General features: G+C 59.2%; 46 protein-coding genes, 2 tRNA genes and 5 pseudogenes (2 of these 53 running past the window's edge). 21 read left to right on the forward strand and 32 right to left on the reverse strand.

What is annotated here, in order from left to right; genetic code table 11:
* The 3 genes from NBH12_RS03370 to NBH12_RS03380 all read right to left on the reverse strand — a co-directional run.
* Positions 1-695: the 5' portion of an AAA family ATPase gene (locus tag NBH12_RS03370; RefSeq protein ID WP_052828739.1), read on the reverse strand. Its footprint begins 619 nt before the window's first position; the window shows 695 of its 1314 coding nt (coding positions 1-695); its start codon is at positions 693-695; its stop codon lies beyond the left edge, outside the window.
* 100 nt (positions 696-795) lie between these two features.
* Positions 796-1689, reverse strand: coding sequence for a VirD4-like conjugal transfer protein, CD1115 family (locus NBH12_RS03375; RefSeq protein WP_250819176.1), 894 nt, complete (start codon positions 1687-1689; stop codon positions 796-798).
* Positions 1690-2146: 457 nt separating this feature from the next.
* Positions 2147-3628 (reverse strand): glycoside-pentoside-hexuronide (GPH):cation symporter, encoded by a 1482-nt coding sequence (locus NBH12_RS03380; protein WP_052787911.1) that lies wholly within the window; start codon positions 3626-3628, stop codon positions 2147-2149.
* A 364-nt stretch (positions 3629-3992) separates the two neighbouring features.
* On the opposite strand from NBH12_RS03380, the gene lacZ reads away from it, so the two are divergent.
* Positions 3993-7130, forward strand: coding sequence for a beta-galactosidase, LacZ type (gene lacZ / locus NBH12_RS03385; protein WP_250819177.1), 3138 nt, complete (start codon positions 3993-3995; stop codon positions 7128-7130).
* Between the two features lie 71 nt (positions 7131-7201).
* Positions 7202-7312: pseudogene (locus tag NBH12_RS03390) on the forward strand (glucosamine-6-phosphate deaminase); the annotation flags it as partial.
* 17 nt (positions 7313-7329) lie between these two features.
* Here NBH12_RS03390 and NBH12_RS03395 read toward each other — a convergent pair.
* From NBH12_RS03395 to NBH12_RS03405, 3 genes and pseudogenes are all read right to left on the reverse strand, one after another.
* Positions 7330-8340, reverse strand: a complete 1011-nt coding sequence (locus NBH12_RS03395; RefSeq protein WP_003830015.1) for a LacI family DNA-binding transcriptional regulator — start codon at positions 8338-8340, stop codon at positions 7330-7332.
* A gap of 80 nt (positions 8341-8420) precedes the next feature.
* A pseudogene (locus NBH12_RS03400) lies at positions 8421-8618 on the reverse strand (IS30 family transposase); the annotation flags it as partial.
* 227 nt (positions 8619-8845) lie between these two features.
* The gene (locus NBH12_RS03405; protein WP_021649272.1) at positions 8846-10171 is read right to left on the reverse strand and encodes an ABC transporter substrate-binding protein; all 1326 of its coding nucleotides are present in this window, start codon (positions 10169-10171) and stop codon (positions 8846-8848) included.
* Positions 10172-10400: 229 nt separating this feature from the next.
* Between NBH12_RS03405 and NBH12_RS03410 the strand changes: the two genes are divergently transcribed.
* On the forward strand, positions 10401-11576 hold the full coding sequence (locus NBH12_RS03410) for an ROK family protein (protein ID WP_052828748.1): 1176 nt from the start codon (positions 10401-10403) through the stop codon (positions 11574-11576).
* Here the strand turns inward: NBH12_RS03410 and NBH12_RS03415 are convergent.
* Positions 11573-11731, reverse strand: a complete 159-nt coding sequence (locus tag NBH12_RS03415) for a hypothetical protein (protein ID WP_019727321.1) — start codon at positions 11729-11731, stop codon at positions 11573-11575. The two genes, NBH12_RS03410 and NBH12_RS03415, sit on opposite strands and share 4 nt — an antisense overlap.
* Positions 11732-11823: 92 nt before the next feature.
* Here NBH12_RS03415 and NBH12_RS10920 point away from each other — a divergent pair.
* Positions 11824-13845: pseudogene (locus NBH12_RS10920) on the forward strand (beta-N-acetylhexosaminidase).
* Positions 13846-14016: 171 nt separating this feature from the next.
* Here the strand turns inward: NBH12_RS10920 and NBH12_RS03430 are convergent.
* Positions 14017-14208, reverse strand: coding sequence for a hypothetical protein (locus tag NBH12_RS03430; RefSeq protein ID WP_106622683.1), 192 nt, complete (start codon positions 14206-14208; stop codon positions 14017-14019).
* On the opposite strand from NBH12_RS03430, the pseudogene NBH12_RS10925 reads away from it, so the two are divergent.
* The 5 genes and pseudogenes from NBH12_RS10925 to NBH12_RS10930 all read left to right on the forward strand — a co-directional run.
* Positions 14122-14335: pseudogene (locus NBH12_RS10925) on the forward strand (hypothetical protein); the annotation flags it as partial. The gene NBH12_RS03430 and the pseudogene NBH12_RS10925 sit on opposite strands and share 87 nt — an antisense overlap.
* Positions 14336-14483: 148 nt before the next feature.
* Positions 14484-15851 (forward strand): ABC transporter permease, encoded by a 1368-nt coding sequence (locus NBH12_RS03435; protein ID WP_025263227.1) that lies wholly within the window; start codon positions 14484-14486, stop codon positions 15849-15851.
* Positions 15848-17071: an ABC transporter permease gene (locus NBH12_RS03440; RefSeq protein WP_016462554.1), complete on the forward strand. Its 1224-nt coding sequence runs from the start codon at positions 15848-15850 to the stop codon at positions 17069-17071. The genes NBH12_RS03435 and NBH12_RS03440 overlap by 4 nt, the downstream gene beginning before the upstream one ends.
* A 12-nt stretch (positions 17072-17083) precedes the next feature.
* Positions 17084-17719, forward strand: a complete 636-nt coding sequence (locus tag NBH12_RS03445; protein WP_003832853.1) for an ABC transporter ATP-binding protein — start codon at positions 17084-17086, stop codon at positions 17717-17719.
* Between the two features lie 323 nt (positions 17720-18042).
* Positions 18043-18135, forward strand: a pseudogene (locus tag NBH12_RS10930) (branched-chain amino acid ABC transporter permease); the annotation flags it as partial.
* A gap of 92 nt (positions 18136-18227) precedes the next feature.
* Here the strand turns inward: NBH12_RS10930 and NBH12_RS03455 are convergent.
* From NBH12_RS03455 to NBH12_RS03465, 3 genes are all read right to left on the reverse strand, one after another.
* The gene (locus tag NBH12_RS03455; protein WP_025222076.1) at positions 18228-18746 is read right to left on the reverse strand and encodes a low molecular weight protein-tyrosine-phosphatase; all 519 of its coding nucleotides are present in this window, start codon (positions 18744-18746) and stop codon (positions 18228-18230) included.
* Between the two features lie 115 nt (positions 18747-18861).
* A complete protein-coding gene (locus NBH12_RS03460) occupies positions 18862-19524 on the reverse strand; it encodes a dihydrofolate reductase (protein ID WP_052822100.1) in 663 nt (220 codons plus the stop codon).
* A gap of 117 nt (positions 19525-19641) precedes the next feature.
* Positions 19642-20442 (reverse strand): thymidylate synthase, encoded by an 801-nt coding sequence (locus tag NBH12_RS03465; protein ID WP_015439172.1) that lies wholly within the window; start codon positions 20440-20442, stop codon positions 19642-19644.
* Positions 20443-20646: 204 nt separating this feature from the next.
* Between NBH12_RS03465 and NBH12_RS03470 the strand changes: the two genes are divergently transcribed.
* The gene (locus tag NBH12_RS03470; protein WP_003829986.1) at positions 20647-21060 is read left to right on the forward strand and encodes an OsmC family protein; all 414 of its coding nucleotides are present in this window, start codon (positions 20647-20649) and stop codon (positions 21058-21060) included.
* Positions 21061-21204: 144 nt separating this feature from the next.
* Here the strand turns inward: NBH12_RS03470 and NBH12_RS03475 are convergent, their stop codons facing one another.
* The 4 genes from NBH12_RS03475 to NBH12_RS03490 all read right to left on the reverse strand — a co-directional run bounded on the left by NBH12_RS03475 (position 21205) and on the right by NBH12_RS03490 (position 25146).
* Positions 21205-22242 carry a universal stress protein gene (locus NBH12_RS03475; protein WP_032738308.1) on the reverse strand — a complete coding sequence of 346 codons (1038 nt, stop codon included), beginning with the start codon at positions 22240-22242 and terminating at the stop codon, positions 21205-21207.
* Positions 22243-22462: 220 nt separating this feature from the next.
* Positions 22463-23188: a C40 family peptidase gene (locus NBH12_RS03480; RefSeq protein WP_052822101.1), complete on the reverse strand. Its 726-nt coding sequence runs from the start codon at positions 23186-23188 to the stop codon at positions 22463-22465.
* 159 nt (positions 23189-23347) lie between these two features.
* On the reverse strand, positions 23348-24085 hold the full coding sequence (locus tag NBH12_RS03485) for an NlpC/P60 family protein (protein ID WP_003829978.1): 738 nt from the start codon (positions 24083-24085) through the stop codon (positions 23348-23350).
* Positions 24086-24186: 101 nt separating this feature from the next.
* Complete coding sequence (locus NBH12_RS03490; RefSeq protein WP_052822102.1) at positions 24187-25146, reverse strand: CHAP domain-containing protein; 960 nt, start codon at positions 25144-25146, stop codon at positions 24187-24189.
* Between the two features lie 253 nt (positions 25147-25399).
* On the opposite strand from NBH12_RS03490, the gene serC reads away from it, so the two are divergent.
* Positions 25400-26536, forward strand: coding sequence for a phosphoserine transaminase (gene serC, locus NBH12_RS03495; protein ID WP_052822103.1), 1137 nt, complete (start codon positions 25400-25402; stop codon positions 26534-26536).
* 94 nt (positions 26537-26630) lie between these two features.
* Entirely contained in the window at positions 26631-26885 is a 255-nt protein-coding gene (locus NBH12_RS03500) for a hypothetical protein (RefSeq protein ID WP_003829971.1), read from the forward strand.
* Here NBH12_RS03500 and NBH12_RS03505 read toward each other — a convergent pair whose 3' ends face one another.
* Positions 26886-28079, reverse strand: coding sequence for a sensor histidine kinase (locus NBH12_RS03505; RefSeq protein ID WP_250819180.1), 1194 nt, complete (start codon positions 28077-28079; stop codon positions 26886-26888).
* Between the two features lie 191 nt (positions 28080-28270).
* On the opposite strand from NBH12_RS03505, the gene phoU reads away from it, so the two are divergent.
* Positions 28271-28945 (forward strand): phosphate signaling complex protein PhoU, encoded by a 675-nt coding sequence (gene phoU, locus NBH12_RS03510; RefSeq protein WP_003829968.1) that lies wholly within the window; start codon positions 28271-28273, stop codon positions 28943-28945.
* Positions 28946-29314: 369 nt separating this feature from the next.
* Here the strand turns inward: phoU and NBH12_RS03515 are convergent, their stop codons facing one another.
* The 3 genes from NBH12_RS03515 to lysS form a co-directional block, all read right to left on the reverse strand.
* The gene (locus NBH12_RS03515; RefSeq protein ID WP_052822104.1) at positions 29315-30055 is read right to left on the reverse strand and encodes a phosphoglyceromutase; all 741 of its coding nucleotides are present in this window, start codon (positions 30053-30055) and stop codon (positions 29315-29317) included.
* Between the two features lie 137 nt (positions 30056-30192).
* A complete protein-coding gene (gene menA / locus NBH12_RS03520; RefSeq protein WP_021649288.1) occupies positions 30193-31158 on the reverse strand; it encodes a 1,4-dihydroxy-2-naphthoate octaprenyltransferase in 966 nt (321 codons plus the stop codon).
* Positions 31159-31315: 157 nt separating this feature from the next.
* Positions 31316-32998, reverse strand: a complete 1683-nt coding sequence (gene lysS, locus NBH12_RS03525) for a lysine--tRNA ligase (RefSeq protein WP_003829965.1) — start codon at positions 32996-32998, stop codon at positions 31316-31318.
* A gap of 94 nt (positions 32999-33092) precedes the next feature.
* Between lysS and NBH12_RS03530 the strand changes: the two genes are divergently transcribed.
* From NBH12_RS03530 to NBH12_RS03550, 5 genes are all read left to right on the forward strand, one after another.
* Positions 33093-33166, forward strand: a tRNA-Pro gene (locus NBH12_RS03530).
* A gap of 191 nt (positions 33167-33357) precedes the next feature.
* The gene (locus NBH12_RS03535) at positions 33358-33633 is read left to right on the forward strand and encodes a maltose ABC transporter permease (protein WP_223261670.1); all 276 of its coding nucleotides are present in this window, start codon (positions 33358-33360) and stop codon (positions 33631-33633) included.
* Between the two features lie 114 nt (positions 33634-33747).
* Positions 33748-34938 (forward strand): MFS transporter, encoded by a 1191-nt coding sequence (locus NBH12_RS03540; protein WP_106631012.1) that lies wholly within the window; start codon positions 33748-33750, stop codon positions 34936-34938.
* An 83-nt stretch (positions 34939-35021) separates the two neighbouring features.
* Positions 35022-37223, forward strand: coding sequence for a DUF4037 domain-containing protein (locus NBH12_RS03545; RefSeq protein WP_016462564.1), 2202 nt, complete (start codon positions 35022-35024; stop codon positions 37221-37223).
* Positions 37224-37232: 9 nt separating this feature from the next.
* Positions 37233-37865 (forward strand): DUF4125 family protein, encoded by a 633-nt coding sequence (locus tag NBH12_RS03550; RefSeq protein WP_003829960.1) that lies wholly within the window; start codon positions 37233-37235, stop codon positions 37863-37865.
* Between the two features lie 17 nt (positions 37866-37882).
* On the opposite strand, the gene NBH12_RS03555 is transcribed toward NBH12_RS03550, so the two are convergent.
* The 3 genes from NBH12_RS03555 to NBH12_RS03565 all read right to left on the reverse strand — a co-directional run bounded on the left by NBH12_RS03555 (position 37883) and on the right by NBH12_RS03565 (position 42126).
* Positions 37883-39607 carry an alpha/beta hydrolase family protein gene (locus tag NBH12_RS03555; protein WP_016462566.1) on the reverse strand — a complete coding sequence of 575 codons (1725 nt, stop codon included), beginning with the start codon at positions 39605-39607 and terminating at the stop codon, positions 37883-37885.
* A 120-nt stretch (positions 39608-39727) separates the two neighbouring features.
* Positions 39728-40447, reverse strand: a complete 720-nt coding sequence (locus NBH12_RS03560; protein WP_025332432.1) for a hypothetical protein — start codon at positions 40445-40447, stop codon at positions 39728-39730.
* Positions 40444-42126 (reverse strand): PspC domain-containing protein, encoded by a 1683-nt coding sequence (locus tag NBH12_RS03565; protein ID WP_025332433.1) that lies wholly within the window; start codon positions 42124-42126, stop codon positions 40444-40446. The genes NBH12_RS03560 and NBH12_RS03565 overlap by 4 nt, the downstream gene beginning before the upstream one ends.
* Before the next feature lie 128 nt (positions 42127-42254).
* On the opposite strand from NBH12_RS03565, the gene NBH12_RS03570 reads away from it, so the two are divergent.
* Both NBH12_RS03570 and NBH12_RS03575 read left to right on the forward strand, forming a co-directional pair.
* Positions 42255-43541: an ATP-binding protein gene (locus NBH12_RS03570; protein ID WP_025332434.1), complete on the forward strand. Its 1287-nt coding sequence runs from the start codon at positions 42255-42257 to the stop codon at positions 43539-43541.
* Complete coding sequence (locus NBH12_RS03575; RefSeq protein WP_003829955.1) at positions 43538-44221, forward strand: LuxR C-terminal-related transcriptional regulator; 684 nt, start codon at positions 43538-43540, stop codon at positions 44219-44221. The genes NBH12_RS03570 and NBH12_RS03575 overlap by 4 nt, the downstream gene beginning before the upstream one ends.
* 127 nt (positions 44222-44348) lie before the next feature.
* On the opposite strand, the gene galE is transcribed toward NBH12_RS03575, so the two are convergent.
* The 8 genes from galE to serS all read right to left on the reverse strand — a co-directional run bounded on the left by galE (position 44349) and on the right by serS (position 54612).
* A complete protein-coding gene (galE, locus tag NBH12_RS03580; protein ID WP_025222092.1) occupies positions 44349-45371 on the reverse strand; it encodes a UDP-glucose 4-epimerase GalE in 1023 nt (340 codons plus the stop codon).
* 139 nt (positions 45372-45510) lie between these two features.
* Positions 45511-46581, reverse strand: coding sequence for an N-acetylhexosamine 1-kinase (nahK, locus tag NBH12_RS03585; protein ID WP_052787883.1), 1071 nt, complete (start codon positions 46579-46581; stop codon positions 45511-45513).
* 377 nt (positions 46582-46958) lie between these two features.
* Positions 46959-49211, reverse strand: coding sequence for a 1,3-beta-galactosyl-N-acetylhexosamine phosphorylase (gene gnpA, locus NBH12_RS03590; protein WP_250819181.1), 2253 nt, complete (start codon positions 49209-49211; stop codon positions 46959-46961).
* Positions 49212-49427: 216 nt separating this feature from the next.
* Positions 49428-50378, reverse strand: a complete 951-nt coding sequence (locus NBH12_RS03595; RefSeq protein ID WP_250819182.1) for a carbohydrate ABC transporter permease — start codon at positions 50376-50378, stop codon at positions 49428-49430.
* Positions 50378-51349 carry a carbohydrate ABC transporter permease gene (locus tag NBH12_RS03600; protein ID WP_250819183.1) on the reverse strand — a complete coding sequence of 324 codons (972 nt, stop codon included), beginning with the start codon at positions 51347-51349 and terminating at the stop codon, positions 50378-50380. The genes NBH12_RS03595 and NBH12_RS03600 overlap by 1 nt, the downstream gene beginning before the upstream one ends.
* 187 nt (positions 51350-51536) lie before the next feature.
* Positions 51537-52853: an ABC transporter substrate-binding protein gene (locus tag NBH12_RS03605; RefSeq protein ID WP_250819184.1), complete on the reverse strand. Its 1317-nt coding sequence runs from the start codon at positions 52851-52853 to the stop codon at positions 51537-51539.
* A gap of 265 nt (positions 52854-53118) precedes the next feature.
* Positions 53119-53203: transfer RNA gene (locus NBH12_RS03610), tRNA-Ser, on the reverse strand.
* Positions 53204-53325: 122 nt separating this feature from the next.
* Positions 53326-54612 carry a serine--tRNA ligase gene (gene serS / locus NBH12_RS03615; protein ID WP_025222096.1) on the reverse strand — a complete coding sequence of 429 codons (1287 nt, stop codon included), beginning with the start codon at positions 54610-54612 and terminating at the stop codon, positions 53326-53328.
* A gap of 239 nt (positions 54613-54851) precedes the next feature.
* Between serS and NBH12_RS03620 the strand changes: the two genes are divergently transcribed.
* Entirely contained in the window at positions 54852-56033 is a 1182-nt protein-coding gene (locus NBH12_RS03620) for a diacylglycerol/lipid kinase family protein (RefSeq protein WP_052787251.1), read from the forward strand.
* A gap of 1 nt (position 56034) precedes the next feature.
* Here NBH12_RS03620 and NBH12_RS03625 read toward each other — a convergent pair whose 3' ends face one another.
* Together NBH12_RS03625 and NBH12_RS03630 are read right to left on the reverse strand one after the other, a co-directional pair.
* A complete protein-coding gene (locus NBH12_RS03625; RefSeq protein WP_015439189.1) occupies positions 56035-56928 on the reverse strand; it encodes a PRD domain-containing protein in 894 nt (297 codons plus the stop codon).
* A 51-nt stretch (positions 56929-56979) separates the two neighbouring features.
* On the reverse strand, positions 56980-57671 hold the 3' end of the coding sequence (locus tag NBH12_RS03630) for a glucose PTS transporter subunit IIA (RefSeq protein ID WP_003832913.1). It continues 1399 nt past the right edge of the window; 692 of the gene's 2091 nt are visible here — the last part of the coding sequence; its start codon lies off the right edge, out of view — the gene reads right to left on this strand; it ends in the stop codon at positions 56980-56982.

Here is a 57671-nt window from a genome sequence, read left to right on the forward strand (position 1 = left end):
TAATGCTCGGGATCGCTTTGTTTGAGCCTATACAGCGCTCTTGGCAAATCCACATCATTGAACATGGCGGTTGAATCATCCATCGTTTCGCCGAACTCCAACGGCGTCGAGTGGAATCGATTCTCCGTCTCAAGCGAATCGCAAATTGCATAGGTGATATCGAAGATGGATCGGATGGCAGGATTGATTTCTATGTCTTCCACGGCAGTGAGGACATCAATGGCGAGTTGCGAGTCATCCAAAGAGATGGAGCGGAACGACCGGGTATCGTGTCCCTTCTTGTATTGTCCTCGATTTCGTCGTAGGTAGTTAGTCCATGTTCCAGAGCGCTTTGCATTGATTTCCAAAGTCTCGCCGGTGATTTTGCACCCGGAGCCGTCATCTTTGGGCCAAGAGAACGAAAAGCCATAGCGCACAAAACGATATTCCCCAAGCGAGGGGTCGTCGAATTCAATGGAAAAACGGAAGTCATCGTTGGACAGGGAAGGCGATAGCGGAATGCAGTTCGTTGACCGCATCAAGTTGTTTCTGCGCTTGTTGCCAGACTCAATAAACTGGAAAGCAAAACGAATCGCATCCAGAAGATTCGACTTACCATAATTATTCGGTGAGACGAGAGCGGTAATTCCACCTAACTCTATGGTCGTGTACGCGAGGTTACGGAAACCTCCTACGCTGACGCTCAGCAGTTCCATCAGCCCTCCTTGCATTCAGACATTCTGACATCCAATACTACCCGGAAGGCCGGAGGCGAAGCCTTCTAAGGCGATTAGACAGGCTCTCTACGTCTATGTCCTAGTCCGTCAGTTTGTGGCTGAGGAAGGGTGGTAGGCCTCGTAGCAGGTAGACGCATTGGTCGGTGTCGAGACGGCCGAGTTCGTCGGGTGTGAGGAGTTTTCTAGCGTTCTTGCGGACGCTGCGGCTCCAGGAGCCGTTCATGCCTTTGGTTTCGCTGGTTTCGATGACGTCGATGGTTTGGTCGCCGAGCCGGTCGCTGATGGTTTTGGTGGTGGAGGCTTCGTTGCCGCCGAGGAAGAGCCAGCTGTCGCAGTTGCCGGCGATGGTCTCCCAGTCGTCTCGATACAGGCTTTTGCCTTGGGAAACGGTTTGCAGGATGATCGAGCAGCTGATGCCGCGTGAGCGGATGGTGGCGATGAGTCTCACGAAGTTCGGGATTTTGCCGATGTTGGCGAACTCGTCGAGCAGGCAGTGCACGTCGCGGCCGAGCTGGCCGCTGTCCGTGTGGTCGGCTTTCCTGACCAGGGTCTCGAAGAGGCATTGGTAGAACACGCTGGCCAGGAACCCGAACGTCGCGTTGGTGTCGGGCAGCTCCAGATAGACCACGCGCTTGCCTTCGTCCAAGGATTCCAGGTGGATGTCGTCGCCGGAGAGGATGCGGCGCACCTCGCGCACTTGCAAGGGCGCGAGGTGGACGCCGGTGGTGATGATGATGCTTTTCTTGGTTTCGCCGGCACCTTTGAGGAACGTGTTGTATTGGGCGCAGGCGAACGCCAGTCCTTCGAGCATGTCGCGCGTCTGCTCGTCGTAGTCGTCCTCGTGGGCGCGCATGGCGGCGATTTCGACGCGGGTTTCGGCGAAGAGGGCATCGACGATGAACTCGCGCTCCTCGTCCTGTTCGCTGGCTCCCATCTGGTCGAGCATGTCGGTGATGGATTGGATACAATGCATTAGACAGTCCGATGAGGGACGAACGACATGAGATCTGAGGCCGACGATGGCCGGCCCGAAACATCCCCGGATACCGGAGCCCGAAGGAATTCACCGAACAAGGACTCGTCCTCTAAGAAACTGTCCAACACACTGTTGCCAATCCATCGCCGCCCGCAGGTTCAGGCACGGAAACAACGCCGCCGGCCACCACTCCGGCACGATGCAACCCGTCGATGCCGAGGACGCCGACGCGGATGCCGTCGAAACCGCGGATCCGGTTCCCAGCGGACAATCCGAGGTCTGACCGAAGCGACAGGGACCGCTCTCCGCCGCGATGATTCTTCCGGCCGGACGACAATCCGACCGGAACCCCGCCGGCTCTCTTCCTTCTTCGCTCCCCGGCGGGCATGGCAACGGCCCTGCGCCAACGGTTCAAACCGTCAACACAGGGCCGTCCCCTCGCTGCTCGGACTATTTACTGCTTGTTGGTTTCCTCGGAGGCGAGTCGTTCTTCGAGCTGTTCGACGATGTGGTCGTGCATGTTCTCGTCGATCTTGACGGCCAGGAGGAAGACGACGAGGCTGGCGACGATACCGGCGAGCGGCAGGTAGTAGGCGCAGGTCTTGAACGTGCGAATGTTCGCGGCGGTCATGTCGGCGGCGGTGGCGTTGCCGACCATTCCGGCTGCGACGACCACGAAGCCCACGATGCCGTTGGACAGGGCGCCGGCGATCTTGTCGAGCATCGGGCGCACGGAGAGGGTGACGGCCTCGTTGCGCTTTCCGGTCTTGAGCTGGCCGTATTCGATGGAGTCGGTCATGCTCAGGATGGCGGTCATCTGGATGGTCTGCGCGGGAAGGTAGAAGAGGACGAGCGCGACGATGACGACGGGCAGGTTCATGGGCGCGATGATGAACAGCGTGTAGCCGGCGATCATGAGCGCCATGCCGGCGGTGTACAGCCAGCGGCGCGGAATGCGGCGGTTGAGCACCGGGTAGAGGGGCGTGGTGACCAGTCCGGTGATGACCGGGATGACGCCGGCGATGGAGAAGCTGTCCGGGGCGCCGAGCACGTATTTGAACTGGTAGAAGAGCACGCCGGTGGTGGCGACGTTGGCCACGGAGTACAGCAAGTAGCTGAGGGCGACCCACAGGAGCTGGTCGTTCTGGGCAATGGCCTTGAACGCCTCGATGGGGTTGCCGTTGGCCTCGGCCTTGGCGCGCAGCTCGCCCTGGTTCTCTCGGGTGCCGAACGCGACGCTCCACGCGGTGAGCAAGCCGAGCACGGCAATGATGATGGCGAACGCCGCCCAGCCGGTGCGGCCCTGCTCCCACTGGCCGGTGAACTTCCAGGTGAACCAGCTGACGACGGGCACGACGATGACGGTGACGCCGTTGTAGCCGATGGATCCGGTGAACGCGCCGAGCGCGGTGTACGTGCTGCGCTCGTGCGAGTCGGAGGAGATCGCGGGGATCATGCCCCAGTACGAGATGTCGCGCAGCGAGTAGATCACGTCGAGCAGGATGAACACGATGACGAACAGGACCATGAACACGCCGGTGTTCACGTCCACGAGGCCGAACAGGCCGGTGAACACCATGATCAGCAGGATGCCGGGCACGATGCCGCCGATGAACTGCCAGGGACGGAACCGGCCCCATCGGGTGTTCGTGTTGTCCACGAGGTTGCCGAGCAGCGGGTCGAGGAAGATCTCCGCGATGCGGATGACCACTATGAGTCCGGTGATCACCGCGATGAGGCGCTTGGCCAGCGTCTTGTCCACATCGATGAACAGCGCGGTGGTCACGAATGTGATGAAGAACGTGCTCATCGTGTTGTAGAACGCGGCCTGGCCCAGGTTGCCGAATGCGTATGCGATCTTCTGCCCCATGTTTCCTGAAGGCGTGGCATGCGGCTGTTCCGACGTCGCCATGCGCTGTGTGGTGGATCCGCTCATGGTGTGGTGGCCTCCTTGCGACCTATAAAGAATCCGTACGCGGGAACCGCTCCAATCCCGCAAAACTTCAGTATAGAACTTTCTTGAAAAAGTAAAAAATTTACCGCGTGTCGCAAATCATGCCAACGTTTTGCAACCAGCACTCCGTGTGGATGAGTAAGGTTTGAAGCTTGCTTGATGTGCTTGGGTCTTAAGAAATCCACGTATTTTGCATGTTGTAGGCCTTATGCCGCGAGATGCTGGAAAAAATTTGCGCAATCAAGTAAAAATATTTATCCTTATTATATAAGGAACCCGATTCAACGAGGTTCCCTCACTGCGGCGGCAACGACGCGACGCAATCCGATGCGAAAGCGAGGACATCATGAACACAACCGACGATCAGCTGAAGAACGGCGATCCGATCGTCTCACCGTCCATGCCGACAACGGCATGGCTCACGGACCCGCGTGTGTACGCGGTCCACCGGCTCGACGCCCATTCCGATCATGCGTGCTGGTCGCACGCCCCCGTCAACGGCGAGGGTTCTGATCTCGGGCAGAGCCTTGACGGCGAATGGCGGGTCCGCGTCGAGACGGCGCCGACGGGCCGTTTCCCCGATGGGACGAGCGACGTGTCGCCTCTGTTCGCCGCGTCCGACTTCGACGATTCGTCGTTCTCCCGCGTGCAGGTGCCCTCGCATCTGGAGACTGCGGGGCTGCTTGCCCCGCAGTACGTGAACGTGCAGTACCCATGGGACGGACATGAGGACCCGGAGGCTCCGGCCATCCCCGAGCACGGCCATGTGGCGGTCTACCGGCGCGAGTTCGACGCGGATGGCGAAGTCGCCCAGGCCGTGCGCGAGGGGCGCCCGGTGACGCTTACCTTCCAGGGCGCAGCCACAGCCATCTACGTGTGGCTCAACGGCTCGTTCGTTGGCTACGCCGAGGACTCCTTCACGCCCAGCGAGTTCGACGTGACGGACGCTATCAAGATGGAAGGCAACGTGCTGGCGGTCGCCTGCTACGAGTATTCGAGCGCGAGCTGGTTGGAGGATCAGGACTTCTGGCGGCTGCACGGCCTGTTCCGCTCCGTCGAACTCAACGCGAGGCCTTCCGCCCATGTCGCCGACATCCACGCCGACACCGATTGGGACCCCGCCACATCTCGCGGATCGCTCTCGCTGGACATACTAGTCGACGGCACACCGAACGCCGCGACGGCCGACCTCGTGCTGCGCGATAAGAACGGCACGACCGTCTGGCACACCTCCACCGAAGCGACAGGAACACTGCACGCCGAGGCCGAGATCGACGGTGCGTCGCCATGGAGCGCGGAACGACCCGACCTGTACACCCTGTCCGTCGCCCTGCTCGACGCGGACGGCAGGATCCTGGAAATCGCGCGCACCCGCATCGGCTTCCGCCGCGTGTCCATCGAGGACGGCATCCTCAAGCTCAACGGCAAGCGCCTCGTGTTCCGCGGCGTCAACCGCCACGAGTTCGACTGCCGGCGCGGTCGGGCCATCACCGAAGAGGACATGCTGTGGGACATCCGCTTCATGAAGCGCCACAACATCAACGCGGTGCGCACCTCGCACTATCCGAACCAGTCACGCTGGTACGAACTGTGCGACGAATACGGCATCTACCTGATCGACGAGACCAACCTGGAAACCCACGGCAGCTGGAACAGCCCCGGCGACATCCCCGTGGGAACCTCCGTCCCCGGCGACGACGAAGCCTGGCTCGGCGCATGCATCGACCGGCTCGACAGCATGATCATGCGCGACCGCAACCATCCCAGCGTGCTCATCTGGTCGCTGGGCAACGAATCCTATGCGGGCGAAGTCCTCAAGGCCATGAGCGCGCACGCGCACCGGCTTGATCCGGGTCGTCCCGTCCACTACGAAGGCGTCAACTGGAACCACGCCTACGACGAGATCAGCGATTTCGAGAGCCGTATGTACGCCAAGCCGGCCGAGATCCGAGACTGGCTCGAACACGGCGACGAACGAGGCGAGGCAAGCAAGCCGTTCGTCAGCTGCGAGTACATGCATGCCATGGGCAACTCATGCGGCGGCCTGAGCGAGTTCATCGACCTCGAACGGTACGAGCGCTACTCCGGCGGATTCATCTGGGACTACATCGACCAAGGGCTCGTCCAGCGTCTGCCCGACGGATGCGAACGCCTCAGCGTCGGCGGAGACTGGGGCGACCGGCCGACCGACTACGAATTCGTGGGCAACGGCATCGTATTCGCCGACCGCACCCCCAGCCCCAAGGCGCAGGAGGTCAAGCAGCTGTATTCGCCGATCAAGCTCACCCCCGACGGGCACGGCGTGACCATCGAGAACCGCAACCTGTTCGCCAGCACCGACGGCTATGTATTCGCCGCACGGCTCCTCGAAGACGGACGCGAGATTTGGCATGCCGACTACCGTTTCGACGTGGCCGCAGGAGATACCCAACACCATGACATCGCCTTCCCAGACATCGACTCCGACGAGGGCACGCGCGAGGTCACCTATGAGGTCGATCTCCTGCTCGCAGAGGCCACCGCGTGGGCACCCGCCGGCTACGAACTCGCCTTCGGACAACTCACCGACACCCTCAACCTCGCAGGGGACATCACCGGGAACGACCAAGACGACGGCCGCGCGACGGTCACTCTCAGCCGATGGAACGCCGGCATCCGCCGCGACGACGAGGAAATCCTCATGTCACGCACCCAGGGAGGCATCGTCTCCTGGAAGCGCAACGGGCGGGAAATGGTCATCCGCCGTCCCGAGATCGTCACCTTCCGTCCGCTGACCGACAACGACCGCGGCAATCGCTCCGGATACGACCGGGCCGCATGGTTCGCGGCCGGCCGCTACGCCGTCGTGACCGATACGAGCATCACGCAATCCGACGATGGCGGACTCACGGCCGCATACCGGTACGAACTCGCCGACCCGGATCACACGCCGGTGTCAGTCACCTACCGCGTCACGCCCGGCATGCGCATGCAACTGACCGTCGAATACCCCGGCAACGCCGCAGGAGCGGCCAGCCTGCCCGCATTCGGCATCGAATGGGAGCTGCCAGGCGAATACCAGCACTTGCGCTACTACGGTACCGGCCCCGAGGAGACCTATCGCGACCGCAAGCAGGGCGGCAAGCTCGGCATCTGGGACACCACCTCAGAGGCGAGCACGGCACCGTATCTCATGGTGCAGGAAACCGGCAGCCATGAGGACGTCCGCTGGCTCGAAGCCACCGACATCCAAGGCCACGGATTGCGTATCATCCAACGCGGCGACCGCCACTTCACGGCGAGCCTGCTGCCCTGGAACACCTACACGATCGAAGCCGCGCGGCGCCACGAGGACCTGCCCGCGCCGCGCCACAACTATCTGCGCCTGCTCGCGGCCCAGATGGGAGTCGGCGGAGACGACTCCTGGGGAGCCCCCGTCCACACGGCCTACCAGCTGCCCGCCGACAGGCCGCTCACCCTCGACGTGAACCTCGAACTCATCTGACCGGCAACGGGCGGCGGCATGCACCATCATGCCGCCGCCCGTACCCGTATATATTCATATTCCCCAAACACAACAACGACATCAACCAGGTGCCGACCCACTGCATCACGCAGGGCATCGGCACGGTGCTCAAGGCCCGCCACCTCGTGCTGCTCGCATTCGGCGCGGGCAAGGCCGAAGCCAGTGCCGTCCGTCTTCGTCAATTCATCATGGCCGAGGGGACGAAACTGGCTCGCGGCACCAGCTCGGTCGTCAGCAGAATGTGCCGTCGCACCCGACGCTCATGCTTCAACCCATCGATCAGGGTGGAGAATGCCATGCGCGCCAACTCCCTTTGATCGATTGCATATGAGCTCAGCGACGGTGACGTGTACCGAGCGATCGACTGGTTGTTCACGCTTACCACGGCCAACTCGTCAGGAACCGCCACGCGTAGCGCGTTCAATGCTTGCAATGCCCCCACCGCGAGCACATCAGCCGCCACGATCAGACCGTCGGGCATGGTGCCTGTCCCGCGATGGTCAGAAACCAATTGCTCCGCGAGACGATAGCCGTTCTCCACGGTGAACGTGCCGGACGAATACACCAGCCCGTCCGTTTCCAATCTCAAGTGAGTAGCCCACTGACGGAACGACAGCTCGCGGATATCCTCCGGATAATCATGCGTACCCATGATGCTGCCTACGCCGCCAAGAAACGCGACACGCTTGCGGCCCGTCGCGATCATTGCATCCAGAGCGTCCAGCATCGTCTGCGACAGATCGGGTCGCACCGAATCGAACAGATGAGGCGCCGGATTCGTGTCGATACACACGCCATGAGGCAGCACCGCGTGCAACGCACGTAAATCCGCCTCGGGGAACACCGTGGCACCCACGGTGATGAACCCGTCGAACTCCGATGCGCGCTCCGTCAGCTCATGTATGGAACGGATGGATGCGGGAGGGTCCAATTCCATCGATTCCGCGCACTCCGCAAGGACTTTCCGCAGATCGGCGAAGTACACATCCTGTAGCTCCTCCCCAGACGGAGGCGCATCCAGCACTGCGATCGCAGGGCGGAACACGTTGCGATACCCCAGCTCTTCGCATACACGCAGCACACGCCGCCGCGTCTCCTCCTTGATGGAGAACGACGAGTCGTTCAGCAGACGCGACACCGTGCTCTGCGATACCCCGGCCCGTTCCGCGACTTCCTTGAGCGTGGCCATGACATCCTCCCCGCAAACTTTAGTAAAGGGTTTTACTACAGCATAACCCGAGATTTGCAAGATGCCCCGTTGCCCGCTGTCTATTTAGAAGTGCAACGCCCTTGTTTGTCGGTTAATTCTAGCAGTTCGTCGGCGAACGCCTCGGCCGGCGTGCGGTAGCCGAGCACCCACATGGGACGGTTGTTGGTCTCGTCCACGATGGACTGCACGTCGGCGGCCATGGACGGTTCGATGCGGGAGCGTTTGGGCAGGTAGCGGCGGATTACGCCGTTGCGGTTCCCGTCGTACGGGTGTCCATCATGTCGTTCATGTCCATCGGTCCTTTCCATGTGGTTTCCATTTCGGACACCACCCGCCTGCCATGCGCGCAGCGCATGGCCCGGGGCCGTGTTCCCGCTCCGATAATAATGAATGCAAAAGCACCCTACCCCGGAAGGAGATTGGGGTAGGGTGCCTATCTTTGTCGACGGAAGATACCGACGTTATTCACCGTTTGGATTATTGGTCACTGAACGGTGAAGCCTTGATCCTTGGCGTAATCCTTTAGAGCCTTCTGCCAGTTGTCTGCGGCTGTTCTGAAGGAGGTTTTGCCCGCGAAGAACGATCCCATGTTGTCGTTGTAGACGGATCGTGCGTACGGTTCAAAGGGCAGGAACTCCCATTTGCCGGTGACATCCTTGGCGGCTTGGGAGAAGATCTCGTTGTATTTCTGTCCTCCGAAGAACTCGTTGTCGCTGCCGTCGGTGTTCCTGAGCGTGGTCTTGGCGAGGAAGTCCTTCTGGTTGAGGGTCTTGGTGGTGGCGGGGAAGCTGCCGTTGGATACGCGGGCGTCGATGCCTTCGTCGTTGGTGGTGACGTATTCGACGAACTTTTTGGCGGCGTCGAGTTTGCCGTCGGGGATCTTCTTGGTGATGGCCAGTCCGCTGCCGCCGTATTCGCCGTTGATGGGCGTTCCGTCGATGGTGGGCAGGAGGGCTACGCGGAATTTGCCGGTGGCTTGGGGCACGCCCTGCAGGAGGTTGTTGGCCATCCATGCGCCGCTGATGAGACTGGCGATGGAGCCGTCACCCAGTGACTTCATCCAGTCGTCGGTCCAGGTCTTCGTGTGGACGTCGATGAGGTCTTCGTCGCGCATCTTCTGCCAGAGGTCCATGAACCGCTGGGCGCCTTTGTCCTTGGCGATATTGATGGTCAGTTTGTCGTCGTTGAGTTTGTAGGCGTGGCCGCCCATGGCCCACATCATTGCGTTGAACAGGCCAGCGTCGCCGGAGTCGGAGGTGATGTAGGAGCCGGTGGCGCGGATCTTCTTCGCGTCTTCGTAGAACTCGTCCCAGGTGGTCGGTGGTTCGCTGATGCCGGCCTTGTCGAACACGTCCTTGTCGTAGAAGTAGGCCATGGGGCCCGAGTCGGCGGGCATCGCGTACAGACCGCCGTTGATGTTCACGGAGTTCCATGTGCCGGGGGTGAATGTGTCCTTGAGCTTGGCGGTGTTGTAGACCTTGCTCAGGTCCATGAGCGTGTCCGAATGCACGAACTGCGGGATGGCGAGGTATTCGATCAGGGTGACGTCAGGCAGACCGCTGCCGGCTTGGGCCGCGTTGTTGAGTGCGGTGTAGGTCTCCTCGGTGCTGCCGACGTTGCTCACCTTCACCGTGATGTCGGGATTGGCCTTCATGAAGGATTTGGCGGCGCGATCGATGCTGGCGTCCCACGACCATACCGTCAGTTCGGTCTTGCCCGAGCTTGTGGTCGTGTTGCCGCATCCCGCGAGAGGGATGAGCAGGGCTCCGATGGCAGCCGTGGCTATGACTGCGCGCGTGGTGTTGTTCATGTTGGTCTTCTTTCCGTGCTTGACCGTCTCTGGCCGTAGCAACTATTTTGTTTGGACGTCGAACATGATTATGTACAGAGATGGGAAACTTGTCAAAACACCGGCGTTTTCATATTGTCAGTCCCCTGATGGGTGTTATCCTGAAAGCCGTTCGAGGATGACGCCGGGATGTCTGTCCCGATAATGTGATTCCGCATTTCCGCAATCGTCTCACCCGAGGAGAGCTCCCATGTACGCTAAATCCAATCCCAGCGACGCAAGGGTTAACAACCGTAGACTGTTGTTCCGGCTGCTGTTCCCCGACCGGCAACTGTCGCGCGCCGACCTATGCAAGGAGACGGGGCTCTCGCGCGCCACTGCTACGGACGTGACCGGCGAGATGATCGACGACGGCCTGCTACGTGAACTGGGGTCGAGGAAACGGGATGGCCGTGGTAAGCCGGGCACCTTGCTGGCCATCGATACGGACGTGCTTCGTCTGATATGCATCGATCTGTCGCGCCCGTATGTGATAACCGGTGCCGTGATGGATCTGCGGGCCAGAATCGTGGAGCGTCGCGAACGTGTGCTTGATGATGGCGACCGGGTCGATCTCGACGATGTGCTCTCGCTTGTGGGCCAGATGATCCGGCTTGCCAGTCCGGGGCTTGTCGGCATCGGCGTCGCAGTCCCCGGCGTGGTCTCCGGCGCGGGGAGGGTGATCTCCAGTTCCAATCTCGGCTGGGACGACGTGGAGCTTCGCGACATGCTCGAAGGCGAGTTCTCGCTGCCGGCCCGAGTGGACAACGACGCGAACGCCGCGCTGCTCGCCGACCACTTCCTCGGGCACGGCAATCCCAACTGCCTGCTTGTGCAGATCACCCGGGGCATCGGCGCGTCGGTGCTGCTGAACGACGAGTTCGTGGATGGCGACGACCATGCGGCCGGCGAGATCGGCCATGTTGTGATCGACCCGAACGGTCCGGCATGCACCTGCGGCAAGCGCGGCTGCCTGGAGACCTACGTCTCCGCCATCGCGTTGCGCGACCGCATTCGCCGGGACCCGAATCGGCGCGCGGACATCCTGGCCGAAGCTGGTGCGAGGCTCGGCGAAGCTCTGGCCATGCCGGTGAGCCTGCTGAATCTTCATGACATCGCCGTCTACGGACCTCCCGACATCGTCGGCGAGACGCTGCTCAATGCATGCGACGAGACCGTCAACTCCTTGTCACGGAACGACTACCAGAGCGGTATGCGGGTGCGTCGGTGTGAGCTCGGCGACGACGCCACTCTGCGAGGGCAGGCGGTCTCCGTGCTGCGCGAGATCGTGGGCGGGCGCGGGCTGCACGCGGCGACCACGCAGGTGGACAAGTCCTGCCTTGAGGCGGCCCAGCTGGACGGCTGCTCAAAGCTGCGCTGCTACTAGCAGATCACCGTGCCGCCGATCAAGCCGAGCCTGATAGTCATCACGATGCCGTCGGTGATCTGGGACTTCAACGTGTTCAACCAGATCTGGCTCGTCTCCCAGGGAGGCCCTGCGACCACGAATAGGGCAACCGCAAACCACGGCGTCGGGACCATCTCCGTACAATGGCCCCGACGCCGCACATGCCATCTCAGGACCGAACGAAACCCAAAACAATCCTTAGCGTCATCCCAAGAAAGGAACCTCCATGAACGGTCAAACATCTCTGCAAGGATGGACCATCATCCCCATGCCGCAAACCATGCAGCATAAAGCGGACATCGCATTGCTGCCAATGTGCGGACGAATCAACGAAGCGCGCGCAGTCGGTGACGATCGGCACATACTTGCCGTGCAGCTCATCGACGACATCCGCGCAGCCACCGGATTGGAATGGGATATCGCCACCGGCGACCGCTGGCCGGGATTCATCACCTTGACGACCTTTGACGAGCCCCATGCACACCCGTCCGGTGCATATACGCTCGATGTCACCCCGGACGGCGTGACCGTAGCGGGAGTGGATTTCGAGGGTGTGCGTAACGGCGTGCAGACTTTACGTCAACTCATCCGCCAATGCGGCGCCGCCCTGCCCTGCCTGCACATCGAGGACCGACCCGCCTTCGAAACGCGCGGCTACTACCTCGACGTCACCCGCGGGCGCGTCCCCACCCTCGACTGGCTCAAACACTGGGCCGACAAGCTCTGCCTGTACAAATACAACCAGCTCCAGCTCTACATCGAACACACCTTCGCGTTCGACTCGATGAGCGAGACCTGGCGCGGTTCCAGCCCGCTCACCCCGCGCGACATCCTCGAATTCGACGACTACTGCGCCGAGCGCGGCATCGAGCTGGTCCCGTCGGTCTCCACGTTCGGACACCTTTACATGGCCCTGCGCACGCAATCCCTGCGCGACCTCGGCGAGTTCCCCGAAACCGCCGACGAGCCGTTCGGGTTCATCGACCGCATGCACCACCACACATTGAACATCGGCGACGACCGCGCCTTCGACCTGTCGTGCCGGCTCATCGACGACTACCTGCAACTGTTCCGCTCCAACAAATTCAACATCTGCGCCGACGAGACCTTCGACCTCGGCAAGGGCCGGTCCAAGCCCCTCGCCGACCGCATCGGCGTCGCGGCCATGTACGCCGACTACGTCACCCGCCTGTGCCGCCACCTCGAAGCCCAGGGCAGACGGCCGATGATGTGGGGCGACATCGCCCTCGAACACCCCGAGATCCTCGACCGGCTCCCCGAAACCGTCACCCTGCTCAACTGGCAGTACGACCCTCAGGTCACGGACGAGAAGATCCGCACCGTCGCCGAATCCGGTGCCAAGCAGATCGTATGCCCGGCCGTATGGTGCTGGAACGCGCTCCTGCCGCGCATCGACGACGCCTGGAGCAACATCACCCGCATGGCCCGCTACGGCAGGCAATACGGCGCCTAGGGCATGCTTGTCACCGACTGGGGCGACTTCGGCCATGTCAACGACCCACGCATGGCCATCCCCGGCATGATCATCGGTGCACAGGAATCATGGAACCCGGGACGAATCCCGGATGAGGCCGACATGCTCCGCCGTATCTCCCAACTCGAATACCACGACGCCAGCGGTGAACTGCTTGATATTCTTACGCATGCAAGTCATGCGGCCAGTTTCGAATGGAACCACCTGATCACTTGGCTGGAACTTGATGACGGACAAGGCGGAGTCAACACCGGGGTCCTGCAAACCATCCCGGGACTGCTGCCGGAAAACGAACGACCGGACGATGTGATCCGTTCCCTCCAGAACGAAAGCAAGACACCGTCACTTGCGGAATCCCGACGAATGCTGCTCCGCTATCTGAAACACCGCATCACGCTCGGCGAAACCGCAGATCACCTTCTGCAGGCCAGTGCCCGTCGAATCTCCGCGATCACCGCGACCGCAGGACCGCGGAACGCAGGAAACGCCGCTGCATTCCGCATAGCCGTCGAGGGGCAGCGACTGCTGAACCGGGTTGGCCTCCGGCTTGCGTCCGAGACCGGGATCACTGACACTTTGCAACCGAACACCACGTCTCAACATGACGATGAGGCGAACCTTGCTGAAGCATTGGAGATCTGGATGGAGGCGTATGCGACGCAATGGAGCACGGTCAGCCGAGACTCCGAACTCCGTCGTCTGCAAGATACGGTGTGGAAGTTAACGGACCATCTGCGCTTCCAATCCGTCTGAGGCTGCGATTGTGAGATTTCGACCAATCAGATAGCGAAATGCCGTGAGGGACCAGATTCAGATCCCTCACGGCATTTCCTATACGAAGGTGTGTCACGTATCGCGAGGGGGCGGTGACGTTTTGTTGGACTTCGTTGTCTGAATGGTCGTTCGCAACGATAGCACGCACGTTCAGGCGACGAGCATGCCGTCGTAGCGGTCGATGACCGGCGGCAGGTACATCTTGCCCGCCGGGATCCCGGACTCGGTGATGTCCGTGACCCACAGCTCGTTCGGGTTCGCGGCGCGGGTTCGGGCGAATCCGGCGTCTGGCACAAGACCGTCATCTGCTGGCTCGTCCTGGTCGCATACCTGTACATCCAATGCGAGAACTATGTGTTCGCCGCTCTGCCGCTCCTCATGTTCGCTGCCTCGAAGGTGAGGCGCGAGCGCTGATTCCTCGCGGGCCGACGCATCGACGCGGCCCGCGATGGACCAAAATCCAGAATAACCGACATTCGCCGTTGTTCCGTCTTTCGCCCAAGGCGTATTCTCCCCGTATCTTGAGGTGCATCATGTATTGTCGCGGCTAACTAACCGGCGAAACGCGGAATGTTTCGCATTTTGGGCGAAAAGCCCAAGGCCCACAGGAGGTATTGATGACGTTCGTTGCACGGTCGGTGCGCTATGTGCTCAGAAAACGAGTGCGAACCATAGTGCTCCTCATAGTACTGACCATCATAACGGCGAGTATGCTATCCACGATCGCGGTTTCTCGGGCAGCTCAACAGGCCGCCGGACGAATCGAGAAGGAAGCGGTCGGTGGATTCGTGCTGGCCAGCAACCTGCAGGGCAGCATGCTCACGCCTCGCGGAGGCGGCATGGTGCGTCCCGCCGACGTGCGCCGGATCGCCCAACTGCCCGGGGTCGATTCGTATATGGTCCGTCAGAACGCCACCGCCGATCTCGTGGGGGCGAATGTGGCGAAGGTCCCCGGCGGCGATGATTACGATGCGACCAAGGAGCAGCAGTTCGGCAACGCCGCCAACGTCATAGGCACGAATGATTCGTCGAAACTCAACGTGTTCACGTCGCGCACGCTCGGCATGGCCGAAGGACGACATCTGAAGGCCTCCGACAAGTACACGTCGATGATCCATGAGGATCTCGCCAAAGCCAACGGGCTCAAAGTCGGAGACACGCTCACGCTCAAGGCCAACGCCTACGACGCCGACAACGAATCACATTCGACGGCGACCGTCAAGACCACCATCGTGGGCATATTCAAGGGCGACAGCGCCAGAAAGGTATCCAGCCGAGCGGAACTCACCGCCAACACCATCTACACCGATCTGGATACCACACGCGATCTGTACCAGTACAAGGACGGCAAGGAAATATACCAGGACGCCACCTTCGTGCTGTCCAAGGGCGTTGACGTGGAGGAGACCATGGATGCCGCGAAGAAACTCCCGGTGGATTGGAACAACTATCAGATCACGCGCAACGACCAGTATTCGTCGAGCATGCTGCATGCCGCCCGCGGCGTGCGCTCGATGATGCGCGGCGCCCTGATCGGCGTGACCGTCTCGGCCGTGCTCGTGCTCAGTCTCATGCTGCTGCTGTGGATGAACGACCGCCGTCAGGAGATGGGCATACTGGTGTCCCTTGGCGTCGGCAAGCCCTCCCTGGTCGCCCAATATCTCGCTGAGATGGTGCTGATCGGTCTGCCGTCCCTTGCCCTCGGCTGGCTGTGCGCGCAGGGAATGGCCCAGTGGCTCGGCACCACGGCGCTCCATTCCGTGAACGCCTCCGCGGCGAAGGAGCTGAGCAGCATGGGGCAGGTCGGCGGCGATCTTGAATCCAGCATGTCGGTGCGCACCCTGGATTCGCTCACGGTGTCGGTCGATGGGACCGCCATGCTGTACGTGGCGCTCGGACTGTTGGCGGTGATGCTGGTGTGCGTCGCGGTGGCGTGCATGCCGATGCTGCGCAAATCGCCGCGAGACCTGTCGGAGATTCGATGATGAGCATGAATGTGTGGAAGCGTGCCACGTTGGCGATCGTGCGCAAGCCGGTACGCAGCGGCATCATCGGTCTGCTGATGCTGATGGTCTTCACGAGCCTGGTGGCGCAGGTCGGAGTCTCGACGGCCCTGCGTACCATGTCCGACAGCATCGGCGCGGGCATGGGCATAGGGTTTACCGTCAGCGCCGGTGAGAATCCCATCAGCGCCGAGGAGGCGAGCCGGTTCTCGCGTATCCCCGGTGTGACGAAGACTGCCTATGCGACGAAGACCTTGGCGCAGGTGGATGGCGCGCGTCCGGTCATGCCCCGGCAGGGCCCCCGACTGGACTCCGATCTGGCCATGCAGGTCAGCGTGCTGGGCACCACCGATTCCTCATTGTCCGAGGAATTCCAGAGTGGCCTGTACCGCTTGGAGCAGGGCCGCCATATCTCGGGCGACGGCGACAATGTGCTGGTCCACCGCGACTTCGCGCTGCAGAACGGCCTATCGGTCGGCTCGACATTCCGTCTCCGGCAGGAGGGGCGTAACGCCACGGTGCGTGTGGCCGGGATCTTCTCCGGCAACGTGCAGGCCCAAAGCCCCCTGCCCTCGGACACTTCCGAGAACCTCATCTATTCGGGTATGCGAGTGGCTTCCGCTCTGACCGGAAACGACCGGATCGGCATGATTCGATGTCTGTCGGATAATCCACAGGACCTGTCCGCGGCTGTTGGACGGGCCAAGACCATGGCCGGCGGCAAGTACGACGTCACCGACGATTCGGCCCGGCTCTCCGGCGTCCTGCAATCCGTGCAGACGGTGCGTGATCTGGTGCGCATGGTGCTGCTGTCCGTCTGCCTCGCGGACGTACTGGTGCTGGCGATGGCGCTGGTCTTCTGGATTCGTTCACGCATCCATGAGATAGGCACGCTTCTTGCCCTCGGCATCGGCAAGATGCGGATTGTCGCACAGCTTGCCATCGAAACCGGACTCATGGCGGCGGTCGCCGCCCTGTGTTCGCTGGGCACCGGTGCTATGCTGTCGGGATACGTGTCTTCCCGACTGTTGCGCGATTCGGGCGTCGCGCCGCTGGAATCGTTGCATGTGGAGGCCTTGCCGCCTGAGCAGACGATGCTCATCCTGCTGCTCGGATGCGCGGTCATCGCCGTGGCCCTTGCCGTGTCATGCGCCGTCGTGCTGTCCAAATCCCCGAAATCCATTCTTTCCTCTATGCGTTAGGAGTCACCAATCATGTCTAACTGTCTGCAACTGGACCATGTCGATTACGCTTACGGCGCGGCGAAGATCCTTGTTCTTTCGGATGTCAGCGCGGATTTCGAATCCGGGAAGATGTATGCGATCACCGGCCCGTCCGGTGCCGGCAAGAGCACGCTGCTGGCGCTGCTGGCCGGCCTGGACGCCCCCTCCCGGGGAGTGGTCCGCTTCGAAGGGGAGGACATCGCCGCATCGGGCTATGCGAAGCACCGTCGGGAGCACGTGTCCCTGGTGTTCCAGGACCATAACCTGATCGACTACCTCACCCCCGAAGAGAACCTGCGGCTGGTCAGCGCCAAGGCTGATATGAAGATCCTCGAGGAACTGGGTTTGAGCCGTGAGGAATCCAAGCGCAACATCATGCACCTGTCGGGCGGCCAGCGTCAACGGGTGGCGGTCGGCCGTGCGCTGGTCGCACCGGGCCGCGCGATCCTCGCGGACGAGCCGACGGGCAGCCTCGACCCGGAGATGACCGACGAGGTGATTCATCTGCTGCAGCACGCCGCCCATCAGCTCGGCAAATGCGTGATCGTGGTGACGCATTCCAAGCGCGTCGCCGACTCCGCCGATGTCGTGCTGCGTCTCAGGAGCAAGAAACTGGCCCGGGCGTGACCCGCCTGGGCCGGGCGGCACCCATACACCGCTTCGGCATTTCGGCGTTCCGGTATCCCGGCCCTTCGGCATTCTGGCACCCCGCGCTCCGGCACCCCGGCACCCCGGCGACCCACTCGCGTTGCCGGGGTGCCGTATTCGTTCTGCGCCATAATGTGCGTGATAGTGGAACCATGCCAGTGATGAATGATGAAGTGCCCGGCGTGGCCGGCATAGAGAGAGAAACAACCAGCATGGCACACGACGGCACCCGATTCACGTCGTCGCATGGATCATCCGATGGCCACTCGGTCACGACACCCACACGCAACACCAACCGCTGGCTGCCGGCTCTCAAAGCGGCCTTCCCGCTCACCATCCCCATCTGCCTGGGATTCCTGTTTCTTGGAGCCTCCTATGGCATTCTTAGCGGCACAATCGTGTACATGCTGCTGGTGCAGCTGGTGTTCTGAGAACTCCCCTCAGTCCGCTACGCGGACAGCTCCCCTCAGAGAGGGGAGCCAAAAACTCACAATTGTTGGGCCACCCAGTCAACGATATAGGGCGCGACTTCCTCGATCTGGTCAATCGCGACCTCGAACTCATGCTGTCCGCCGTACCACGGGTCGACCAAGTCAATCTGATCCTCACGTCCAGGCTTCGGCTTGGGCAGGTTCGGATCGAAGCTGCGGTACATATGCACTTCGGCACGCTTGCCGGCAGGCAGCATGCGCAGCAGCGAGTGCATATGCGAGGCGGTCATCGGCAGGAACAAGTCGGTACGCTCGATTTCCTCGCGGGAGATGCGATGAGCAAAATGATCGCGCGGGATCTCGTCGCCATATCCACGCTCGCGCAGCACGCGCACGGCACGCGGGTCAATCGGATGGCTCCATTCCTCATCGGAAACACCACTGGACTCCACATCCACCTGATCGCCCAGTCCGCGCTCATTGAAGAAGTGGCGCAAGATAATCTCTCCCATGGGGGAACGGCAGATATTGCCGGTGCAAACGGTCATTACGGTATAGGGCTGAGTGTCAGTCATCACGGTCTCATTCTTAATCGGGGCCATCACCGGCCAGTACGGATTATCACACGGTGAGTAATATGCAGAACCTCGTCAGGCGACCGAACCATCAACCGTCAACGAGGCCGCTGCATCACTTGGTCTTGCGCAAGATGCGGAAACGGTACGCGGCGATGCCGGGCTCGTCCTTCGCGGGCGTGAGCCACTCCCCTGCTTCAGCTTCATGCCAAAGCCCTGCTTCAACCAGCGATTCGACATCCGGAGCATAGGCATCGGCATCCACAGTGGCGTCAAGATCGGTCACATAGGCCTTATCCGCAAACGGCAGCGCCTCGAAGAACAGCTGTGCACCTCCGATGACCCAAATCTCAGAACGATCCAGACCGTCATCCGGAATCGCCTCCTGACGAGCCAGATCAAGCGCATCATCAAGGCCGGTGACCACGGTCGCCCCCGGCGCACGATACATCGGATCATGGGAAATCACAATGTTGTCACGGTTGGGCAACGGACGGTACTTCACACCAAGCGATTCCCAGGTCTTACGGCCCATAATCACCGGATGAGAGACGGTCAGCTCCTTGAAATGCTTCATGTCTTCAGCACAATGCCAAGGCATACCGCCGTTGAGCCCGATGGCGCCAGCGCGACCTTCCTTGTCGCGGGCCTGAGCCCAAATAAGATTCACCGAGAAAGTCTTTGGGAAATCATCGCCCCAGTCTTCTTCAGTGGCAGACAGCCCGGCAGATCCGGGCTCGGGTTCGTGATAGCCGCTACGGCTACTGTCATGCTCCATTTCGCTGTACTCCTTTTGGATTGCGGAACTGGGCCTTAGTGTAGTGGACAGCGCAGACTCGGGCCGCGTTCACGGCCCAAGTTTTATGCCCTGCGGACAATGCCTGGTCAGACAATATCAGACAGCAACAGGCGCCTTGATGGTGGGGTGATGCTGGTATCCGACGATGGTGAAGTCCTCATACTGGTAATCGAACAAGGAATCAGCCTTGCGGATTTCAATGGTCGGGTAAGGGTACGGGTCTCGGCTCAGCTGCTCCAGGAACTGGTCGACATGGTTGTCGTAGACGTGGCAGTCACCACCGGTCCAGACGAATTCGCCAGGTTCAAGACCAGCCTGCTGGGCCATCATCATGGTCAGCAACGAGTAGGAAGCGATATTGAACGGCACGCCAAGGAACATGTCACAGGAACGCTGGTACAGCTGGCAGGAGAGCTTGCCATTGGCCACGTAGAACTGGAACAGCGCATGGCAGGGAGGCAACGCCATCTTCTCCACCTCGGCCGGGTTCCACGCGGAGACGACCATACGGCGGGAATCGGGATGATTCTTGATCAGATCAAGCACATTGGAAATCTGGTCGATGGTGCGGTTCGGATCCTCAGGAGTGGGAGCCGGCCAGGAACGCCACTGCACGCCGTAGACCGGGCCCAAATCGCCGTTCTCATCCGCCCATTCATCCCAGATGTGGACGTTATGCTCCAGCAGCCAATTGATATTCGAAGAGCCCTTGAGGAACCACAGCAGCTCGTAGGCCAGCCCTTTGAAGAACACCGTTTTGGTGGTCAGCAGTGGGAAATACTGGGACAAGTCGAAACGCATTTGCTGCCCGAACAGGGAAATCGTACCGGTTCCGGTGCGATCGGACTTCAGCGTGCCTTCGGTCAGAATCTTGCGTACCAGATTCTCATACGGCATGGGAATGTCGGTTTGGGGGCGCGCAGGAATACGGGAACGGATATCTGCAAGTTGTTCTTCGGTCAAAGCCATACGCACCAGTGTAGCTTAGAGGCATAATAGAGACGTCCACATAAACGGGAGCACCGGTCACGAACCGTGCTTCCCCGCCGGTATCGGTCGATAGAGCCAGTTCGCCGACGGATGAAATGAAAGAGGATAGCCATGGGTAAGCGACTGTGGGTTGAGCGCAACAAGGACGGTTCATGGGATGCGTTCAGCGATGACGGCGCGCACATCAAGTTCGGCAAGGATCGCGGCCAGTTCACGCCGGGTGATCTGATGAAGGTCGCGCTGGCTGGTTGCGCGGCACTGTCCAGCCAGTTCGCCATCGAACACACGCTGGGTGAAGGCAAGGGCGCCAAGATTGTGGTGGATGGCACCTATGACGCCGACGGCGACGCCTACACCGGCTTTGACGAGCAAGTGGTGATCGATGCTTCCGACGCAGGCTTGAGCGATGAGGACGCCGACAAGCTCAAGGAGCGCGTCACCCGTCACATCGACAAGGGCTGCACGGTCAAGCACACATACGTGCAGGAAACCCCGGTGCGCATGAGCGTCACCGTCAAGCACTGAGACTTACTTGGCTCCCCTCTCTCAGGCTTCGCCTACAGACAGCCCAGTGAGCTGTCTGTAGGCGAAGCCTGAGAGAGACGGCAGTTGAACGAAGGTAGAAAAAACGAAGAGGCTCCCATTGGGAGCCTCTTTCCGTATTGAGACTTACTGCCGATCAGGATCGATGGTTTCCTCGATCTTCTTGGCCACCTCGGGCTCGGCCTTGGTCACCGGAATCTCCTCGACGCCGGCAATCTCCTCCAACGACTTGGTGGGCACATCAGCAGGCGAGCTCGGCACGGTGTCGAGACGAGACTCAGCAGCCTCCACATACTTGCGCGGCACCACATACACCGGTCCGGCTGCATGCTGCAGCAGTCCCTGACTGGTGGAACCCAGCAGCAGACCGGTGAAGCCACCGCGTCCACGAGAGCCTACAACCACTACATCATGGTCGAAGCTGGCCTTGGTCAACGCACTGACGGCCGGACCGGAGACGATCTGCTTATTGATCTTCAGGTCAGGATGGGCCTCCTGCAGGGGCTTGATACGCACCTCAAGGTCTTCCTTGTAGGATTCCATGACCGCGTCTTCGCCGTCAACGCCCTTCAGGTTCGGCACAGCGGACATCACATCCAGCTCTGCGCCCCAGACGGCAGCAAAGTCGGCGGCGATCTCCAGAGCTTTCAGACCCCACTTGGATTCGTCGGAACCGACAGCCACCTTGGTGATGGTGTTGTTCAAGTGCATCAGGTTGCCGTCATCATCGGTGTACGGAACCACCACAATCGGGCAGTATGCGTATGCCGGCAGCGACGAAGACGTGGTGCCCAGCAGACGCTCAGCCAAGCCTCCCTTGCCGCGGTTGCCGATAACGATGAGGTTGTAGTTGCGCGATAGTTCGACGAACACCGAAGCGGGATCGCCCGTGACGATTAGTGTGGCAGCTTCCACACCCTGCTCATCTGCGATGGCCTTGGCCTTGGACAGAATCTCCTGAGCATCGGAATGCGCGGCGTTGTCATCCCCCATCGCCGTATATGTGGCATCGAACGATACAGCAGCATAGCTCGGCAGGGAATACGCGCAGACAATCTGCAACGTGAGTCCGGCATGCTTGGCATAATTCGCGGCCCACCATGTTGCCTTATAGCTGGCATGCGACCCGTCAACACCGACGAGAATGGCCTTGTCGTTAATCATGACGACCTCCTTGAAGTTATTGCGATATGTAATATCGCGTACTTTCAACAATACCCCGCGACACTCGGATTTGCTGGCAAACTCAGCCGAAAAAGAACAACACGGAATTTTGCTGGACATGTCTCGCTTTGCCGTGGAATACTTCTCCCCACTCCATACAGCGCTGGTAAAAACGCAAAAAGCGCGCCCCAAGGGACGCGCTTCATAAGAGCAATGCGAGCTACAGAACGCGGCGAATGGAGTATCCGCCGGAGAACACGGAAGTGCTGGTCACCTGCGTTCCCAAGCCAGGAGACAGTGCGTTCATGACCAGACCATTGCCGATATAAATAGCTGCATGAGTGCCATTGGCAACGATATCGCCCGGCTGCGCTTGTGCGAGACTACCGACAGCAGTGCCCACACCGGCTTGTGCGCCGGAGGAGTGCGGCAGGGAGATACCGAATTGCGCGTATACGTACTGCACAAAACCGGAGCAATCCCAACCAGAGGGAGTGTTGCCGCCATACACATAGGGATAGCCGCTGAATTGGGAAGCAAAGCGGGCCACATCAGCACCGGAACCAGTGGCGCCGCCTAAATCAACCTGCGGAATCGCGGCACGTTGTGTCGAACGGCTCGCGGCCTGGGTCTGCGATGCCTGGGCCTGAGCGGCGGCCTGCTCTTCGGCGGCCTTACGGGCGGCGGCATCCTTTTCAGCCTGAGACTGCGTCTGCGGCACATCAAGGCTTTCCACATCACCCCAACTGGAATTGTCATCAGTGGAGGTGGCAGTCGATTCGGCAAGAATGTTCTTCTTGACCGTCGTCACTTTCGGGAAAGAGCGAGAAGACACCACAGCAGTGCCCGTATCGGCAGCGTTGACCGTTGGCGCCACACAGGCGAACATTGCGGCAGCGGCCGCAATCGTCACCAATGTAGAAGCAATGTGTTTAGCATTCATCATCAACACGGAACTGTAACACACCCGGGGCAATCTTCACCAGTCGAGCACAGCATCAACCGACTGGTCTCATAGGCAACACGCCGAAGCATCAATCAGCCCTATAACGCAATCGACTCCGACGCTGACGCAATCGGAGTCGATGTATAAAGCCTTTGGCGCTTACGGAATGCGCACCACCATGGTCAGGCGATTAGGCAACGTGCCGGCAAGCGCCACAACGCCGCCGGTCCAACCACCGTGAATGGCTTTGCCGCCTCCCACATAAAGACCAACATGATCATAGTGAGCGCCGCCATTGGTACCGTTGGTGTACTTGTAAATCAGGATATCGCCCGGCTGCAGCGAACCATCGGTCACCACATAGCCACCGGGAACATTGGCATACTGTTCCGGCCATCCATGGAAGCTGATACCACGGGCAGCCAGCGCGGCAGACACCAGAGCGGTGCAGTCCATCGCACTGCCGATCAAGGAGTACGCACGATCAACGGATGCCGCAGCACCAGCGGAAACACCGGCACCGGTATCGGCATAGCTCAACGAAGTACGAGCCTGGCTACGGCTGGCTGCAGCGGATTGAGCCTGAGCCGCTTGAGCGGCGTCCTGCTCCTTAGCGGCCTGCTCTTCGGCGGCCTTACGAGCTGCGGCTTCTTTTTCGGCCGGAGACTGCGTCTGTGGCACATTCAAGCTTTCCACATCACCCCAGCTGGAATTGTCATCAGTGGAGGTGGAAGTAGCTTCGGCGGTCAGGTTACGACGAACCTGCGAGTAGGACGGGAACGACTTCGTAGAGGTCACTGTGCCTTCATCGGCGGAGGCTGCGGGAACAACAGCAAACAGACACGCCACCGCCACACAGGACGCGAAAACAGAAGAAAGTGCTGATTTTGCCTTCATAAATCCTTCACCTTACACCGTGCCGGTTAATGGCCCAAAATGCGATGCCGTCTGCTCCCATTGGGAACATTGGATTTCTTCGGCGTGCCGAATGCGCCAGATCAGTAATGAATGTACTGCAGCGAGCCAGCCTCAGCAGCAGTGAACGAACGCGAGGAGATAACACCCAAACCCTTCACATTGGATTCGGATATCTCGATGGAACCATCGGCGTTGATCTTCTCGACCACGGCGACATGCCCATAGTAGGAATCAGCGCCTTGCTGGCCGGGCTGGAACACCACGACGTCGCCCACATGGCGAGGCGTGCTGTCCACCCAGTAGCCCAGCGCGCTGGCGCTGGAGGCCCACTGACCACCGTTACCGAAGCTGCCACCAACCGGCAGACCCAGCTCGGTGCGGCGCTGATAGGCGTACCACGTGCACTGACCCCACGGGTAAGTGTTTGACGCGCTCCTGCCTACAGCATGGTTCGGATTGAAACCAGCAGGCAGCACCGACTGATCCCCGTCCATCCACGCGGCAACCACCGGGTTGTTGGCGGTGTTGTGGTTCATCAAGTCGGTATTCAACGAGCTGTCCGAGTTGCTCAGGCCCCAGCCGCCCTCGTTGGAGGACTGCGTGGCATTGGCCGCGGATTCATTCAAATCGGTACGGGCCTCGGAACGGGAAGCGGAGCTCACATCGGTGACGCGCTTAATCTGCGTAGTCGTAGTGGCCGCATCGGCAAGCACCGGGGAATTCTCTTCAGTGTTGGCAAAAGCCATTGCAGTGGCGGCAGTGCCGGCCAAAGCTGCCAGAGAGGCAGAAGCAAGAATATGGCTGCGACGTTCAGCCGCGCGGGCGGCCTGACGAATAGAACGACGGGTCTGCGGAGCGATTTCGTTAATCTTCTCAGCTACCGCGGGATCAAGACCCAGCACGGCGGCATCGCTGCCGGCAGCCTGCATGGCACGAACGGCGCGAGCACGATGGGACCCTTTACCGGAGGCAAAAAATACCTTCGCTAAGCTGAACTGCTGGCGCGAGACCTTGGCCGCTTTGTGCGAAGCATGCTTCATACTGTAAAAACTCCTTGGATGGGCTCACGGGCACCTGATATGGGCGTCACCGTTCCGTCACAATTTGCTACTGTACAACGAACTGGGGCCAACGCCCAAACGCATAACCTACACTTCGGATGCGTCAAACGTTTTACTTCGTGTCCTGAAATCACCGGAAAAGTGCTTCATTCCAACCGTTTACCGCCTATTGTTCATCCGTTTATCGGAAAAGTTATGACACAGCTCCCCCACTCTGGCTACCCTTGGAATCATGACAGTGAACATTCCCGCATCGCTTAAACCCAGTGACGGCCGTTTCGGCTCTGGCCCCAGCAAGATTCGCACGGAGCAAATCGCCGCGCTCGACGCCGGCGCCACCACGCTGCTCGGTACTTCGCATCGCCAGACTCCAGTCAAGCAATTGGTCGGCTCGATTCGCGAAGGACTCACCGAATTCTTCCACCTGCCGGAAGGCTATGAAATCGCCTTGGGCAATGGTGGTGCCAGTGCGTTCTGGGAAATCGCCTGCGCATCGTTGATTACCCGCCGCGCCGCATTCGGCACGTACGGCTCGTTCAGCGCGAAGTTCGCCGCCTCCGCAGCCAACGCACCATTCCTTGAGGATCCGATGTTGTTCGCCGGCGAGCCCGGCACCTATCGTCTGCCTGAGCTCACCGAGGGCGTGGACACCTACTGCTGGGCCCACAATGAGACCTCCACCGGCGTTGCAGCGCCGATTCGCCGTGTGCCGGAAAGCTTGGAAGCTGGCGCGTTGACCGTTATTGACGGCACCAGTGCGGCAGGCGCCCTGCCGGTGGATATCAGCCAGACCGACGTCTATTACTTCTCCCCGCAGAAGGCCTTCGGCTCCGATGGCGGCCTGTGGGTGGCAGCGCTCTCTCCCGCCGCCATCGACCGTGCGGCAGGTGTTGAGTCCAGCGCACACCTCGAAGGCGCACGCCGCTGGGTGCCTCCGTTCCTCTCATTGACCAGCGCACTCAACAATTCCCGCAAGGATCAGACGCTGAACACGCCGGCCGTGGCCACACTCATCATGATGGAGAATCAGGTGCGCTGGCTGAACAACAACGGCGGGCTCGACTGGGCCACCGCTCGTTGTGCCAAGTCCGCTTCCATTCTGTACTCCTGGGCCGAGCGTTCCGACTATGCACAGCCGTTCGTCTCCGATCCGGAAGCACGCTCGAGCGCAGTGGCCACTATTGATCTGGACGAGCAGGTTCCGGCAAGTCAGGTGCTTGCCATTCTGCGAGAGAACGGCATCGTCGACTGCGCCGGATACCGCAAGCTGGGGCGCAACCAGCTGCGTGTCGGCGTGTTCCCGTCTGTGGAACCGTCTGACGTCACTGCTCTGACCGCATGCATTGACTATGTGGTCGAGCATATGTAGCGCAATCGTATCCAGCGATTCATCGACGTACAGGAGAGGGGCATGTATAGCCCCTCTCCTTTTTTGACGTTCCTGTTTACTATTGTCGTTGAGTATGAAGTTCGCGCCCATTATCGACCCAGCCGTCCGCAAACCCGCACCCAAACCCGTGCGAGTGGATTTGCGTAAGGCATTTGGCATGGGTACGGGCCTGTGGGCTGTGGCGCTGGTCATCGCCCTGATTCTACTGGCGTTTAATCACAGCACCCTTCCGCTGGTCATCATGTGCGCTGCTGGCGTGATTATCGGCGTGCTGCTGCTGATTTGGGAACACTTCGACCGCTGGGACTACCGCCGTCTCGGTCAATGATCATTGGGCCAACGGCAGTGTCAGACTGAACGTGCTGCCCTGTCCCGGCGCACTCCATACGGATACGTCACCGTGATGCGTCAGCGCCACATGCTTGACAATGGCCAGACCCAAGCCAACGCCATCCGCAGTACGTTCGCTCTGCGAGGAGCCACGATAGAACCGCTCGAAGATACGAGCTTGGTCTTTCTTGGCAATGCCCACGCCTTGGTCGATGACTCGGATTACCGCCTGCTCTCCATCCCTGGATTTGACCGCGGACACACTCACCGTGCCATTCGCCGGAGAGTATCCGATGGCGTTTTCCATAAGCTTGGTCACGGCACTGTCGATCTGGTCGGTCTCGCCGTTGATCACCAAGTCTTCATCGCCGGCGACATTGAGCTGGACTTTGGACTGGGCAGCCAGAGGTTCGAGACGTTCGGCCACTTGCCGCAATTGTCCCATCACATTCAGTCGGTTGGCCGAAGACGGCGTAATAGGCTCCTGCGCACGGATCAGCAGCAGCAAATCAGATACCATGTGGTTGAGCTTGCTGCAGCTGGATTTCACCTGCCGTGCATCGTCCATCACCTGTCGCTCATCAAGGTTTCCCGCCTCCAAAGAATCAGCAAGCTTGGCCAGGGCATCAGTGGGGCCGAGCAACTGTTCAGACACGTTCGTAATGAATGAATCACGCACCTGGGAGAACCGAATCGCCTCACTTACATCGGCAATCAACACCACGATGAAATGCTCATTAATGCGCCCCACAGTAACTTTCAGCCAGTTCGGTCGATGCACCGATCGTGTCTCTACATGATTGATTCTGTTCTCGGCGCTGTCGTACCGTTCGGGAGTGGCGGTGGTCAAATCGAACTGACGTTTGCCGCCGGTTTGCCGCACCTCATGCACGGCATTTAATACCTCTTGCTCCGCAATGGCATCGTCCGAGACCACACCCAATCGGTAGGCGGACGGAGAGCAACGCACCACATCATCATTGTCATCAATCACTATGGATGTGGTCGGCAGCATGGAGAGCAAGGCCGCGGTATCGTCGCACAGGTCGTCATCCTCGTCATCGTCGATGAGCGGGGAATCCAAGGAAATGCGATGCGTCACGAATCCCACCACCAGTACAACGACTAGTACCAGCAACACAACGGCCGCAACAATGAGGGCAGCCACAACAGGAAACGGCATCGATGTCATACTTTCATTGTTCCACACGTGCGGCGGCATTCACGTGCGACCGGCACGCCGATAACATGAATTTCGGGTGAACAACCCAATGAACAGTAGAACAACTTGAGGTTGCCATTATCTACATTGAAGTAGGAACGGAATGCTGGAATAATACACTGGTACAGGTTGCACAACGAGAAGCATGAAAGGCTGGAGAAATGCGCGTTATTTTTAACGAGGAGCTGAAGCAGGTTGCCGATGACCTCGACCGCATGGCGCAAGATGTGCGCAAAGCGATCAAAGGAGCTGGGGATGCTCTGCTGAATCAGGACGTTGAAGCCGCTCAAACCGTGATTGATGGCGACATCGAAATCGATGCTTTGGAGTCCTCCGTTCTCGACCAGTGCGTGAAGCTGCTCGCCAAGCAGAATCCGGTGGCCACCGATCTGCGCGTGGTGGTTTCCACCATGCGTCTGGCCTCCACATTCGAGCGTATGGGCGATTTGGCCCGTCACGTGGCCGAAGCCGCACGCCGCACGTACCCGGCTGCCGCAATCCCGGAATCCGCTCAACCGGTATTTGCCGACATGGTCGCGTTCCTGGACAACACCGCCGATCAGCTGGTGGCCATGCTCACCGACCGCGATGCCAAGACCGCTGAGGCCATCATTCTGGCCGATGACAAGCTGGACGAGCTGCATCACCGGACCTTCGACCTGGCGCTGTCCGACGAGATCACTCGTCAGCAGACCGTAGACATCGTGCTGCTGGGCCGCTTCCTGGAGCGCCTCGGCGATCACGCCGTGTCCGCCGCCCGCCGTGTGGTCTACATCGTCTCCGGCTTCGACCCCACCAAGGAGCCGACCCGCGACGAAGGCACCGACATCGACTGATAATTGAACACTTATCCTCCTGTGGCTTGAGGAGGATGCCCGAAAAGCGGCGATCCGGCTACGGCTGGACGCCGTTTTTTTGTTGCTTTTAGGCGGTGCACCGGCATATCCACCACGTAGCAAATGTCTCACCACGTAGTGAATCTCCCACCACGATGTCAGCCGAATTTTGCATTTCGCGGAATTCCGCCGTTTTGGGACACCACGTGGTGGGCATTTCACAACGTCGTGGGTATTTCACCTCGCGGTGGGGAGTTCGCTTCGTGGTGGAGCGGCACAAACCGTTTGAAACTTGTTTCGGCATAGCAAAAGGGAGTCGCACGATAATTGTGCGACTCCCCTAATGCTTACCGTATTAGCGGCTTAGGCTCACTTCTGGCCCTGAGCAGCGACAGCGGCGGCACCGGCGGCGGCAGCCTCCGGGTCCAGATACTCACCACGCGGCCTGATCGGCTTGAAGTTCTCGTCCAGCTCGTAGAGCAGCGGGATAGCGGTCGGGATGTTGACCTTGGCGATCTCATCCTCGGACAGGTTGTCCAGCATCTTGACGATGGCACGCAGGCTGTTGCCGTGAGCAGCAATCAGCACGGTCTTACCAGCGCGCAGCTCCGGCTCGATGGCGGACTCGAAGTACGGCTTCACACGCTCAACAACGTTGGCCAGGCACTCGGCTTCCGGAACCGGATCGCCGGCGTAGCGCGGGTCGTTATTCTGGGCGTACTGGTCGTTCGGGTCGATCTCGGGCGGCGGAGTGGCGTAGGAACGGCGCCACAGCATGAACTTCTCGTCACCGTACTCTTCGCGAATCTCGGTCTTGTTCTTGCCCTGCAGAGCGCCGTAGTGACGCTCGTTGAGACGCCAATCACGCTGAACCGGAATCCACAGGCGATCTGCGGCATCCAGAGCGATGTTGGCGGTGTTGATGGCGCGACGCAGCAGGGAGGTGAACACGATGTCCGGAAGGACGTTCTTCTCCTTGAGCAGCTCGCCGCCACGCTTGGCTTCGGCTTCACCCTGCTCGGTCAACGGTACGTCGACCCAGCCGGTGAACTGGTTGGTTTTATTCCATGCGCTCTGTCCATGACGGAGCAGTACTAATTTATAAGTCATACGGTTCAGTCTACAGCCGTATGCCGCCAAACACGAGTATCCGTCTTAGATATTTCATCTCAATTAGGTCACAACGCCGCGTTCCTTTTCCCGGCTCCCTTCCCAAGGGGAGCTGTCGGCGTAGCTGACTGAGGGAATTACAGCGCTACGGAAAGTGCAAGCACCACTGCGAACAGCAGCGTCTGGAAGCTGGCAGCACCCAAAGCGGGGCCAAATGCATGCTTCTTGACGCTGGAAATCATACGCACCGGCACACCCGCTCCAGAGAGCAGCAGCACCACACCCCACGGCCACCATAATGTGCCGCACATCAGTAGGGCAATAATCCATGCAATAGCACAGCACACAATCAGCAACGTGCGTGCACCGGACTCCCCCATACGCACGGCCAGTGTACGTTTGTTATGTTCGCGGTCTTCGTCGATATCACGTAGGTTGTTCACCATCAGTATGTGGCAGGAGAACAATCCTGCCGCCACGGCACCCAGCAGACCGCCGACATCCACCATGCCACACAGCGCATATTCGGTGCCCAACACTGCGGACAGACCGAAGAACAGGAACACGCCGACCTCTCCAAGACCGACATAACCGTACGGATGCTTGCCACCGGTGTAGAACCAGCCGGCCACTAGCGAGGCCGCGCCCACGGCAAACAGCCACCATGCTTGGGAAATCACGATGGCGGCAATGCCGCAGACGCAGGCGATACCTGCACAGATGATTGCCGCAATGAATACGTGCTTGGCCGGCACCAGACCGGATTCGGTCAGCCGCTGCGGTTTGCCGGATTGCGATTCACTACCACCACGTCCGGCATCGGTACCGCGAACGCCATCGGAGTAATCATTCGCATAGTTGACGGCGATTTGCAGGAACAGCGCCACCAACAGGCACAGGAAAGTCACCGTCCAGAACCGACCTAACAGCAGATCCTGCTGCGCCCGGTTCGCGGCGCAATAAGCCGGCTCAGGATAGATTGCGACGCAGGTGCCCATCTGCTCGATATGCACACGAGCCATCGCCGCACCCACCATCACCGAGGCGATGGAGGTGGCCAACGTCTTGGGACGCGCACCCTTGAGCCACAAACCAATGGACATAAGCAACCTTCTTTCCGATATAACTCGGCTCCCCTCTCTGAGAGGAGCTGTCACCGTAAGTGACTGAGGGGAGTCGCTGGCGGTATCACCCTTCGACTCCCCTCAGTCTCACTTCGTTCGACAGCTCCCCTCACCCGAGGGGAGCCGGAAATAGGTTTCAGCCAACCAGCGGCTTGACCAGCGGGAAGGTGATGGTCTCGCGAATCGTGGCACCGGTCAGCGCGATAAGCAGTCGGTCAATGCCCATGCCCATGCCGCCTGCCGGGGGCATGCCCACACCAAGGGCCTCGAGGAAGTCCTCATCAATATCGCAGGCTTCCTCGTCACCGGCGAGCGCGTCCTTGGCCTGAGCCACGAAGCGTTCGCGCTGCACGATCGGATCGTTGAGCTCGGAGTAGCCAGTGGCCAGCTCGAAGCCGCGCACATAGAGATCCCACTTCTCCACCACGCCGGGCTTGGTGCGGTGCCCCTTGACCAGCGGGGAGGTTTCAACCGGGAAGTCACGCACGAAAGTGGGCTCGTAGAGCTTGTCCTCGTAGAAGTGCTCCCACAGGTGCTCGACGAGCTTGCCGTGGTTCTCCACGTCGTCACGCTCCACACCGAGCTTGTCGGCAATCTCGCCCAGATGCTCCACGGAGGTACCGGGGTGCTCGGGGCCGCCGTTCGGCACGATTTCCTCGCCCAATGCCTCGGACAGGGAGTCGTACATGCTGATGGTCTTCCATTCGCCGCCGAAGTCGTATTCAGTGCCGTCGAGCAGCGTGACCTTGTGCGAACCGTAGACGTCCATAGCGGTCTGCTGCACGAGTTCCTTGACCAGCTGGCCGATGGAATCATAGGTGCCGTAGGCCTGGTAGGCCTCGACCATAGTGAACTCGGGAGCATGGGTGGCGTCGACGCCCTCGTTGCGGAAGTCGCGGTTGATCTCGAACACACGGTCGATGCCGCCGACCAGGCAGCGCTTGAGGAACAGTTCCGGGGCGATGCGCAGGTACAGATCCAGGTCGAAGGCGTTCATGTGCGTGGTGAACGGACGGGCGGCCGCGCCACCGTGCAGGGTCTGCAGCATCGGGGTTTCGACCTCGAGGAAGTCGTGGGCATCGAAGGTGCGACGCAGGGATGCCACGGCCTTGGAACGATTGCGCACCATGTTGCGAATGTTCTCGTCCGCGATCATGCCGATGTACGGCTTGCGGGTGCGGGTGTCTTCGTTCAGATCCTTGTGCAGGGCCGGCAGCGGCTGCAGAGCCTTGGATGCGATGGCCCATTCGGTGGCGAATACGGACAGCTCACCGGTCTTGGAAGCGATGACGCGACCCTTCAGGTACAGATGATCGCCAAGGTCAACGAGCTGCTTGAACTGCTTCAAGGAGTCGGCTCCGATCTCCTTCTTGGAGATCATGCCCTGAATCCTGGTGCCGTCGCCGGCGGACAGCTGCACGAAGCACAGGCCGCCAGCGTTGCGCAGGAACAGCACGCGGCCGGCGATGCCGACCATGTCTTCGGTCTCCTGGCCAGCTTCGAGCTTGCCGTCGTACTTGGCGCGTACCTCTTCGATGGTGTTGGTCACATCAAGGTGCACCGGGTAGGGGGCAATGCCGGACTCAAGCATCATCGCGCGCTTGGCCACGCGCATCTGCACCTGCTCGGGGTGACCCAGCGGGCCGAACTCCTTGTTGGAGGGATCCACGGCCTCGTCCAGCGTGGCGCCGGACTTGATTTTCTCACGGATAGTGGCATCCTGCTTGAGCAGCATTTCCGCACGCTCAACAGTGCTCATCTGCGGGACTGCCGGGGTTTCGTTCTCAGTATTTTCAGTGTTCTCAACAACTTCAGCCATGGTTCATCAGTGTACGCAAAGCCTACGATTAAGAACGACATGCCGAGTTGCTTTGTCCAGCACCATAATGTAATATCTACGACTGTTGCCAAAACGGGCTGTAGCGCAGCTTGGTAGCGCGCTTCGTTCGGGACGAAGAGGCCGCGGGTTCAAATCCCGCCAGCCCGACCCATAAGGAGAAACGTTGATCTTTCAACGTTTCTCCTTTTTTTGTTTTATCCTCACCAAGTATCACTATCCACATCATTATTTTGGGTTCCGAGACTTAAAGAAAGTCGGCGGATTCTAGTGGTGGTTGCAACACCTGTGTTGCAACCACCACTAGAATCCGCCAATCAACGGTTCCATCCACCGACGCAATGGCAATATCTTCGGGAATGCGCATTTGCACCCAGACAGACTTCTTGGTCGATCGAGCACCACCACATGCCATCGCTCCACAAGTAGCCGCATTTTTCGCAGCTCAAACTAACAATATCGGAACAGGCGCCGCAGCTGCGTTGCTCGCAGCACTGCCCGTCATCATTGCCTATCTATTTCTTCAGCGATATTTCATTGCTGGAATGGTTGCAGGTGTCGAAAAAACATTATTCAAGTGCAGCACGACTCTGAATAAATACCGGCACAAGGAATAAGCATTCAAAGCAACACATGCTCATGGCATTGTTGATGGCGCACCGTAACATATCGCCCGAATCAATCGATCGCTGCTTCCGTATGCAATACCGTGAAATCTCATGAGAGGAAATATGAAGAAGAGCTTGCTTGCGCTGGCCTCAGGCGCATTCATTCTCGGCGCCGCCGAGTTCGTGATGATGGGCATTCTGCCGCAGGCCGCAGCCGCCACCGGCGTGGACATCCCTACCGCCGGCCACTATATTTCCGCGTATGCCATCGGCGTGTGTTTCGGCACATTGATTCTGGTGTTCGGCCGCAAAGTGCCACCAAAGGATCTCATTATTGCGTTCATGGTTATCGCCTTGATGGGTAACCTGTTCTCCGCATTCTCAGCCAACGCTGCCATGCTCGTCATTGCGCGATTCATCTCCGGTCTGCCGCACGGCGCATTCTTCGGCACCGCCACGCTTATCGCCAAAACCCTGGCCGATAAAGGCAAAGAGGCGCAGGCCGTATCCATAATGGTCACGGGACAAACTTTGGCCAATATGTTGGGCGTGCCGGCAGGCACCTTGATGGCCGAGTTTCTCTCCTGGCGTCTTGCCTTCGGCATTCTGGCCGCATGGTCCGCAATGACGATAGTGCTGTCACTGGCATGGATTCCATTCGTGGCACCAATCAAAGATGCCGGCATCGCCGGTCAGTTCAAATTCCTCACTCGCCGAGGCCCCTGGGTGATCTTGGCTGCCGTGTTCACTGGCAACGCAGGCGTGTTCTGCTGGTGGAGCTACATCTCTCCCTGGCTGCAAAAGACTGGTGGCTGGTCATCTTCCCTCGTACCAATGCTGATGATGCTCGCCGGATTCGGCATGGTAGTTGGCGGCATCATCGGTGGCCGTATTACCGATCGGTGGCGTCATGCCGGCACTGCCGCTCTCGGCCAGTCCATCTCCTGCATTGGTCTGCTGCTTGTGGTGCTGCTGCCCGGCAACCATGGCACTACCGCGTTGTTGACGTTCTGGATTGCATTCGGATTGTTCTTCATCTCCGCACCGCAACAATTACTGATGACCGAGGCCGGTCAGGGAGGCGGCGAACTCATTGCAGGAGCCGCCGTACAAGTGGCATTCAATTTTGGCAATGCCATCGGCTCGATTGTGGGCGGTGCTATGCTCACTTCATTCTCCATGAACTACCGCTTCACCGGTTTGGGTGGCGTTCCTCTCACCCTGCTCGCAGTCGGCCTGCTCACGTTCTACTCATGGCGATGCGAAACGGACACCGAGGCCATCCATCGCATGCGTGAAATCAAGGTCGACTGAGACCAAGCTCACAGCCTATTCCCTGACGTGTCTGTGCACAGTATTAATAGACTGGAATCAGACGCGATTCAGGGAGGTCTCTCGTGGCTGACGAAGAAGCATTGCTCAAACAATTTGCCGCACAATTCGCTCACGGCCCGAATGATGCTGACGACACAGACGCAGCGGCCGCGGCACAACACGCGAACAACCCAGAAAATCAGGCCGCGACCAACGCCGAACAATCGTCAACGAGCTTTGACACCCAACAATTCCTGAACGGATTGGACGCGATTTTCGACCGTCATGCGGCCGCCACCGAAGCCGGCCCGTATTTGGAACAGGCGATGGTTGACGCAGAGAATGCCGGCGATGAAGCCGGACTGTTGACCGTACTCAACGAAACAATGGGCTTCTACCGTTCGCAAGGACGTCATAAGGACAACCAGTGGATCGTGCAGCGAGCTCTGGAACTGGCCGCTCGCATGGGCCTGACCACCGGCACATCCGAAGCATGGGCCACCACGCTCATCAACTGCGCCACCGCCATGCGCGCCGCCAAGCAATATGACCAGGCCGAAGACCTCTACCACCAGGCCCAGGATGTATGCCGTCATTCGCTGGCGCCCACCGACCGCAGACTTGCGGCGCTTCACAATAACCTCTCAATGCTCTACAGCGAAACGAACCGACCGGATAAGGCCGAGCTTGAGCTGCGCGAAGCACTCCGCATCATCGAAGCATCGAGCGTGAACCCGGACGAGGATATCGATGTGGCCAGCTCGCATACAAATCTGGCGCTGACCTTGCTGACCGAGCACAAGCTGGAAGGCGCCCACTGGCACGCGGCCAAGGCATTGGATATCTATAAGACCGGTCATCTGGAGCATTCCGCACATTACGCCTCCGCATTGGCCGGCTACGCGCAGGTATGCTTTGCCGAAAAGCGATATGCAGATGCCGTCGCCGGGTACCGTCATGCGCTGGACGTGATCGAGGAATGCTACGGCAAGGACACCGATTACTGGCGTATCACCGAAGACAATCTGCGGCAGGCCGAGTCCCAGGCACAAGCCGCGGGTATCGATATCGTTCCGAATGACACTACGGATGCAACCACTGCGTCCGCACAGGAAGCGACCAACGCCGGCACCTCTTGCCAAAATTCCACCGATGCACCAGTCATGCCGACTGCCTTGGTATCCGATTCCGCCGCAACCGCCACTTCTGTAGTTGGAATTTCCGGCCTGAAACTGGCCCGCGCTTTCTGGACGCAGGTCGGCAAACCGATGCTCTCGACAAAGTACCCACAATATGTTTCTCGCATCGCCGCCGGTCTGGTGGGACACGGATCGGAATGCTATGGGTTCGATGACGCATATTCGCAGGACCATGACTTCGGCCCGCGATTCTGCCTGTGGCTTTCCGATGAGGATTACACCGCCATAGGCGAGCAACTGCAGACCGATTATGACGCGCTGCCCCGAGACTTCAGCATTGACGCACAAGGGCATGCGGTATTCTCCACGAATACCTCGGCTATTGCAACAGACCATGGCACTCCCTCCCCCGCCACTCCACGCGCACAGGGCGCAAACCGACGCGATGGCGTGTTCCGTATCGGTGATTTCTTCGAGTCGATCACCGGATACCGCACCGCTCCGGCACAGACTTCGCCTCACGAATGGTTGATGTTGGATGAGGCCACACTGGCCGCCGCCACTAATGGCGAGGTGTTTGCAGACCCCACCGGGCAATTCTCCAAGACCCGCCAAGGATTCAAAGATATGCCGGACGATATGCGACTGGCACTGATTTCCAAGCGTTTGGGCATGATCGCACAAGCCGGTCAATACAATCTGCCACGTTCGCTGAAACGTGGCGATGGCGCCGCCGCATGGCTGTCCATCCACGAGTTCGTGAATGCCGCCTCCTCATTGGTGTTTCTCATCAATGTGCCGATGGTGGCCGGCTATCTGCCGTACTACAAATGGCAGTTCGCGGCACTGCGCAAGCTGTCCAAATCGATGTTCGCGCTGCTGCCTGATGTGGCCGAACAACTGGAAAGCGTAATGCGTCTGAGCTCAGCGGCTTGCTACGGCGGCGCCGGTTTCGGCGAGGGCGGCAAGGGTTCCGCCCCGGCGATTGACCAAATCAACGGGATTGTGGAACATATCGCCGCAGAGATTGTCAAGGAACTCCAGAGGGAACACCTGACCACATCAACCGAAACCTTCCTGGAATGGCAACGGCCTTACATTGAAGATCACATCGCCTCCAACGATCCAGTGCTCAAGAGTTTGTGAGGCTCGAAGATGACCGACAACCTTACCACCGACGAACTGCGTGAAACCATTGTGCACCATGAATGGAACCAATTTCAGCACACCAATAACGAGGGCGGCCGTGCCGCCTGCCAAGGCAATTGGCCGGTTTTCCACCAGATGCGTTTGGCCCAGTTCCTCACATGGGAACGGCCATTGCTCTCCAGCTACGCCGCTGATTTGGACGAAGCCGACCACGTTGGCCGCAATCTCGTCACCGAAAAATACGGCCGCATGATGGCCTCCACCGCACCCGACGACTTCGCAAAGAACATCGAACCGTACATTCCGCGCCTGACTGAATCTCGTGTGTCCAGGCAAGAACAGGTAATCGCCCAGCAAGTGGCGTGGGCCGCCGATTTCCGTTCGCGGTACCCAAAGCTTGGCGAGGCGATGCGCGTGCTGACCACCGCCGAGGACACGCCAACGACCACCTCATTTGAAACATATCTACGCGGCGAACTCGGCACATACTCCGACATGACTTTTGACCTCTATGAAGCGATGATCCGCGAACGAGCCGACACAACCCCTCAGCACAACATCACCGAAGAAACTTTGCTGAACACCGTGCAACTCGGCGGGTTCAGCACTCTTGACGAGGCCGAGGCGGCTCAACGCTGACGCTGCGCGCACCACAACTACAGGCTGAATAGACCCCAGAATGCCAGTGTAGTGCATGTAGCGAGCGCGGCCACCACCATGATGATGCCGGCCGCACGGCGAGCGCCCATGATGTCTGCGCGGTGACGCCATAACCGCTCCGCGACCACGGCGAACAGCAGTACCAGCACCACCGTCAACGCCTGCAATACCCGCCATCCGATGCCGAAAAGCCGCGGATGCGGCATAACATATACAGCCGCCACCCCTACGGCACCCATATACCCGTACAGCAGCACGGTAATCACCATTATCGCAACGCCTAAGCCGGCAATAGGCCCTGCAACACCACGTGGCATGGCCCGCCACGCCAACACAGGATTGGCATGCATCGCACGCCGATCGCGCAACATGTACAGGCGGTTACCGTCAACGACTATTGCATTACGACGCCGGTGACGGTTGCCGTCATCGTCAACATGCGTACCGGCATCTCTCCGATACGGCTGATTCCATCCGACAGGCATGTTTCGTCCTGGTACACGCCGATCCAACGCACCGCGCATGCGCAGCCAATCCACAATATCCATGGCAATACCAAATATGACTGCAACGAGCATAAGCACCGGGCCTGCAATCATGATGCCCGCCAACACACCAAGCGAGCCGATAATACCCGACTTGGTTTGCTGCGGTGCCGCAAACTGCTGATGAGGATGCACTCCGGCGATCTGTGGCGTGGCCCATCCGTCAGCCTGAGCACCTGCGGCAATACCATTCACCCAGTTCTCCAACGCCTGCGTATACCCTTGCGCCAACGGTAGATTCAGCGTGAACAGTCCCTTGCCGGCCCGCATCTGATGGTTGCCGACAAAGTACCGCACAGTAACGTTCTCATTGCCTGCGCTGCGAGCCGCGTCAATGATGCGCTGCGCACCTTGCTCAATGGGCATGGCGGTGTCATAAGCGCCGTAATTCACCAGAAGCGGCATGGTCAAAGAACGCAGGTAATGATCGGCATCGAAATCGGCATAGGCAAGATCAAAAGGAGCGTAGTTGAGCGACATGAGTTTGGCCGTGTCTTTGACCACAGGAGCGGGCGCGCCGGCTTCATGCATATAGGCGCTGACGGCCATGGCCATTTGCTCGCGACCTTTAAATACTGGTGCCGAAGTCAGGACGGCAAAAGCGATATCCTGCCGCTTGGATGCCAGAATCGTGGATATCCATGTGCCTTCGGATTCGGCGTAGATGCCGGTTTTTGCCGGATCGACGCCTGCAGTGCTACGCAACACATCCAAAGAACTGCTGTATTCGCGGGCGAATCGCTGGTAGTCGCGATGCAGCACGGTGTAATTGTCATTGCGCTTGGCCGGAACCAGCGTCACAATACCGGCGGATGCCATAGCGTTGGCAATGTCGCCGAAGTCCTCGGCCCCGCTGGTGCCGGATCCATGGATGAACAGGCAGGCCGGGCGACTGCCAGGCGCATCAATCGGCTCCCGCAAGATGGCCGGCAACGTGACTCCATCGTCCACTTCAATAGACAACTTCGTTTCACGAGTGCGATATCTGCCCTCATGCGGAATGTCCGCATGAGCAGGAGCAATAGCGGGATCAGGCGAGGAAACGGCAATATGATCGCTATAAGGCCGAGTGCTCCACTGCGGCATCATCGCCCAGCCAAGCAGGGAGAACACTAACGCAATCACCACCGCAATCGCAGCGATATTCAGCACTCGCCGCACTGTGATCCGCGTCATCCGTTCTACCTCCCCCACAAGCATAGAACGCCTTACTTCAGATATCGCATAGTACCGAAGTATGATTTCTTAGCCCCTCAGTCAGCTGTGCTCGCAAAGGGGCTTGCCAAACAATACGAGTTATTTTTTCTTCACGGCGCCCATAATGGCCCACACGATAGCTATGGTCACCAAGACCACGCCCACTATTGCGCAGACAATAGCCACCAACACCTGCGGATCAGCGGCGAACTGTGTGATCAGCATATCGGGGAACGTCACGCCGAAGAGCAACCCCAGTGCGCCAATCAATACGCCCAATAGACCGAAGACAACGGTCAGTGTACTGATGCTGCTTTTCTTGGCAGGTTCCATCCTTGTGCTCGACTGAGACTGAGCATCCACATGCTGTGCGGATGAGGCGAATTCCGCATTAGGCGAAGTTCCAGATGCAGTCTGTTCATTCCCCGAGCAAGCGTTGCCCGCCGCATAGAGCGGAATGTCGTTTGCGGGCGGAATTGACGTATCGGCAACCGCCTCCAGAGGAATCGTCTTCTCGTGGTCGTCCGACACGATATCTTCGGATTCCTGATTGTCGTCAGCAGCCGGAATCACCGTCGTTGCCGAACCATCAGCCGCCGTAGTCATTGGCCGAGTCTCATCAATACTGCCGTCAACCACGGGCAGGGCCGAGGTCTCCACCGCATCTGCAGCTGTTGGCAGCACCTCGGTCTCAGCCGCCGTTTCATTATCGGGCGAATGCAGCACCTTGGTCTCGTCTGCATCGTCGGATACCGACAGCGGACGGGTCTTGGCCTGGTCTTCGATGGTCTTCAGTTCCTTGGTGTCGTCGCTCATCATTCTGCCTTCCCTGAGTCCTCGGTGTATCCGTTCGTCGTATCGAAGTTGTTCCTGAATTGCATATACGTCGACCCTTCCCAATCCGAGATATAGATCATATTCACCCGGGCGCCGGCCGAGAAGGGGATGTCTACGAGCAGCTCAGGGCCATTTGCCGGCATTTTGCTATCGTCCGTCATCCAGGCATAGTTGGTGTCATAGCTGTCGATGGAATACCCCTGATCGGTATCGGAAAACCCGATAAGGTCCACCGTGTCATATATCACCGCATACTTGCCGCCCATGCTGTTGCTGTACGTGTACCCGCGCCACGCACTGCCAATGCCGTAGGAGCACCCGTCAGGAAGAATGATGTGAACCTGAGCCTGAACCGCGGATATGGTGATGGTTCCCGCCGGGCAGTTGCTGATGGACGTATTGCCATTCGACAATTCCAGCTTATGAGGCGCATGGCTGCTTTCCCAATCCGACAGGTCAAGCACAGCCTGGCTGGAGTCGTAGTCGTCACCGGAGAACCATACGCCCCTCACGAGTTTATCGAATGTCCGTTGGCTGGAATCCGCATAAAACTGGTCGTTGACCTGCACCTGGTTCATACCATACGCGTCCACCGACGCATGGCCGCCAGCACTGGACAGCGTGATATCCGTGTAACTGATATTGGTATGCGTCGCATCGTAATGGCGGATGGCATACGTACCGCTCGCGATAATCATGCACATCGCGCAGGCTCCGGCCATCAAGCCCAGCGGAATCAGTCCACCTGCACGACGCCCCTTGAATCCCAGCACAATGACAATCAGACCCATCACCACGCATACTGCGGAAATCCATATGGTGCCCACGCGCACGATGCCACTGACGTCCATGTCATATTCCCAAATCACCGCCATAACGGCAGCGAAAGAAATGAAGGACAGTCCCAATACGCTCAGCACCACAACCGGGCCGGCCGGCTTGCGGCGGGTGGAGGAACGCGGCGCCGCAGCCGCGACAGGATTGGGCATTGCATACTTGCCCGCAGGGATGCCATCTACCGGCATCGCCGCAGAGCCGCTTGTGGGATTATACGGCCGCTGCCCCGCCTGCGGAACAGGCTGTGAAACATATGGAACCGACTGTGAAACAGGTTGTGAAACATATGGAGGCATCGTTGCAGACGGTTGCATAGAGGGGTTCGGTGCAAGGTTATTCGGATTATTCGGTCCGTTCGGATTATTCGGCGGCGCGGTGGACTGACCACCGTGGTACCCGAAACCGTATCCTTCCTGCTGACGAACACCGCTTTGCGCAATCAGCCACAGCACCAGAGCGGCGAGCGCAATGCACACCCAGCCGGCGCCTGGAATCAGCACAGCCACAGCCATAAACAGGAAGCAGCCAAGACAATTCCAATCCCACTGGCCTTCAATCAAATCTTCGGCGAGAATCTGCCCGCTGCGCACATCGGGAATGAGAAACCATCCCATTGCGTATAGCGCCGCGCCAAAACCAAAGAACAGCGTGGCCACAATCATCAGCGCACGCACTAATGTCGGACTCCAACCGAGACGCTGCGCGATACCACTGCATACGCCGCCAATCCAACGATCATTGCCGCGGATTAATCCGGAAGAACGCACCCATGTAAAGAAACGCCGCGGAGCTTTGCCCGGCTGCGGCTGTTGATACGAATTCATATGTGGACTGCTCATGCTTCCATTACACAGCCCGAACGCAACCACAAGGCTCGGGGAACACCCTGATTGTTCCCTGAACACCATGTAAAACCCCGGTTCCAAAGCCCTGAACGCGGCACAATAGAGATATGACATCAATTCCCGAACCGCTGCTGCCCGCGCGTATGCCGTTGACGCGACCCAAACGAGGCCGCTGGCTCACCGGCGTCTGCAAAGGCATCGCACTACATCTCGGCATTTCTGTGATGTGGGTTCGGCTGGCATTCATTGCACTGACCTGCTTGTATGGTGCCGGCATTATCGCCTATGTGTTCCTATGGATTTTCATGCCGGCCGGCGATCCTCAGGCTGTGGCAAGTGCGGAACATATACCAGTGGAGCAAGCTCCGCTCGCGCGGGGCAACCAGCCCGCACAGGCCGGCGTTGAAGACACGGCCGTCTCGGCTGAGTCATTATCCGAAGCCATCCAGCGCGCCCCGAAACCTGCGTTAGTGGCGTTGGCCGGGTTCGTGTTGCTGACCATCGGCCTGCTGCTGGTCGGCACCGGCGCTGATAGCCAACTCATCATTCCGCTGCTGCTTGGACTGGCCGGCATAGCCTTGGCCTGGATGAATCTAAGCCCGAACGGCACACAGCTGCTCTCCATGCTGGGTGGCATCGCACTCATTTTCATGGGATGGGCCATATATGTGTCGAACGTGACCTACGTCGGGTGGGGCACCTCGCCACGTCGCATCATGCTCAGTGGATTCATTATGATTGCGTGCATTGTACTGGCGGTGATGCCATGGGCGAATGCCATGCTACAAAGGCTTTCCCGCGAGCAGGCGTTGAAGGAGCGCGAGGAAGAGCGCGCGGACATGACCGCCCATCTGCATGATGGCGTGTTGCAGACGCTGGCGCTCATCCAACTGCATTCCGAAGACCCCGCCACTGTGTTCACCCTGGCGCGCGGGCAAGAACGCGAGCTGCGCGAATGGCTGTATCAGGAACGTTCCACATCGGATCGTTCCGTCAGCGCCGGGCTGAAGCAGATCGCCGCCGAGGTTGAGGACGAACATGGCAAACCGATTGAGGTGGTCACTGTGGGCGATGCCCATCCAAGCGCCCAGACCGATGCGCTGTTGGACGCCACGCGTCAGGCGCTGGTCAATGCCGTCACACATGGCAGCGAGCCGATCTCCCTCTACTGCGAAGCTACAGATACGACGGTCGAAGTGTTCGTGCGCGACCACGGCGAAGGATTTGATATCGATACAATACCGCCAGACCGATTAGGCATCCGTGAGTCGATTATCGGGCGTATCAAACGCCGCGGCGGTACAGTGGAAATCGTATCCAGAGCCGGCTGGGGCACCGAAGTGAGAATGCATATGCCGATTGCATTGAAATCGACACAAGGAGAGCATCGATGAGTGAAGCTGCAGCAGACCGCATTCGCGTGGCGGTAGTGGATGACCACGAAATGTTTCGCGCCGGCGTGATTGCCACACTGCGAGACTCTTTTGATATCGTCGGCCAGGCGGCGGACGTGCCCGGCTCGGTGGCGATGATTGCCCAGACCAAACCACAAGTGGTATTGCTGGACGTGCACGTGCCGGGCGGCGAAGGTGGCGGCGGTGCCGAGATCCTTACCAAGTCACGCGCCTACTCCCCCGCTACTGTGTTTCTTGCGCTGTCGGTTTCGGATGCGCCTCAGGATGTGGGTTCGGTGATTCGCGCCGGCGCCCAGGGGTATGTGACCAAGACGATTACCGGAGCCGATTTGATTTCCTCCATCAAGCAGGTGCATGAGGGCTATGCCGTGTTTTCGCCGAAGCTGGCCGGATTCGTGCTTTCTGCATTCCAAGGTGTGCCGGCCGCCGGAGCCGATGGTGCCGCGCCTGTGCATGACGAGGAACTGGACAGACTTTCCGCCCGCGAACAAGAAGTCATGCGATTGATTGCCCGCGGATACACATATAAGGAAGTTGCCGTGGAACTGTTCATTTCGATTAAGACGGTCGAAACGCACGTGAGCTCGGTGCTACGAAAGCTTCAGCTTTCGAATCGCACCGAGCTCACGCGCTGGGCCGCCGATCGACGGATTGTGTGAGATATAAGACAGCTCCCGCTGGCGGGAGCTGTCGGCGTAGCCGACTGAGGGTGGTCAACGCCACGCGGCACAAACCACCCTCAGTCTCACTGCGTTCGACAGCTCCCGCCAGCGGGAGCCAATAACGTCACTCGGCGTCGCGGAAACCGTTGGGGTTCTTGGTCTGCCAGTTGAGGGAGGAGGCGGCCATGTCGTCGATGGTCAGCTCGGCCTTCCAGCCAAGCTCCTTCTCCGCCTTGGAAGCGTCGGCGTAGCAGGCGGCGATGTCACCGGGGCGACGCGGCTTGATCGTGTACGGAATCGGATGACCGGCGGCCTTCTCGTAAGCCTTGATGACCTCAAGCACGGAGTAGCCGTGGCCGGTACCCAGGTTGTAGACGAACACGCCTTCCTTGTCGATGTGGTCGATAACGGCCACGTGGCCCTTGGCCAGGTCGACCACGTGGATGTAGTCGCGCACGCCGGTGCCGTCAGGGGTGTCGTAATCGTCGCCGTAGACCTGAACGGCCTTCAGCTCACCAACCGCGACCTTGGCCACGTACGGGGTGAGGTTTGCCGGAATGCCCTTCGGATCCTCGCCAAGCAGGCCGGACTCGTGAGCGCCAACCGGGTTGAAGTAGCGCAGCAGCACGATGGTCCAGGACGGATCGGCCACGTGAACGTCGCGCAGGATCTGCTCTTGGAACAGCTTGGAGGTGCCGTACGGGTTGGTGGTGCCGCCAGTCGGCGTTTCCTCGGTGATCGGCAGCTCCTTCGGGCTGCCGTACACGGTGGCGGAGGAGGAGAAGATGATCTTCTTGACGTTGTGCTTCTTCATCACCTTGAGGAGCACGAGCGTGGAGTACAGGTTGTTGTCGTAGTATTCGATCGGCTTGGCTACGGACTCACCCACGGCCTTGAGACCGGCGAAGTGAATGACCCAGTCGATGTTGTTTTCAGTGAAGACGCGCTCCATCAGAGCCTCGTCACGCACGTCGCCGTCGTAGCGCTTGACCGGCTTGCCGGTGATTTGCTCGACACGCTCCAATGCGACAGGAGACGAATTGCCGTAGTTGTCCACGGAAATAACGTCATAGCCCTTGTTGAGCAGTTCGATGTCGGTATGGGTAGCAATAAATCCAGCGCCGCCCGTAACCAGAACAGTGGTCATGTTTCCTCCTTGAGAAGGATGTTGCCTTCGGTTTTCCTTCGCTGCTTACTTTATCACAGATTGTGCCAAAATCGAACTTTTGCGCAAGTTTTCTGTTCGCTCGTGTTCATAAATGTGAACTATTGGCCGGGACTACATTCTATTTCATGATGTCCGCAACGATGGCGTGCGTCTCATCAACCTTCTGCTCCATCTCCTGCACCAGCTTGATCTGGGTACGGGTACGTACCAGATTGTGTTCAGGATACTTCGTGGCAAAGTACACGTCGCCCTCCAGATAATCGGCGAGGAAACGCATGCCGCATTCCATGGTGAGCAGGTTGCCGCTGAAAGCCAACAGCTCGGCCTCACGCTCGGTGATGCTGCCGCGCAGCTCCCCCACAAAACCTTCGGCGTAAGCACGGAACAGCTCAGTGCTGAAATGCACTTTATCCAAATCTTTCTCATCTTCCAAAGCAGTGGAGGCTCCAAAGCGAATCGAATCACCGAAATCGAACAGCATTGAGCCCGGCATGATGGTGTCGAGGTCGATGATCGCACGCGCCTTTCCGGTGGTGGCATCCATGAGAATGTTGTTCAGCTTGGTGTCGTTATGAGTCACACGCAGCGGAATCGAGCCGTCCTTCAATCCATCCATCACGGTGGCGTACTGGTCAGCATGGGCCAGATAGAAGTCAATCTCCGGCTGGCAGCTTGCGGCACGGCCGAGCTTGTCCGCGGCAAGGGCGGCCTTGAAATCCTCAAAACGATGAGGGGTGTCGTGGAAGTGCGCGATGGTCTCGGTCAGCTGACCGGCATCGAACCCGGACAGGAAATTTTGGAAGTCGCCGAATGCCCTGCCGGCCTCACGGAATACATCTGGATTCGGCACGAGATTGTAAGACACGGTGTGCTCGATGAATCTGTATACACGCCACGCACCGCCATCGATCTCTTCCCACGTTGCGCCGGAAGTGGTGGGCACGATATCCAATGTCTCCTTACCCCGAGCTTTGAGGGCAGAAGTAACTAGTTCGACATTGCGCATCAGATTTACCGTATCGGGGAAAATGCTGGTGTTCATCCGCTGCAGGATGTAACGGGGGCCATCAGTGGTCACCAGATAAGTGGTGTTGATATGCCCGTCGCCATAGGGCTCGATGTTGGCGACATTGCCCTCCAGTGCAAAATGCGAGGCGATGTTAAATAGCGTTTCCTTGCTTGCGGTCATGATGAAAGTCCATTCTCCCTATGAAGCCGCAATAAGCGGCATTGCTTATTTGTTAAGTATATATGCATAAATAGACATTGATATGATTTGCAACATCCGAGAACGAGCCACAACACCGTGGACGAACGCGCATACAGGGGTATCTGTTTCCAAAGAGGTACATTCTGGCCGTTGCAGAATGCTATCTGCTTTCAAAGAGGTACCTCGATGCGGAAAATCCAAGTATAGATGTTGATATTTCAACGCCCATACTTGGATTTTCGACGAACCGGCACCCCTTTGAAAGCAGATAGCATTCTGCATGGGGACCGATGTACCTCTTTGAGGGGAGAAAGCCTTCTATTTTCCGCATTTCTCCCCTCGGTGGACTAACTTTGTCAGTCGTTGCGCCAGGCGATGCCGCTGGGCTGGAGGTCGAAGGTCTCGCTCGACCCGTCGGCCAGGGTCACGGTGGTCGTCTGCGGCTGGTCGGTGTTGTTGACCACGCAGTACAAGCCCTGTCCGGGGAAGTGGGCGACCTCGCACTCCGGGTTGCTGGAGCTCCACGCCGCGTACCGGTCCTCCTTGTGGGAGGCCCAGAACAGGGCACGTTCCAACAACCTGGCGTTGGCCGCCGAATACGGCAGGCCGGAGATATAGACGCCGCGGCCCTTGCCGTATTCGTTGGCCGCGAGCTGCACCTGGCCGTTGTCCGCGCGCAACAGGGTCACATCCTCGCTGACCGGATACGTATTCGCCACGGCTTCGCCGAAGTCGATGCCGCCCAACGGGGCGATGCCCTGGCCGCCGCCGCAGCCCGACAGGGGCGCACGGTAGCCGGCCCGCTCCCAGGCCCCGCGGGCCGTCGGGTCCACGGGCACGTCCGTGGTGATGAAATGCTCGGGTGTGACGGGCGGGAAGTACTTGTCCACCGACAGGGTCTGGAAGCGCTCCTCGTCCACGCCCAGCACGTCCGCCAGCTGGAAGAAGCGGCCCGCCTGGAAGCGCGGCAGCGAGCTCGGCTCGCCAACGCCCACCAGCGCACCGCCGTCACGCACCCATGCGCGCAGGGTCTCCACGAGCTTCGGATTCGCCCACACGTCGCCGCCAGTGAACGCCGTGTCCACCGGGCCGCCGTTGATGATCACGTCGATATCCGGGTCGACGCCGTGCTCGAGGATGTCATCGAAGCTGACGAACCTGACGTTGACGCGCATGCCGGACAGGGACTCCAGGATCCCGTAATACGAGTACGTCTGCTTGTTGGGCAGCGCGTGCGCCACGGTGAACGCCATCCAGGAGCGCATCCTGCCCCACGAGTTCAGGATCGCCACGTTCAATTCGCCCTCGGCGGCCACCCCGTCGGTGCGATCGTGGATGTCGCGGAACTCGTCCGCGATGTGCGTGACGGTGTCCACGAACTTCGGGAACTTCGCGGCCAGGGACAGGTAGCCGCCGTAGCCCATGCGGGAGATCGGGGACCTGAGGATCGCGCGGCGGGCTTTGCGCCAGTTGTCGAGCCCCTCGATGCTCGGGTCGTTGCCCTCATAGAACGTGTCCGGGAAGAAGTACGGCAGGAAACGGCCCTCCGTGTATTTGACGCCGGGAATGTCCGCGATCATGCGGGTCGTGGTGCCGTCGCCGATCGAACCCACCACCGCATCCAAGCCAAGCTCGTCGAACCCGTCCTTGTAGGGTTCGGTGCCGATCCATTGGTCGCCCAGGAACATCATCGCCTCCTTGCCGGCCGCATGGGACATATCCGCCAGCTGCTTGACGTTCTTGCGCACGAAGCCAGACAGGAAGTCGATCCAGTCGCGCTGGGCCTTTCTGGGCACACGCCATGCGCTGTTGTAGGCGCCACCATCCACAAAGTCCTCAGGACGCAGACGATATCCATATTCCTTCTCGAAGTCGTCCAAGGCACGCGGGCTCACGGTGCAGGCACAGCCGAACCAGTCGACCACCTTTTCGCGACGCTTGGCGTCGAACAGCAATGTGAACTGGTAGAAGAACGTGGTGAAACGCACCACATCAGTCTGCGGGCTGTCCTTCAGCCACCTCGCGAACGTGTCGAACACGAACTTTCGGGTGGCGGGATGGTAGATGTCGAACGGGATCTCGTGCTCCTTGTCGCCCCAGTCGTTGGTCAGATGGTTGTACATCTCGACCGGATCCCAGATGATGTAGGCCAAGAACGAAACCGTGTACTCGTGCATCGGCACGGCAGCGGTCACGTGCACGGTATCCTCGCCCGCGTCCAGCGTCCACTGTTCGGGCGGCACGACTTCGCCCGTCGTGCGGTCCACGACCTCCCAATACCTGTGTGGGTCCGCGTCACGGTTCGGCTTGAGCTGCTCCTCGAAGAAACCATCCATCAACGGCACATCCACCGCATCCGACTCCGCCAGGATACGATCCGTCAGCAGGTACACCTGCGGCGTCTCGTCCATATGCAGAGTGATCCACTCGTTATGCGCACGCGTCGGGAAATACGCACTGTATATCTTCTTGCCAAGAGCGAGCACATCCTCATCAAGATGCGTGCCATCCGAGTTGCGGATAGCATCCGCGCCCCACAATTCGGCAAGCTCCTTGGTCTTTTCAGCAAAATTCTCCTCACTCGGCAAAGTGAAGCGGCCAGTACTCATGAGTTCTCCTCTATAGAACGGTCGAATGGGAAAGCATGGCGACGAAATGCCACAACAAAAAAATGGCCGGCGTCATCGCGGGTTCTAGGGCCCTGACTGCGTAGATCCTTGACGCTACGGTGACGCCGGACGATTGCAATAATGTCACTCCGATAGAGAAGGGGGGCGCCGCCTGGCATCGGAAGGAGTGACATGTTATGCCGGGCGGTGGATTAATTAGCCCTTGACCGCACCGGCAGCCAAACCGGACTGCCAGTAGCGCTGGAGGCCGAGGAAGAGCACAATCACCGGCAGCACACCGAGCAAGGCACCCATCATCAGGGCACCACGATCGGTGAACGTAGACAGCGAGACCATGCCATACAGACCCAAGGTCACCGGCTTCAGGGTGTCGGAAGACACCATCATCAACGGCAGCACGAAGTTGTTCCACGTGGCCACGAACAGGAACAGGAAGATCGTCACCATTGCCGGAGCCAGCAGGCGCAGCACAATAGTGAAGAAGATTCGTGCCTCGCTCGCACCATCAATGCGGGCCGCCTCGAGCAACTCATCAGGCACCGAGCTCTGCGCGTACGTGCGGCCCAGGAAGAAGCCGAACGGGGAGACGCAGCACGGGATGATGATGGAGAGCATCGTGTTGGTCAGGTGCAGGGTGTGGAAAATCGAGTACTGCGGGATGGTCAGCAGTGCGGCGGGCATCAGCATGCAGGCCATGATGACGCCAATAGCCGCGTTCTTGCCGCGGAAGTTGAACTTCGCAGTGGCGTAGCCAGCCATCACAGACACGATGGTGCCGATCAATGCCGAGACGCCCGAATAAATCAGGGAGTTCAACACCCAGCGCCAGAAGTTGCCACGAGTCCAGCCAAGCAGCTTGGAATAGTTAGTGGCGATGGCATTGGGCAGCTGGTCAAGCGGCACAGCAAACCACATGCCGTTGCTACCGGTCATCTGGGCCGGCGTCTTGGTGGACGCGATGATGGCCCAGTAAATCGGGAACAGGAAGTAGATCAACACCAGTACCAGCAGCACCACGGTGAGGGTCTTCACGGCCGCGGACGGTCGCATGGAGCGAGGCAAATCGTGTTGCGCAGCCTGACGCTGCTTTTCGAGCTTGCGCTCGGCCTTTTTGCGGGCGCGTTCTTCAACGGTTACGGAGCTCATTACTCGTTCACCTTCCTTTCGGCCAAGGTGTATAGCACGGCAAGCACACCTGCGATCAGAGCCATGACAATGGCGATGGCCGAAGCCGGACCGTCACCAGACGGGGTAATGCTGCCCTGAGAAGTGCTCATGGCCATCATCATCGGTGTATACGACTTGGAAATACCCGGATCAGCCGTAGACATGATCTGCGGTTCGTTGAACAGCTGAATGGTGCCGACGATGGAAAGCAGCATGGCCAGCAGGGCCGCGCCACGCACGTTCGGCAGCTTGATCCTCGTGGCGATCTGCCAACCATTGGCGCCGTCGATACGGGCGGCCTCATAGAGGTCATGCGGGATGGCCTGCAGTGCGGCGAGGAAGATCAGCATGTTGTAGCCGGTGAAGGTCCATGTGGTGATGTTGGCCATCGAGCCGAGCACGATGTTCTTGTTGAAGAAGTCCACATTGACGCCGATGGCGGCAAGTCCCTTGACAATCGGCGAGATTTGGCCGTTGTACAGGTAGACCCAGATAATCGAGGCCACGACGCCGGGGATGGCGTAGGGCAGGAAGTAGCCCAGACGGAAACCAGTGACATGCTTGACCACGAACGAGTCGATGACGATGGCCAACGCCAGTGCGGCGATGATCATGATCGGCACCTGAATCAGGGTGTAGACCAGCACCCTGCCGACGCCGGACCAGAAGTTGCCGGAAGTAATAACATACTGGAAGTTCTGGAATCCTACGAATTTATTGACCAGCTCGCCACCGCCGTATGCGCCACCGCCCTCGGTGACCTGACGGAAGAAGCTGGAATAGATGGCCCAGATGATGGGCAAGATGAACACGAAAGCGAACAGGACGGCGAACGGTGCCATGAATGCCCAGCCGGTGCGGTTCTCGCGCTTCTGAGCGCCGGACCGCTTCGGCTTGGCGGCGGCACGCCTAGGTGCTTTGCCCTTCGCCTGAGTAGTGGATGCAGTCATAATACAAAACCTGTCTTTGCAAAGAACAGTAAAACAATAACAAGGACCACAGCCCTTGCAGCAACACCCCCAAACAATACGGAAGGCCGGAGTATGTGCCCCGGCCTTTCGCTATGGTGATGCGAGGCATCGGAGGTCTTGGATGGCCGGCTATTTCAAGCCGGCCCGTTGACAAGACCTAGTGAGGTCACTCCTTGACGGACAGACCGAGGTTCTTCAGCGTATCCACCGAGGTCTTCTGAGCGGTGTCGAACACATCCGAAACCTTGGCAGAACCATCGGCAGCCTTGGCGGCGGTCTGTTTCATTGCAGCGCCGACTGCGGAGAAGCCAGGCATGTAGGTGAAGTCACCCATGTTGCCGTTCGCGGTCTTGAACTCAGCCATGACATCCTGTCCGCTGAAGTAGTCGGACCACTTCTGCGGGGTCTTGGCTTCCGCGGTGGTGGCGGCCACGACGAGGCCCTGGGAGACAAGGTCATCAACCTGGGTGTTGAACCAGTCAAGGAACTCCATGGCTTCGGCCGGGTGCTTGGAACCCTTGAGCACGGCCACACCGGAACCACCATCGGCGCCGGTCTTGGTGCCATTGCCGAACCAGTCACCGAGCTGGGTGACCTTCCACTCACCAGCACCAGTGCCACCGGCGGAATCGATGAACAGCGGGGCTTCCCAAGCGGCGGCCACGGTGCCGATCAGCTGACCGGACTGGATGGAGTTATCAAACGATGCATCCCAACGCGGGTTGGTGAGGGCGGCCTTGTTGTCGATCAGCTGCTGGTAGACATCGGCCACGGCCTTGGAGCCCTTGGTCTGGGTGTTGACAACCCAGGAGTTGCCGTCGACCTTGTACCACGGACCGGAAGCACCGGCCTGGCCGGACATCATCATCATGGCCTCATCAGGCTGGAAGGTCATGATGTACTTGCCCTGGGCAGCGGTCTTCTTGGCGGTCTCGATGAGCTCGTCAGCGGTCTTCGGCACGGTGATGCCGAGCTTCTCAAATTCAGCGGCGTTGTAGAAGTAAGTCAGCGGGCCGGTGTCCTGCGGCAGACCGTAGGTCTTGCCGCCCACCTGCATCAGTGCGAACGGGCCGGAAGCGAAATCGTCCTTGTACTTGGCGGCCTCATCGGTGACATCCTGCAGAAGGCCCTTGGTGAAGACCTCGGGAACCTCGGCGTAACCGACCTGAGCCAGATCCGGCGCATTGCCAGCCTTGACGTCGGTCTCGAGCTTCTTAATCATGTCGGAGGCATTGCCATCGAACTTGGTGGCCTTGACCTGAATGTTCGGGTGCTCCTTGTTCCACTTGGCCACAATGTCGTTGACCAAGGTCATGCCTTCGGAATCGGGCAGACGGTGCATATAGGTGATGTTGACCACACCGCCATCGCTGCCGGACTTCGTGTCGCCAGCAGTGTCGCTGCCGCCGCAACCGGCCAAACCAATACCCATTGCTGCTACCGCGGCAAGAGCAGCCACGATGCGCTTGTTGTGCGATACCATATCTCTACTCCTTCGATAATGGCGTCATCACTCCTCTGTGACGACTGTTAATCAGTTTAGGCGCTCAAATCTTTATTGTCAACCTAACTAACAATTTCTGCGCGCCCCAGTGGAATAGTGACATTAACCCGGTTTGATTCCTTATTATGCTCGTTTTGTCATTTTATTAATACTCCTTACAAAGCTACATACTTATGGTCTACCAGTGGACCATGCGTGAAATACGAAAAAGCCCCGGATTGCTCCGAGGCTCATCGTTCACAGGCGGACAGAGCGAGATTCGAACTCGCGGAGGGTTGCCCCTCAACGGTTTTCAAGACCGTCTCTTTAGACCGCTCAGACATCTGTCCTTATGCACATGCGCATGTGCACGATATTTGATTATACAAAAGGGAAGGATTTGGGGAGCGGACACAGTCGCACTCCCCCATAAGCCTTACATGCAGCTAATCTGCCAGCGGGCCTGATGAAATCAGGCCTCCCATTTAGTCGGCTCGATGACTTCCTTGCCGCCCATGTAGGCACGCATGGCCTTCGGAATCTCGATGGAGCCATCCTTCTGCTGATGGTTCTCCATGATGGCGACCAGCCAACGGGTGGTGGCCAGCGTGCCGTTGAGCGTGGAGACCGGGCGAGTGCCGCCGTCTTCCATACGCTCGCGGATGTTCAGACGACGAGCCTGGTACTCGGTGCAGTTCGAGGTGGAAGTGAGCTCACGGTAACGGTCCTGGGTCGGCACCCAAGCCTCGCAGTCGAACTTGCGGGCGGCGGAGGAGCCGAGATCGCCGGCGGCGGTGTCGATGATGCGGTATGGCACCTCGACCTTGGCGAGCATCTCCTGTTCCATAGCCAGCAGGTGCTCATGCTCCTTGTAGGAGTCCTCCTGCTTGGCGTAGACGAACATCTCCACCTTGTCGAACTGGTGGACGCGGATGATACCGGAGGTGTCCTTGCCTGCGGCGCCGGCCTCGCGGCGGTAGCAGGAGGACCAACCGCAGTAACGCAGCGGGCCATTGCCGAGGTCGAGAATCTCGTTCTCGTGCATGCCGGCAAGCGCCACTTCGGAAGTGCCGACCAGGTACTGGTCATCGGGCTCACGCAGGCGGTAGATCTCGTCGGCGTGGGAGTTCAGGAAGCCAGTGCCGCGCATGACTTCGGGGCGCACGAGCGTCGGGGTAATGGCCAGCGTGAAGCCGTGCTCCTCTGCCTGGTCAACGGCCATAGTGAGCATGGCAATCTGCATGCGGGCCACCTGGCCACGCAGGAAGTAGAAGCGGGAGCCGCCCACCTTGACACCGCGGCGCATGTCGATGCCAGCCACGCCGGTGCCGAGGGTCAGGTGATCCTTGGGCTCGAAACCTTCAGCCGCGAAGTCACGAATCTGGCCGACCTTCTTGACGACCACGTAATCGTCCTCGCCCCCCTCAGGAGCTTCCGGCTCCACAATGTTGGAGAGCTTCCACATGGCGGTGGTGTATTCCTCGGCAGCTGCATCGGCCTTGGACTTGAACTCGGCGACCTTCTGGGAGAGTTCCTTGGTTTCGGCGATGAGCTTGGCCTTTTCGTCGGCCGGGGCAGAGGCGACCTTCTTGCCGATTTCCTTCTGCTGGGCACGGGCCTCTTCAAAAGCCTTGAGCGACTCACGACGGACAGTGTCGGAGGAAAGCACTTCGTCGACGAGTTCCACGGACTCGCCACGCTTGCGCTGGGATTCCTTGACGATATCGGTGTGTTCACGAATGAATTGAATATCAAGCATGAGCACCAGACTAGCCCCGCAAGCCGACACCCTCAACAAAGCAATAATAAGGAGTAGAGCATGCTCTCTCATACATCTTTTACGGCCGATGAAACCGCACTCGGACGGTAGCAAATTCCACCAGACGGAATCAGGGTGAATAATAATCTCGCTTAGAGTGGGCACATTCCGTGCAGGAACTGTTCACGTACTTCCTGAATGCAGCGAAAAGAAGCCGTCTCACGCTAACAATAGGAATCATGCCCCAGCCTGCGCTCACTGTATTTCTTGTTGTAGCCGCGATCGTTATCGTCGCGGTATGTGTTGCCGTCATCGTCATCGCGTTGCGGGCGCACCGTCGCCGCAAACTGGCCGAGACATTGGAGAAACGCAGGGATGACGAGGTGCAGTATGCGTTCGTGGTGAACCCATCCAAGCCACAGGCCGCCGCACGCAGGCTCCACATTCAGGAGTTCTGCAAAGCCAAGGGTCTGAATCGGGTGCGCTTCTACGACACCCAACTCGACAAGGACGGACGTGCCTGTGCGCTCGAGGCGCTCGAAGACGGCGCTGACGTGGTGATCGCGGTCGGAGGCGACGGCACTGTACGCACGGTGGCGAGCGCCGTATCCGGCACCGGCCACGCACTGGGCATTGTGCCTATTGGCACCGGCAATCTCTTTGCCCGCAATATGGGCATTCCTGTGGACGATATCGATGCGGCCCTGACCGTGGCCACATCGCACGGATCGCGCATGGTGGACATGGGCCGACTCACGCTGCTCGATCATCCCGAGGACGACCACGGCCATGCGTTCCTGATTATCGCCGGCATCGGCTTCGACGCCGCCATGATCGACGACACCGATCCGGACTTGAAGGCGAATATCAGCTGGCTGGCATACTTCGTGGGCGGCGTGAAAAACCTGTTCGCCCCGAAATTCCGCGGCAATTTGACCGTCACCAGCGCCGACGGCTCCACACACACCACCAATAATCTTGCATTTCGCACGGTGATGGCCGGCAATTGCGGGCAGATTCCCGTATTCTCGCTCATGCCCGCCGCGTCCTATGATGACGGCATCCTCGATTTTGAAATCATCGACACCACCGGCGGCATCCTGGGTTGGGCCAACCTGTTCGGCGACGTAGTGCACCAAACCATTATCGGCAAGCCTGAGCAGAACCCGCTGTCCACCAACTCGACCATTGAGCAGGTGCAAGGTCTGAGCGCGGAAATCGTATTGGGAAAGCCAGCCAAGGCCCAGGTGGATGGCGATATGCTGCCGGAGACCAAACACATCCGATTCTCAGTAGATCACCGGGCTCTGATCGTACGCGTACCCGATGCTTCCGCACTGGAGAAAACCGCTCAGGTGGCGGCGCAGAACGCCACCGCTGATTTCGCGGAAACGACCGGTACCATCGAGCCGATTCGCTGATTCACTGGCCCATATGCGCCAGCTGCGGATGGTCGGGAATATCCGAGGAACGATTCTGATTCGTTTGATCCGTGACTCGTGCCACATGCAATGTCAGGTAGGCAACCTCGTCTTCGGTCAGCGTGGTATCGAGGCGCAGTTCAATAAGGGATGCGATAAGTCTCGCGCATTTCGAGGCTTTTGCATAGGAGCTCATAATCGAGGAAACGATTGCCTCCGGCTCCCTGCTGAGCTGCTCATGCTGATGAATACGTACGAACAAATACCGAAGATGGGTGATGAAACGGCCGACATTAACCGAATGCTCATCCAGCTTGATGTTATAGGTGCTTTCGATGACAGCGAGCAACTGTTGGATGACGCCGGTCATCATATACGTAGGAGAAAGGTCGCCTGTGGAGAAGCCGGCATTCACAAAATGCAGCGCAAAAGCAACGCTCTCGCTGGGATCCAGCGCATCGTCCAATCTACGGTTCAGCGCGGCGAGCAGTGCGCAGCCCTGCTGGTATTCACGCTTATACAGCGAACGAATTTCCGAGTTCAGCGGATACGGCACAGGCGGAATGCCATTCTTGGCGCGGCGTAAAGCACCGCACACATGATCCGCGAGCGCCATGACCAACGTCGAGCTTTGTGCGGCCTCTGAACTCAGGCCAATCTCATCCATGGTCTCGGAAATGAGACGAATGATTTCAGGAGGAATATCGCCCAGCAACTGGGCCATATGGTCAGGGTCACGGCCTTGAGCCGGCACGAACACACGAGCCACTTTGGCATCGTCAACTGTCATGCCGGGCTTGGCCTTGAACCCCAGACCCCGGCCGGTAAGGATGACTTCGCGCCCCCGATCCTTCGCCAGGACGACGTTGTTATTGAAGACGCGAAGTATTTCCATGACATCCCTTCCGGTCGGGATCTTCAGGTTACGGTTGCGAACCGACCATGATTACTGTTCGATGGCGATGACTTCGTCACCGGCCGCAACGTTCACATCCGTCTTCGGAGTAACGGACTTGAGCGCTGCGGTGTTCAGTACCGTAACCAGCGTAGTGGTGCTGAATCCAGCCTTCTTGACTTCGTCGAGATCGACAGTCGCCAACAGGTCACCGGCATTCACTCGGTCACCCTTGGCCACATTCACCACGAAACCATTGCCATTCATCTTAACCGTATCAATGCCGACGTGTACCAGCACTTCAATGCCATCGTCGGTCTTGAGACCAAAAGCATGGCCAGTCTCAGCAACGGTCTGCAGCACACCGGACACCGGAGCCTTAACCGTGCCGTCAACCGGCTCGATGCCCACGCCCTCGCCGAGGGCACGAGAAGCGAACACCGGATCGCCGGCATCGTCAAGGGATACCACGTGGCCCGCAATCGGAGCGAACACGGCGGAAGTGGCGGTCGCAGCGGCAGCCGGGGCATCGGCAACGGCAACAGCGGCGGTTGCGGTAGCGGTGGTGGCGTCACCACCGTTCACAGCCTTGGCGGACTGAGCCGCGGCACGGGCCTTGGCTTCGGCTTTCTGCTCCGGAGTGCGGTAGTCAAGCATGATAATCATAATCATGGCGGTGAAGAACGACACTGCGATGGAGACGCCGTAAACCCACATCTGGTTGAACACCGGCACGGTGAGCA

Source organism: Bifidobacterium sp. M3-N-101 (genome assembly GCF_023656805.1).
GTDB lineage: Bacteria > Actinomycetota > Actinomycetes > Actinomycetales > Bifidobacteriaceae > Bifidobacterium > Bifidobacterium breve.

Coding starts and splice junctions, on each gene's coding strand:
- NBH12_RS03375 (WP_250819176.1), bottom strand. CDS start 1,689: ATGCATTGTATCCAATCCATCACCGACATGCTCGACCAGATGGGAGCC.
- NBH12_RS03380 (WP_052787911.1), bottom strand. CDS start 3,628: ATGAGCGGATCCACCACACAGCGCATGGCGACGTCGGAACAGCCGCAT.
- lacZ (WP_250819177.1), top strand. CDS start 3,993: ATGAACACAACCGACGATCAGCTGAAGAACGGCGATCCGATCGTCTCA.
- NBH12_RS03395 (WP_003830015.1), bottom strand. CDS start 8,340: ATGGCCACGCTCAAGGAAGTCGCGGAACGGGCCGGGGTATCGCAGAGC.
- NBH12_RS03405 (WP_021649272.1), bottom strand. CDS start 10,171: ATGAACAACACCACGCGCGCAGTCATAGCCACGGCTGCCATCGGAGCC.
- NBH12_RS03410 (WP_052828748.1), top strand. CDS start 10,401: ATGTACGCTAAATCCAATCCCAGCGACGCAAGGGTTAACAACCGTAGA.
- NBH12_RS03415 (WP_019727321.1), bottom strand. CDS start 11,731: ATGGTCCCGACGCCGTGGTTTGCGGTTGCCCTATTCGTGGTCGCAGGG.
- NBH12_RS03435 (WP_025263227.1), top strand. CDS start 14,484: ATGACGTTCGTTGCACGGTCGGTGCGCTATGTGCTCAGAAAACGAGTG.
- NBH12_RS03440 (WP_016462554.1), top strand. CDS start 15,848: ATGATGAGCATGAATGTGTGGAAGCGTGCCACGTTGGCGATCGTGCGC.
- NBH12_RS03445 (WP_003832853.1), top strand. CDS start 17,084: ATGTCTAACTGTCTGCAACTGGACCATGTCGATTACGCTTACGGCGCG.
- NBH12_RS03455 (WP_025222076.1), bottom strand. CDS start 18,746: ATGACTGACACTCAGCCCTATACCGTAATGACCGTTTGCACCGGCAAT.
- NBH12_RS03460 (WP_052822100.1), bottom strand. CDS start 19,524: ATGGAGCATGACAGTAGCCGTAGCGGCTATCACGAACCCGAGCCCGGA.
- NBH12_RS03465 (WP_015439172.1), bottom strand. CDS start 20,442: ATGCCGTATGAGAATCTGGTACGCAAGATTCTGACCGAAGGCACGCTG.
- NBH12_RS03470 (WP_003829986.1), top strand. CDS start 20,647: ATGGGTAAGCGACTGTGGGTTGAGCGCAACAAGGACGGTTCATGGGAT.
- NBH12_RS03475 (WP_032738308.1), bottom strand. CDS start 22,242: ATGATTAACGACAAGGCCATTCTCGTCGGTGTTGACGGGTCGCATGCC.
- NBH12_RS03480 (WP_052822101.1), bottom strand. CDS start 23,188: ATGATGAATGCTAAACACATTGCTTCTACATTGGTGACGATTGCGGCC.
- NBH12_RS03485 (WP_003829978.1), bottom strand. CDS start 24,085: ATGAAGGCAAAATCAGCACTTTCTTCTGTTTTCGCGTCCTGTGTGGCG.
- NBH12_RS03490 (WP_052822102.1), bottom strand. CDS start 25,146: ATGAAGCATGCTTCGCACAAAGCGGCCAAGGTCTCGCGCCAGCAGTTC.
- serC (WP_052822103.1), top strand. CDS start 25,400: ATGACAGTGAACATTCCCGCATCGCTTAAACCCAGTGACGGCCGTTTC.
- NBH12_RS03500 (WP_003829971.1), top strand. CDS start 26,631: ATGAAGTTCGCGCCCATTATCGACCCAGCCGTCCGCAAACCCGCACCC.
- NBH12_RS03505 (WP_250819180.1), bottom strand. CDS start 28,079: ATGACATCGATGCCGTTTCCTGTTGTGGCTGCCCTCATTGTTGCGGCC.
- phoU (WP_003829968.1), top strand. CDS start 28,271: ATGCGCGTTATTTTTAACGAGGAGCTGAAGCAGGTTGCCGATGACCTC.
- NBH12_RS03515 (WP_052822104.1), bottom strand. CDS start 30,055: ATGACTTATAAATTAGTACTGCTCCGTCATGGACAGAGCGCATGGAAT.
- menA (WP_021649288.1), bottom strand. CDS start 31,158: ATGTCCATTGGTTTGTGGCTCAAGGGTGCGCGTCCCAAGACGTTGGCC.
- lysS (WP_003829965.1), bottom strand. CDS start 32,998: ATGGCTGAAGTTGTTGAGAACACTGAAAATACTGAGAACGAAACCCCG.
- NBH12_RS03535 (WP_223261670.1), top strand. CDS start 33,358: ATGGCAATATCTTCGGGAATGCGCATTTGCACCCAGACAGACTTCTTG.
- NBH12_RS03540 (WP_106631012.1), top strand. CDS start 33,748: ATGAAGAAGAGCTTGCTTGCGCTGGCCTCAGGCGCATTCATTCTCGGC.
- NBH12_RS03550 (WP_003829960.1), top strand. CDS start 37,233: ATGACCGACAACCTTACCACCGACGAACTGCGTGAAACCATTGTGCAC.
- NBH12_RS03555 (WP_016462566.1), bottom strand. CDS start 39,607: ATGACGCGGATCACAGTGCGGCGAGTGCTGAATATCGCTGCGATTGCG.
- NBH12_RS03560 (WP_025332432.1), bottom strand. CDS start 40,447: ATGATGAGCGACGACACCAAGGAACTGAAGACCATCGAAGACCAGGCC.
- NBH12_RS03565 (WP_025332433.1), bottom strand. CDS start 42,126: ATGAATTCGTATCAACAGCCGCAGCCGGGCAAAGCTCCGCGGCGTTTC.
- NBH12_RS03570 (WP_025332434.1), top strand. CDS start 42,255: ATGACATCAATTCCCGAACCGCTGCTGCCCGCGCGTATGCCGTTGACG.
- NBH12_RS03575 (WP_003829955.1), top strand. CDS start 43,538: ATGAGTGAAGCTGCAGCAGACCGCATTCGCGTGGCGGTAGTGGATGAC.
- galE (WP_025222092.1), bottom strand. CDS start 45,371: ATGACCACTGTTCTGGTTACGGGCGGCGCTGGATTTATTGCTACCCAT.
- nahK (WP_052787883.1), bottom strand. CDS start 46,581: ATGACCGCAAGCAAGGAAACGCTATTTAACATCGCCTCGCATTTTGCA.
- gnpA (WP_250819181.1), bottom strand. CDS start 49,211: ATGAGTACTGGCCGCTTCACTTTGCCGAGTGAGGAGAATTTTGCTGAA.
- NBH12_RS03595 (WP_250819182.1), bottom strand. CDS start 50,378: ATGAGCTCCGTAACCGTTGAAGAACGCGCCCGCAAAAAGGCCGAGCGC.
- NBH12_RS03600 (WP_250819183.1), bottom strand. CDS start 51,349: ATGACTGCATCCACTACTCAGGCGAAGGGCAAAGCACCTAGGCGTGCC.
- NBH12_RS03605 (WP_250819184.1), bottom strand. CDS start 52,853: ATGGTATCGCACAACAAGCGCATCGTGGCTGCTCTTGCCGCGGTAGCA.
- serS (WP_025222096.1), bottom strand. CDS start 54,612: ATGCTTGATATTCAATTCATTCGTGAACACACCGATATCGTCAAGGAA.
- NBH12_RS03620 (WP_052787251.1), top strand. CDS start 54,852: ATGCCCCAGCCTGCGCTCACTGTATTTCTTGTTGTAGCCGCGATCGTT.
- NBH12_RS03625 (WP_015439189.1), bottom strand. CDS start 56,928: ATGGAAATACTTCGCGTCTTCAATAACAACGTCGTCCTGGCGAAGGAT.